Raw genomic sequence first — 57,290 nt, 5'->3', positions numbered from 1 at the left:
TTCATTTTCCAGCTCGTACTCCATTGGTCTGCGCCTTTTACGGACCGCTAACAAAAAGCCGTAAAAAGCCCGTTAATTCCCTGCGTTTCGGGGTTGGCCTTGGGGGCTTTTTCCGCCCAATATGCAGGCAAATGACTCACCTCCCAACAACATGCGCATAACCGGCGGACAGGCGCGCGGCATTCCGATCAAGGCGCCCGATCGCGGGGTGCGCCCGGCCACGGACTACCTGCGCGAAGCCGTGTTTTCCTCCCTTGGCCCTGCCCGGGTGAGTGACGCCCGCGTGCTCGATTGCTTTGCTGGTACCGGCGCTTATGGCTTGGAGGCCCTCAGCCGAGGCGCGGGCCATGCGACGTTCGTCGAGCAAGATCGCGGTGCCCTGAAGTGCTGGGAGCAAAACCGCGCCGCCGTCGCCAAGGCGCTCCAACAGGAGCCGTCTGCGATCACCGACCTCTGGCGCGGCGACGCATTTAAGGTCCTTAGCCGTGGCGCCGAAACCTTCGACCTGGTCTTTGCCGACCCGCCTTACGAGCTCTGGGATAGCCGTGACGCCGACTTGCTGACCGCGCTTTTAGCCCGCCTGGCTGAGCATGAAAACGCACGCCTTATCTGTGAAGCCCCGGGCGCGTGGGAGCCGACTTTGCCCGAAGGCTGGGTGCTGCATCGCCGCCTGGCCAAAGGCCCGCGCCAGCCGAGCGCGTTGATTATCGGGCGCGGATAGTTGGCGGGGAGCGTCTGCGTATCACGCCAAGCCAGTCCTTCAGCACGGGGTGCGGCGCGAGGACGCGCCTGCGCTACCTTAGAGTGGTCGATTTGAACTGGTGAGGCAACGTTGCGGCTTGTCAGGAGACTGCGCCCTACCTTGCCACTCCGTTGTTGCGGCTCGCATGTAAGCGTCGCCCTATCTCAGTCAGTTAGCCAGAAGCCGATCCACCAATCCATTTGCCCAATGGGCAAATCCGGATGCGAGGCATCCGCCGGTGCAGCGGGACGCTGCTTAGCGGTTGGAGTTGCGGATGTCGTCTTCGGTGATCTCGATGCCCTTGAGTTTGTCGTCATTGACGAGGCTATCGAGGCCGGTGGCGGGGTTGGCTTTTTCGGCGCCGACCAGGCGTTTTTCCAACTGTTCGCTGTTGAGCTTTTGATCCGTGTAGCCTTCTTCTTGCACGCTGGCAATGGCTTGGGTGGAGAGGAATTCGGACTCGGAGCGCTCCTTGAGCACTTGCTTGCGCAAATTGGAGAGCATGCGGCTGAAAGGGAATTTTTCGAGACCGGCATTGAGGATGCGTTCGGCCGGGTCGTAGGCCTTGACCTTGCGCATCGCTTCCGCGGCTTCCCAGTAAATTTCTGGCACCATGCGGTTAGCCACCATGAAGTTGACAAGATCATTGTATTCACCGGCGGAACGCTGGGTGGCGGCAACGAGGATTTTTTCGTAAGCTGATAGAATGGGTGCAGCGTCGGGCTGTTTGGGGGCGGAAGGCTTGATGGTGTCGAATTCCTTTTTGGCTTCTGCAAATTCGCCTTCGGTAACCAGTGCCTGAATGTAGTAGAACCAGAGTGAGCCCAGCAAGTCCGGGCTTTCCATGCCGACGATGCGCATGAGGCGCTTCACTTTCATGGAGTCGGGGAGGTCGGTAAATTGGGCGGCGATAGAGGTAATCGCGTTCATGTTGCCACGATGGATGGCCAGGTAGAGGTCGAGCAGGGCGTCGGCGGCAGCGGTATCGCCGTTGCCATACATGATGAGAATGGCGTCCATCTGGACATTCCAGGCGCTGGGGTAGTCGCGGAAGATGCTGTGGAAAATCTGGCGGGCGGCGGTTTCGTTGTCCTGCGCCTGCATGAGGCTGCCGCGCATAAGGATGAGCTGCGGGTTGGCGGCTTCTTCCGGGGGAAGGCTGTCGAGGTATTGTTCGGCGTCGCCAAAGGCACCCATTTTGATGTAGGCAAAGACAATGCTGTCGTCGTAATTCCTCCCAGGGTCGACTTCGTTGAGGTGGTAGGAGGTGTCGACGACGCCCGTGTAGTTTTGCTCCATGAGTTGAGCGCGCAGGAGGAGCTTGAGCAGAGCGAGTTTCAGGGGTTCATTGTCCTCAATTTCATTGAATTCGAGGATCTTGGGCACGGCGCGCATGATTGCGGGGTTGTTGTCCGTGTATTGGCACAGCTTCATCAACGTGACGAGGTACTCGGACTGGTCCGGATAGCCATATTCGAGACCTTCGATGAGCAGATTGACAGCGTCCACCGTCAGGCCGGAGGCGATGTAAAACTGCGCCAGCTCCAATCGGGCCTGAAAGTCGTCGGGTATGCGGCGCACACCTGAGCGGTATTTATAGAAGGACTGGATTACCTGGCCGTTTTTTAAATCTTCACGGGCTTGCAGGAGTTGGGTTTCGCCTTGCTTGCGGACGAGCTGCTCCATGTTGAAGGGCGCTTGCAGCACATCCAGGTAAGTAATCTGGTTAAATGGTTGGCGCGCGCGCAGTAGGTAGGCGCCGAAGCCACCCGCAAAGTAAAGGAAGACTGCGATGAAGAAGCCAAACCACACACAGCGCTTGAGCTCGACTTCGATGGAGATCGCGCGGTTGTGTTTGCGGTGCCCCGGCATGATGCGGATGCAGTTCCAGCATCGACGCAGGCTTTGCATCCAAGTGTCGGATCCGACGAGGACGATCTGTATGTTCATGCGGCGGGGCGCTTCTTTTGAAGTGGCGGCTTGGTGTTTGGCAAAAAAATAGTGGCCAGGCACCCTGCGGCACACGTGAATCCTGGTTGCCCTTGCTTCCTTCCGGACCTGGGGGAGTTCACCGGTTCGACGTTGCACAGGACCCGGCCAAGCAACAACGCAGTGAATATAAGCAGGCTTTTCAATGTTTTTCTTTCAACTGATTCTTTCTGGATTTCAGCACTAAGAATTTGCCTTGCGCTCTGATAGACATTTGTTTGTAGTTTTATCCACTATGCGGGCTACAATGAAAATCCTTCTTCCAATTTCCATCGCAGCGCTTCTGGGCGCTGGTTGTTCCATGACCGACAAAACGGCCATTGAACCTTCTGATTCTTTGCTCACCACCTACAACGACAACGTGAGCATGTCCACTAAGGCGCAACAAGCTGCTTATGCAGCTAACCAAAGTCTCGTCTCCTCCGGTATCGTGTTTCACGAGCACGTGCAGAAAGATTTGGGCCTGAGCCCCGCCGGTGTCTGGTATCCCACCTATGATATGGCGGATGGCAAGGTCCCGACCGAAGGCCCAGCGCCCGCATGCGCTAAGCCTGATCCTGCCAAGGCTCAGGAAGCGTGTGCTGTGACTGCTTGCCCGGTAACCGGCGAGACTAGCGAAAAAGCGGCAGAGCCCGCATGCGCTAAGCCCGAGCCTGCCAAGGCCCAGGAAGGTATTGACTACAACATGCTCCAGCGCAGCATCAAATCGGAATAAGCGCTTGAACTAGGCAGCTTTCTTCCACTCAATCGGCCAATGAAAACATTGGCCGTTTTTTTGTTGGTCTGCTGCGCTCTTCTGGCGGTGGGCTGTGAAACCCAGCGAACCGAGACCGTCAACGACGGTTTTGGCATGGAGTTCACTGAAGACTCCAACGCCAACCAGGCTGAGGTAATTGATTAGGCGCGAACATGGGTAATGTATTTGGGACTCTCTTTCGCATTGCGACCTGGGGCGAAAGCCACGGCGGTGGCATTGGCGTAGTCATCGACGGATGCCCTCCACGACTGCCACTGAGCGAGGCGGACATCCAGTTCGAGCTCGATCGCCGACGCCCAGGCCAAAGCGACATCACCACCCCGCGCAAGGAAACCGACACGGCGAGCATTGTATCCGGCGTCTTCGAAGGCCAAACGCTCGGCACGCCCATCGCGGTCACCGTGCCCAATTCGGACCACCGTCCCGAGGCCTATGCTGAGATGAAGGCGAAGTATCGCCCCTCGCACGCCGACTACACTTATCAGACCAAATACGGCATTCGCAACCACGAGGGCGGCGGCCGCTCCTCCGCCCGCGAAACCATCGGCCGCGTAGCCGCTGGTGCGGTGGCCAAGAAAATTCTCCGCCTTGGTCCGGAGAAACCCGTCGAGATCACGGCCTACATCGAGCGCGTGCACAACATTTCGATCCCCGGCCAGGATGGCCCCGACGGCCCGACTATTCCTTTTCCCAGCCTCGAAGCAGTCGAAGCCAACGCGGTGCGTTGCCCCGACCCCGAGACCGCCGAAAAGATGATTGCCCGCATCCGCGAAGCCCGCAGTGAGGGCGACAGCGTGGGCGGCGTCATTGTCTGCCGCGTGCGTGGGCTACCCGTGGGCCTTGGTTCACCGGTGTTCGACCGCCTGGAGGCAGATTTGGCCAAGGCCATGCTTTCCCTGCCCGCGACCAAGGGTTTCGAGGTGGGCAGCGGCTTTGGCGCTGTCGGCTTGACTGGCCGCGAGCACAACGACCGCTTCATCAATCGCGATGGCGAAGTCCATACCGAGACAAACCGCTCCGGCGGCGTTCAGGGTGGGATCAGCAATGGTGAAGAGCTTTATTTTCGCGTCGCCTTCAAACCCACGGCCACGATCATCCAGAAGCAGGCCACGGTGGACCTCTCCGGCGAGGAAACCGAGCTCATGGGCCGCGGTCGCCACGACCCCTGTGTGGTGCCCCGCGCGGTGCCGATTGTGGAGTCGATGGCCGCGCTGGTGATCGTCGACCACTGGATGCGCGACCAGGCTCAGTGCCAGACTTTCTCCTTCGCGTAAGCGGAAAGCGTCGCGAAAAGGGACGTCATTTTTTTTGGAATAACTCCGCCTCTCTGGCCTCTTATTATCGAATGCACAACGCATTCACCAAGAATAGCAGGTTCAGGTAGGCGGCGGCTCCTTTGGGGCCGTCGTCATTTTTTTGGCAGATCCGGCTTGCGTGAGGCTTGCTGTGAATCGGTTGGCAATGGCTTGGCTGGGGGCAACGCTCTGTCATCGCCGGTTTTATCCATCTCGTAAAGGTAGGGACGGTTGCCCTCAACCGTCCACCTCGCATGAGTCGCCCATCGGGTGGAACCGGACGGTTGAGGGCAACCGTCCCTACCCAATTTGATCAATTGGTAGCGGTGACGACGGAGCATCGCTCTCCAGCCAAACAAGCACGTTCCGCTCACCCCGGTGCCACGAGCTCGTCCAGCAGGTGGCGCACGTGGCCTTCGATTTCGGCCAAGGCCATCTCCGGCGTAGCTAGGTCGACATCGTGCACGGTCCAGTATTCTACGCGTTTTTCCCAACCAGGGAATTGGTGTACGAGCATGGGGTAATGCTCATCCCGCTTGAGCGCGACAATGCGATCGGCGCTGCGTAAGTCTATACCAGACAAGGGCATCCGCCGGCTTCCGGTGTGGCTGAAGTCAATGTTGCGTTCACGCAGGGCTTGGGCCGTGAAGGGTGATATTTGGCTATTGTCGATGATCCAGTTGATGTTCAAACCGCGCGAATAGGCCCACCAGGGCAGATTGCGCTCGCTGGCCAGGTGGTTGAACAGGCCTTCGGCAAAGCGGCTGCGGTAGTAGTTACCGGTGCAGATGAATAGGACGCGGCGTGATTCGTGTTCCAGAGGCTTCATGTACTGGTGGTTAATATTGGTTTCTTGCCACGTTTTTCCAGCGAAACCGCGCAATGTAACCACCCTTTTACGAGGGGAAGGGGAGAGGGAGATTAAAGTGATCAATATAACACTACCTCAAACAAGCCAAACCTACAAACAAAAAAGTGGACGCTTGAGCACTTTAATGGTGAGTAGCTCTCACTATTAACACGCGTTGGGGATCAACGACTTAGGCCAACCTCTGGCTGGGCCGATGTCTTTGCCCACTGGGCAAATGGTCGAGTTACCTGGCTAAAGGATAAAATCTAGCGCCGCTGAAACTACCGAAAGGCAATTGCAAGAGCAACGCAGCGACCGGCCTGGACAAGCGTAAGGCAGGCGGCATTTGCCCTGCTAGTCTTCGTTGGGCTTGGAAACTTCGCGACGGCGAGGGATGCGGATCATCGCTTCTTCAATCTCCAAAGCGTCAATCTTGAGCAGGCGAGCAATGCGGTAGCATTCGTCGATTTCTTCTTTAAGGATACGGCCATCGGCGGCCGAGATCGCGAGTAGCGTTTTGAGCATCAAGCTGCGGTCCACTTCATTCGTCGCCTCGTAAAAGCGGCGCACCACGATGGCAAGGTCGAGCTCACGGGCCGGGTCGCACTCCATAATCGCCAGCACGTAGTTGGCAATGTCCGCAGAAAATTTCCAGCGGCGCAGCATGTATTCCTTGGCCACCTGTTTCTCGGTGGGGTCCAAGTCACCATCGGCATTGCCCACAACCGCCAAAATACAACCAATCAGGCAAATGCGGTCACGGTCATCCGACGAAACGTCGATGCTGAGCCCGCGCTCGGCAAAAAACACGCTAACAGACTCCGGAAAATCAATGGCCTTTTCTTCGGCTGCCTGGCAGAAGGGTGACGCGCTGTAGTTGGACTTCAAGCGGGCCAAATGAGCCTTCATGACATTGCTCATTTCCTGATCTGCATCTTCTTCGGTGCCTTGAAGGATACGGGTGATCTGGCGAGCGGCCTTCACTTCCTCGGGCAAGACACGGCCATCGGCCATAAACACTTGGCGCACGGACTTGGTAACCAGGTGAAGCTGGGTGTCGCGAGTGAGTAAACGACGCAGCTCCTGGAGCAGGTAAATACGCTCTGCATCGTCAATCGGATTATCAAAATAAGTCTGCAAGCTTTCCCAAGTCGACTCATCCATGTGCGGGAGGCTGAAGACGAAATCCTTTAGGTAATCACGCTCTGCGGGTTGGATTTCTCCATCCACCCAGGCGGCCGAAATGAGCATTTTGGCCAGAGCCAACGAAAATTCAGGTGAATCAGGGGAGTCCATGGAATGATCTACAGAAATTAGCGGAAATATACAGGGTGATTATCAATAAGGGGCCTAGTTGTAAACCTTCATCCGACTAGCGGCGTATTTTATATCTTTTTTAGTGAAAGCGCTTGCAGGGCCGAAAGCGCGTAGGTGCAGGCGGTTTCGGCGCGCAATACGAAGGGCCCTAGCGTTGCGGCGGCAAAGCCCTTGGCGGCAATGCGTTCGTATTCGCCGGGCGAGAAATCACCCTCGGGTCCGATCAACATCATGACGGCTGACACCGGCTGGTCAATCCATTCCAGCAGCGGACGCGACTCAGGCTGCAAGCTTGCGACGAGCCTCAGCCCGTCGCCCTCCAGGCCCGAAAGCCAGGCATCGAGCGCTTGCGGCGCATGGACCGTGAAGCCCGCGAGATTGCCGCTTTGCTTGGCGGCTTCGATCGCAGTGGTGCGCCAGTGCTCGGTTTTAGACTCAGCGCGTTTGTCATCCAGCCTGACTTCGCTGTGGGCGGTGAACAGTGGGACGATGCCAGCAGCGCCGATCTCGACCGCACATTTGATGACGGCGTCCAGCGCCTTACCCTTGAGCAAGGCCACGGCAAGTGTCAGCTCCACCGGGCGCGGTGAAAGCGCGAGCTCGGTTTCCACGCGGACAGTGGTTTCGCGGCCGAGGGACTCCAAGGCACCAGCCCAAGCTGAGCCCCGGCCATCAAACAGCGTGACGGCATCCCCCACGCGAGCACGTAGCGCCTTGGTGAGGTGTCGACTTTCAGCGGCATCGAGCTCTGCCAACGCGCCAGGCGTCAATCCGCCCTGGGGATAATAACTGCGAAATCCTGCCACAGCGCCCACACTACCTTGCGGATGCTGCGTGTAAAGAACGGTTCGGTTGGGGGATTGCGAGTCAGGCTTTAGAAGCATCAAAACGCCTCCCGCCATTTCTCCGTTAACTCACGGAATTTGCACAAAAAAAAGGCCGCCCTGACGGGGCGGCCTTTCTCTAACCTAAATGCAAACTACAAACTAGACTGAAACTAACGCTGAACTAACTGGTGTTAGCTTACATAAAGTAAGACGGCGCCTAGCCTGATTTCGTTCAAAAAAAACGTAGAAAAAATAAGATAATATTAATTCTTTTCCTAAACCGCTGATGAATAGCGATTTAGTGGCCATCAAAAACCTGGATTAGCCGCTTAGAGGGCGTCTAAAAAGTCTGATCGAGTCGGCGAGATGTATTTGGGAGGCAAAATTTCGGCTTCTGAATCGAGGCGAAACCAGTTTCGTCGAGGTGAAGAAATGAAATTTTGACCCCGAAGACGCTCTCCGGCGAAGACCAATTGAGTTTTTAGACGCCCTCTTAGAAAAGCGCGCTGGCCAAAATTCCGACGGCGGTAATCGGTCCGCTGTCATCAAATCGGCTGACGGCGCCATTGACCTTGCTCAGCGTGTCCTGCGCCTGCACGTAGAGGTCGTCGTCGTTGAGGAAGCGGCCCAGCGAGCTTTGCGGCGAGTTCAGCTTACTGGAAAAGTCTTTGACGTTCGCCACGGTGACCTTGATGTCCTCACCGGTTTGCTGGTCATAAATGATGGTGCCCAGCGCGCCTTTGCCCGTCTTCACCTCATCGAGGATGGACTGGGCTTCGGTCATGAGCGCGGAAGCGTTGTTGGCGGCGATCTTGATGTCATCCGCCGTCGTCATGATTTTTTCGTAGGCGGCGGGGTCCTGGATGAGCTTACCGATGGTGCCCTTGCCGCTGGCGATGTCGCCGCTGATCTGGTCGAAGTTGGCGAGGGTGCTTTTAATCGTGTCGCGGTTTTCGATGACGATTTGGTTCAAATTGGAGAAAAGGTCGCCTTCGCCGTCATCGCTGGAGCCGCCCCCCGTCAAGCCGCTGAGGCCGTCGAGCGAGCCCTCCACCTTGGCGAATACCTGGTCGAGCCGCTCGCCGAGCTGGCCGACTTCGGCGACCACGTCGTTGAAGCCAGGCGTCTTAAAGGTATTAATCGGCGCGCCCGCTGCGAGTTTTTGCAAGTCTTCGCCTGGAACGATGGCCACGTAATTGGTGCCGAGCAGGCCGGCGGTGGTAATCGTCGCCTCGGAATCGGCGGGGATGGCAATGTTTTGGTCAATCAAGAGCACCGCGACGGCTTTGGTGCCGTCTAGCTTGGTCTCGGCGACATTACCGATGCGCACGCCGGCCATGCGAACTTCGTCACTGGCCTTGAGCTGTTGGAGGTTTTCAAATGACGCTTCGAGCCGGTAGCCGCTCGCGCGCTCCAAGCGCGATCCAGACAAAGTTTCATAGGCGATCCAGATGAGCGCGACGCCCAAAACGAAGAACAAGCCAACGCGAATAGACTGACTAGCGGTATTCATATCTGGAAAGCTTTAAACGAAATGTAATATTTAGCAAGCGAGAGATGACTTGCACAGTTGCATGATTGCCATATCTAATTTGTGCTACAATATTCTGGATTATGGATCGGGAATTCGAAGTCGGAGCCGGAGACACAATCATCGAACAAGGTGAGCAAGGCCAGGGTTTCTACATCCTGAAATCTGGCGCTGTGGAAATTTACAAGGACGGGCTACTGCTCAATGTCCTGATGTTTCCGGGGACCATCTTCGGTGAAATGGGCGATATCCTGGGCAAACCCCGCACCGCCACAGTTCGCGCCAAAACCGACTGCCGCCTCGTGCATTGCGGCGATTCCGATGTCGAACACCTGATCCAGGAACGTCCCCAAATCGCGGTGAAGATCATCAAGACCCTTGCCGCGCGCCTCGAGCGCACCACGCAAAAACTCACTGACCAGTTCAAAGAGCCGCCCGTTTGGTCAGTGGAGCCCGGCCCGAAAGGCTAGGGCGGCCAGTTTTCTACACCCAAATCCCCCACCAAGTTGCTTCAACATCTTTTCCGAATCAGTCGGACGATTCGTTGCGTCCGCACATTTATCTGGCTCTGGGTGCTGGTTGCCGCCAGCGCATCTGCCGAGCCCAATGCCTCACTGAGCCTGCTTCAGGCCGTGAAACAACAGGAGACGCCGGCCCTCGCACCGACTTCCGTGCTCGATATGCTCGGGCTGCTTTATTACGGGGCGGATGGCCGCACGAAAAACCAGCTCGGCGCGCTCTTTGGCGGTGCCAGCCAAGACGAAGTCGCCGCAGCAGCCGCCAAGGCCAAACGCCAGCTTCCCGGCTATCAGCGCATTGGCTCCGTGTGGTTCAGCAATCGTGTGGCGATTACCCCGGAGTTCCTGAGGGCCGTGGAAAACAACTGGCATTTCTACATTAGCGCCGCCCCCCTGCGCACCGACCCAGCCAAAGCCGCCAGCGACGTGAATTTCTGGTATGACCAGAAAACGAATGGCTACGTGAAAAGCGTCATCACACCAACCGAACTCGAAAGCAAGCCGGACATCCTCGCCGTGATCGTTACGGCATTTATCTCGCCGTGGAAGGAGACGTTTAAGACCTCCAAGACCAAGCCCATGATGTTCTTCCGCTCGGCCGAAGAGAAGTTCATGGTGCAAATGATGACCGCCAAGTCCAAGCTGTCTTACTACGAGGACGACGCCTTCCAAGCGCTCAAGCTCTCCTATCAAGCCAAGGACTTCGAGCTCCTGCTGTTCCTGCCGCGCAATGCCCGGGAATCCGACGCCGCCCTGGGTAAGCTCAACGCCGCCTACCTCGAAACCGTGCTCAAAGGCATGAAGACGTACGATGTGGACCTCCAACTGCCGCGCGTCGAGTTCACCGTCTCGCAGGACTGGCGGGAAATCTTTTTAAAGTCCAAGCTCGCAGCGCCGTTCACTGCCGGCGAGGCGAACTTTAAGCGCATCAATAACAACGACCCCGAGCCGCTCTACATTGCCAAGCTCAAGGAAGAAGTGCTCATTCGCTGGAACGAGGAAGGCACGGAGGCGCGATCGATCATTACGGGCCCCATGGAACCTTTCGGGTCCGCTCCAGAGTTGCCCAAAGACAAACCCGCCACTTTCCACGCCAACCACCCCTTCGCGTTCCTCATCTATAATAAGACCGAAAAAGACGTGGCCTTTGCTGGCATCATCCAGTCGCCGCAGCAAATGCAGGTCGCCCAGTAAGTGAAAAAATAGCCGCCGCGGCGCAACTTTTGCCAGAGGCGTGGGTTTGAGTAATTGTGAAAGCTGCTCACGCCCAATCGCTTCCCGCTTGGCAACAAGCCTCGGGCTCCCCTAGAATTTCAAATATGTCCGATGCCTCCGCCACGCCTGATCACGACGCCGAAGTCGACGTCGATGCAGAGCGCATGCTTCGGGTGGCTCAGGGCGACCAGCAGGCCCTGCGCGAAATCATCGAGCACTGGCAGGGGCCGCTCATTAACTTCTTCTACCGCTCCCTGCGCTCAGTCGAGGCCTCCGAGGACCTCGCACAAACGGTCTTTATCCGCATCTACCGCGCCGCCGACCGCTATCAGCCGACCGCAAAGTTTTCCACGTATCTCTTCCACATCGCACGCCGCATCCTCATCAACGAATACCGCCGCCAGAGCCGTAAACCGCTCGATGCCGTGGACCCCGCCGAGCTCCATGCCAGTACCCCGGGCACGGATAAAATCCGGATGATGGAACTCGAAGAAGCCTTTGCCCAGGCCGTCGAAAATCTGCCCGAAAACCAGCGTTCCGCAATCCTTCTGCTCAAGCAACAGCAGCTCAGCTATGAGGAAATTGCCAAAGCGCTCGACGCCTCGGAGTCCGCCGTCAAAAGTTGGATCCATCGGGCACGACAAAAGCTGAAGGAAGAGCTCGCCGACTTCTATCAGCCCGAATAGGCTCAATCAAATTTTCATTCACTCAAGCAACATCACGATTTCTGAAACTTTTTTAAACAGCACGCGTTTGAGTATTTAGAGACCAACCAACATGAACCACGACGATAACAGCACGGATCCCCTGGATACGCTCTTTGCGAACCAGCCCGTTAAGCCCACGAAGGACTTCGCGGAACGGACCCTTGCGCGTCTGGAACAAGAGCTCACCGAGCAGCCCGAAGCCTCGGCCTGCGACGCCGAGCTCGACGCCCTGTTGGAATCCCAGCCCCTCAAACCACGTGGTGACCTCGCCGACCGCGTGTTGGCCGAGCTGGGCGCCGAAGCCGCCAAACCAACCGCCGAACCTGAAGACAACAAGGTCGTTGGTTTCCCGTCGTGGGTGGTCGCCATTGGCTCCATTGCCGCGCTCATGGTCTTGGGCATGTTCAGCTTCATCACCTTGTTTGACCATGCCAAAAATCAGCCGACGCAGATCGGCGGCTCTGACACCTACGTGCAAACCACGCAACCCGACGTGGATACGTCGGGCCAGCCGGTCGTAGGCAGTGTAACTCCGGAAATTGCGACTCTGGACACCGTCACTGTAGAATACGTGGCCAGCGCCGAAAGCGCCCCCGACCTCGACGCCTTGATCGGCATCGAAGAGACTACGGGCGACTACAACACCGTGCTGACCCTCGATGAAACCCTGGAAGATGCGCTACTGCTAGCCGACTTGGAAACCTTAAACAGCCTACAGGCCTTCCTAAACTAGCCATGAAGCACCGCCTTCTTATCGCCAGCTTCCTTTTCGTCGGTCTAACCATCAGCCCACTGATGGCGCAATACCAGCGCTATCCGAACTTACACGCCCCCTTTGGCCCACCAGCCAAAGAACAAGCTGGCTCACGTGATGACCGCCTGCCGCCCCCACCCGCAATTCCCGACGAGGAAGAACGACAACAGGCCAAGGAAATCCTCAGCGAGATTAACAACTCCAGCAACGCTAACACTGCCGACGGCGATGCTCAGGGTGACCGCATCAACATGGAGCAACTCCATGCCTTGCAGCGCTTTCTGGAAATGCCCCCCGAGCAGCTTGCGAAGATACGGCAGACCATTGAGCGAGTTGAAGCGATGTCTGAAGAGGAAAAGGCCGAAATACGCGCCAAAATCGAAACCTTTCGCCAACTTCAGGAAGATAAGATCCAAAAGCTGAAGAAATCTCACCGCATGTGGTCCAATCTTCAGCCCGAGGACCGGCAGCTGATGCATCGCTATTTGATGAGCCTTCCCCGCGAAGAAGCCGACGCCATCCGACGCAAGGCCGCTAAATCCACCCCCGAAGAACAAGAGGCCCAATTTAGCGTCTTGCTCGAAGAAGCACGGGCTGCGGAAGCCGACGGCACACTGCCATCCATGTCCGAAACCATCCGCAAATGGAGACGCGAACGCCGCGATGGCGACAACCAACGCTGGCGCAAACGTGACGATGGCCAACGCCAAAGCGAAGAACCGCTCCCGGGCCCTCCACCGCCGCTGCCCGAAAATTGAAGCACCCTTTAGGCCACCTCGCCAAAAGTCCGTAAACACGCTGACGCCGCCAGTGGCATTAAATTTTCTTCACGTGCGATATTACTGTCTATGATGGGCTTGCGCATTCCACCAGCTGATCCCGACCGAATCTTTTGAACAGGCGACACACTTTGGCGTCTATATATTCGTTACATCCATAGTAATACACGCTCCCTTAGTGGAGAGTGACAATCAAAGTAGCGTAGCATAGCAACCGAAGTATCAGGCAGAACCTTTTTCAGGTTTCTGTCGTCTGTGTAGAGCCGTCCTCCCGCCCGGAGGGCGGCTCGATGCGTTTTGGGGAGATTAAAGGTAATTTAGAGATAACATGAAGTTGCCGGGTCCAGCACTTGCTCAACCCGGCAACTTCATGTTATCTCTAGATTTTATCCTTTAGCCAGGTGACTCGACCATTTGCCCAGTGGGCAAAGACATCGGCCCAGCCAGAGGTTGGCCTAAGTCGTTGATCCCCAACGCGTGTTAATAGTGAGAGCTACTCACTATTAAAGTGCTCAAGTGTCCACTTTTTGTTTGTAGGTTTGGCTTGTTTGAGGTAGTGTTATATTGATCACTTTATCAACTGCCTCTCCGAAGTAACCTAGGCGTCTCGCCTGTGCCTTAATCCATCTAGCTGCGCACACACGGGACGGTTATGCTACTTGGGCGTTCCCACCGCCGGAACAGCGAAGCTTCAGCGAGTGTTTATGCTGCCTCTCTGGACTACGCATCTCACACATGCACTCGCTGAAGCTTCGCGCTCCTACCACTCCAACTTACCACTCATAACTCCCCAAGCGATACACTTATCCACCTACCCACTGATGAACTTTCCCTACCACCATCCGCCTTAGTCTGCGCGCCGAAGGTATCCCAGTCGACGCCATGCGGGGGCATTCGCTCCGCAGGAGTTGCTGCGCCGTGCAAACGGGCCCATTCGCTGACTGCCTTGGTGACAGCAAGCAGTCAACCGACGCCCACTGTTTGCGCGAATCGCACTTCGCCCGACGGACCATGCCAGCCTGCCCAGCGCAGCGTCAGACGTGTGAGCGATCATAAATCGTCGCTCCAGCCGGTGGCCCCTGAGCCGCCTGCGCCCCACCTGCGCCTTGTTTCCGGCGAGCGGGCGGGAATTTTGTTCTTTGATAGCCGGGTAAAACGCGATTTTACCCCCCCCCCCGGCCCCCCTGCGGGGCACCGGGAGGAAAAAGATTAAAGGAAAAAGGAAAAAGCGACCGTGCGCGAAGCTGCGATATGGAGTGCGCCAGCCCTCTGGCGCTTTAGAATGGAAGGAGGCGAATGCGAACCTTCTCCGTTTGCGCAAAATGCTAAAAGCGCCAGAGGGCTGGCGCACTCCATAAGCTTGCTGACGAATTTTGCCGCAACAAAAAGGCCCGGCCAAATTGACCGAGCCTGTGCTTTTTCCTTTAATCTTTTTCCTTTTTCCTCCGCTGCACGCAGCGGCTCTTACTCCACCTTAAATACCGCCTTAGCCAGGCCGCGGTTGTTGTTCTCGTCCAGCGCTTCGAAGACGATGCTGTGCGAGCCGGGTTTGAGGTCGGGCAGGATGAGGCGGAATATTTCGTCGTTCGAGTCGAAGAGCAAATCGCTTGGCACGGCTTCGACCGGCTCCTGGCCGTCGAGGCGGTAATTTGCTGAAACGATGTTGCCCCATTCATCGTTGGCCGCGAACACGAGCACCGTCGCGCCGTTGGTGTCCGTAGTCTGATTGTGCAAGGTGACGGTCGGGCTGGAGTTGTCGATCAGGAAGGGCTGGCTGATCATTGAGCCACTGCGCACTTCGGCTGGCAGATTGCTTGGCGAGTCGCTGGCGGTGATCTTAAAGCTGTAGTAACCGTTGGCATAACCTCGGGTCGGCGTCGAATATGCCGGGTCACTGATGCCCTCGGCAAGCGTCACCCAATCCTCCTCGCCGTCCTGCTTGACTTCTACCGTGTAGCGCAGGTCGTCGCCGTTTGGGTCGAAGGCTTTCCAAGCGACGGAGATGTGGCCGGTCTCATCAGAAACAAGCACCTTCTTGTTGTCAGGCTTCTCTTTCTTGAGCGCGGCTGTGGTCTTGGCGGCGTAGGCCAGCTCCTTCGGATTGAGGGTGGTGGGCGACGAATTTTCCGCCGTGAAAATGCTTAGGCCGACCGGCATTACGTTGATCACGCCCACCAGTGGCGCGAGGTTGCGTGTGCCGTAGTAGGCGGTGAGGCCGCGCAATTGAGCGTCGTCCGCGAAGTTGATGCGATACTGTAGGTAACGCGCGGCTGGTGAGGAAACAGCTCCGTTGTCGAGCTCGGCCCACGGGCTCCAGGTGTCATCCGGCTCGGCGGCGTTGCCAGTGCGCGTTTCGATCTTCAAACCGCTGGAAAGCGTCGGCGCGCCCAGTGGGCGAATGCGACCCCAGCGCGCCACAGCACCTGCGTCGATTACCTTTGCGGTGAAGAGCGATTCCTCGGCCTCGGTTGTTAATTCATAGACGGCAGACGGGTTGCTGGTGAGCACGTAAGTCTTCTTGTCCGGGCCCACGTCAGTGAGGATCGTGGAGACTTCGCCGCCGCGCTCGGCTTGGTTGAGCAGGCTCCAATCGTCGGCTGTATTGACCGAGTAAATGCGGCCATCGATGTCCGAACCGACGAGGAACTGGCCATCTGCCGTGCGTGTGGTGAACTGCATGTTCGCGCCGCCCGGTGACCACACCGGCGAGACAAAGCCCTCGGCATCGAGCTTGAGCAGGAAGCTGGGCGCGCCAGCCGCCGCCGGTTTGTCTTCGCTGTTGTCGTCGTCTTTTTTGTCACTGCTGTCGGCCGCCTTCATTTGGAATTTAGCCAGGAGTGTGGCGAGGTTTTTAGGCGGCTTATCGCTGCCGCCCCCCTTGTGCCAAGTGGTGAAATAGATGTTTTTGCCGTCCACGATCACGTTGGCAATTTCGTCGGTGCCCGCGCTGTAAAGCACCTTGCCCTCGTCTTCGCCGGTGATGCGGTAGAGGTAAGACTTCGGGCCGGAGCCCGCGATGAGCGCGCCTTCGTCATCCCACGCCAAGCGCGTGAAATGCGTGCGGTCGCTCTTGAAATAGGGTTCGATGTCGGCGTTGAGCTGGTGGTCGGGCTCAAGTTTGTAGATGCGCGCCTCGCCGCCGGTTGCGACATAGAGGTTGCCGTCAGCGTCGAAAGCCATGTCCCAAATGTAGAGCTCGTCCGGGTCGAAGAACACCTCGGGCCGACCACCAGGCGCAATGCGGTAAACCGCGCCTTGCGGCGAGGTGCCAACGAACAGATTGCCCTCGGCGTCGAGCGCGAGCGCGCGCGTCATAATGGTGTCGGGCTTAAAGACGACTTCGGCCTTGGGTTCTTCGGCGGTTGGATCGAGCGAGTAAACGACGCCATCGGTGCCGGTGCCCAGGTAGAGTTTGCCGTCGGGGCTGGCGACCGCGGTCCAGATATTGGAGTCGTCGAGCACCGCGATTTCCTTGAGCTCGGGCCCAGCGCTGAGCGTGCCCATGTTGTCGAGTGAGACGTTATCCAGCTCGCCGGTAAAGAAGTCGCCGTAGGCATTTTGCGTCAGCAATTCCGTGCGAACGGCGTGGAGATTGAGGGCCGTGAGGGCCGCAAAAGTCGTCAGGGTGAGGCGCGAATAATTCATTGAAAAGCGTTTAGTTTTGCACGGGCAGGCTGAAGCGGTGGGAGCCGGAGAAGGAGCCCGGCGTCTCAATGGAGGTTTCCCAAAGGGTGATTTCGCGGGTGCTGGCGATCGGCTCCACGGTCTTGCTGGAGCTGAGCAGCGAGCGCGCGGAGGGCGGCAGGTCTTCGAGGTTTTGGCCGTGGGCGCGGTAGCCGTGGGCGGAGCGCATCAGCTTCACGTAGACGCGCTGGTTGTCGCGGCGCGCGCGGAAGTAGTCGAGGATTTCGCCGAAGGTGGAAACAGTCGGCGAGTAGCCATCGTCAATGCGATCCGCAGCCGCTGCGTCGCCCACAAAGAGGGAGAGCGTTTCGCCAGCCGCGCCCGTGGGGATGGGCGCCTTGACGAGTTCACGGGAAGTTTCGTCGCGATAGCTTTTGAGGCGGATGGCGAGCTCGACTGGTTCGCCGGCTTTGGCTTGGCCGCTGAGGATTTGCAGGCGATCCATGATGGTCGACTCGCGCGGCGTAGAGAGCTTTACGTCGAACTTGAGCGACTTGAGGTTGGTGGGCTCAAAAGGGTTTTCCGCCAGCATGCCCAGCATGTCCCACGCTTCGAAGAGCGACGACAGGATGCTACTGGAGCTGACACGCGACCACACGAGCGGCTCGTAGCCCTCGTAGTCGGCGGTCATCGTGAGCTGGTAAGTCAGGTCTTGCTGAGATTCGAGCGTTGAGTTGACTGCGCTGTAGAGCCCAAGTACTGCAATGTAGGGTGACATGGAGTCGTTTTGAAAGAGCGTGCCCGAGTAGTGATGCTCGCCGCCGAGCGGATCGGTGATGTTGATCGCGTAGTCGGTCATCGGCGAGGTTAGGCCGACTTCGCCGGCAATGGCGGTCAGGCGGTCCTGGTAAATCGTGCCGACAATGGGCCCGGCGTTGGACAGCTTAAACGAACGCGGCACTGAGCGCACGACGGTCAGAATCTCCGCTGGCGCAACCGGGATGTTCGTCGGGCCGCCCATGAGGAACGGGTGCCCAAATGCCAGAAAGTCGTTGCCCTCGCGCCAGGTGCAAGTGCCGGTTGCGACGATGGAGAAGTCGCCATTGAGCAAGACGCCCGCAACGGGCGAGCCGGGTTGGATGTCGCTTGCAGTCAGGTCGGGCGCCGAGCCCGCGGGTGCGCTCATCAAGTCGAGGTTCATCGCCTGCGCATAAGCGCGAAACGGCTCTAGCGCTTGCGCGGAAATGCCGCCAGCAATGAGCGGCGTGGGCGCGGGCTTGAGGTCGCTAAAGGTAGCGTTGTCGGCATTCGTTGTCGCGCCGAAGTTGGCGAGCTCGGCGTTTTGCTTGAGGCGCAGAGACGGGCGGGGAAGCTCGTCAATGTGCATCGCGCCGCTCGATGATGCTGGCACAGAGCCGCTGCTGGCCAAGTCTTCCGGGCGGCCTTTTTCAAACACCCTGAGCATGTTCTGGATGGGCGTGATGCCGATGAGGGCTTGTTCCTTGGGCCAGAGATAGCCGTAGGCATAGGCACCGATCAGCTTGCCATCGATGTAGCACGGGCTGCCGCTCATCCCGCCAACGGGGCCACTGAGGATCTGCGAATCGTCGAGCGCTTCCGCAATGATAACCGGCTCGTCCGGGCCCGCAAAGTTCTGCGACACGCCGAGGATCTTCATGTTGTATTCCTCGATCTCGTTGCCAGCAACGACGGTGCGCCAAGTGGCGGTCATGCCCGGCTTGATTTCGGACAACGGCATGATCGGCGTTTGCGGGGCGGAAGGTTTCGCCCATAGCCCGGTGGCGGAGGCGCAAAAGATGAGGAAGGTGATGATGCCGACTCGTTTCATTCGTGGTTGTTAGTAAACTGCATGCAGTGACAGCGCAATGGAAAGTCTGTTCCGAGGATTAGTTTCTCTTCATCTTCTAGAAAGCGTTAGCTCCGGTCGAACGCCGTGCGATTCGCACGCAGAAAATCCGCCGCCGCATGGACTGCCGCAACATGCCCGGCGATGCGTTGATCGAGCGTGAGCGCGGACGGCGTCTCCAAGGTGTAGCCGTGGTAGTCGCCATACTGATGCTCGAAGTAATAAACCTCGGGCCAGTCGTCGCGTTCGGGCAGGGGGGGCGGGCGCGTGATGACTCCTCCCTCGGCGTCAAAGCCGTCGATCGAGGTGGCTTGTTCGATGGGCAAGTGCTTCGCGAGGGCGCTGAGCAAGGCTGGTGTTGCGCTGGGCTCATGGGGCGGCTGCACTTCATAAAGATACGCGCCGGCCGCCTCCCAGTCTTCATGCAAGTGAAGGTAGAGGTGGCAGCGGGGCAGTTGATTGAGCGCGGCTTGGTGCTGGCTGACTTCCTCCGTGCTGCCCGCATGGTAATCGCGGTTGAGGTCGATGCCGTCCGCATTCTCCCGCGTGCCGAGCTCCATGCCAGCAGGGTTGAGCAGCGGGAATAAAAACACCTCGCAACCGGCAAACCAATCCACGTGCTTGAGCAGCTCCAGCGCCGCGTAGCTGCTAGCCGGTTCGTCGCCATGAATGCCTGCCGATATATATAACCGCATTGGCGCGAGCGTGGCTGCGGGCAAGTGAAACCACGGGCGCGCGTAGCCACGAACGGCCGACATCGAGGCTTGTTGCCAGCCGTTTTGTTGGGCTACAGCAGTTACGTTGCGGGCATAGGCGTGGCTGTCGAAAACAGTGCTCATGCCGAAAGGTTATGCGTTGTCCGCGAGTTGTCAGGCGTGGGGTGCATTTTTTGTCTTTAGGGAGTGTTTTCAAATTAAAGTTGTTGATGGCGGCATGGATTTTTTTCAGCCAGCGAGGCGTCTGAGGTCGAATAGGCTGGAAGCCTTTCGGCCGAAAGATAACGAAGCTGATGGGAAAAAGCCATCCGGGGCCTGAACGGTCAAAATGAAAGGTCGCAGCGTTGGCTTTTCACTCACGCACTTCCAGTGCGCTTCGCTCAAGCCGCCTTGCGCTGCATTCATTTTTACTCGTTCCAATCAACAGCTTTAATTTGAAAACACTCCCTAGTGGTGCTGTGGAGCGCTTGGCACGCTAACCGGCTTGGGCTGTGGGGTGGTAACGGCTGGCGTTTCGAGGAGCTTCATGCCTGCGGCGTTGAGTTCCTTGAAGCGTTCCTCCCACTTTTTAGCAATTTCTTGGATGCCGTCATCCTTGGTCTCCTGGGCAATAGCGTAGCAAAGGTCAGAGCAGTAGCCGAGAGCCTTGAGTTGCGCGACCACGAGTGAGAGGCGGAGGTTTACATCGGTGCTGAAAAGCAGTTCGCCCGTCGTGCGCTTGGTGGCGCGTTCACGAGCTTCTATTTCGGCGGGGGGCAGTCCGAGTGTGCTCAGGCTAGTGACTTGGCCGGAAGCTTTCCATGCTTCGAGCTGCTTGGTGACTTCCTGGTTAAACGCTGCGATTTGTTCAACCCACGCTCTGATGTCGGCGCCGGGATCCTTGACCCACAGCAGCTTGTCGACGTTTTGTTGTTGGCTGGTCACGCTGTAGAGCAGGCCATAGCCGTCGTCCACGACTCTCGTGGTCGTTTGCTGTTTGCAGGCGCTGAGCACCAGTATGATTAGTATCGAGAATAATATTTTCACTGAAACGCGTATGAGTTTTGGGGCATTTCGATTAGTCTCGCACGAGACGAGATCGCGCAACCATTGAAGTATCTTAATATGAATTGACGAATATGCCAAAAGAAAAACGGTGAATTGCCTAAACTGGACATTTTCCCTTAAATTCGATTTACTAATCAGTCTAATGCCAGGCGATGATTCAATTCAGTTTCAACGATTAGCACGTTTAGTCGCGGCTAATTCTGGTGCATTTTTTGCGGTCGTTGATTTTCATGGAAATCTTCTGCGTTTCGATAAAGCGAAAGCGACGCTGTTGGGAATGGATCCTGACAGCTTGACTGGAAAGGTGGGCGGTCGGCAGCTGTTCCCTGGTTTGCCTTTGGAAGATTGGCCTAGTGATTTGGAGAGTAGTGGGCGTTGCTTTCCTCGGACCGAGCGGTATACGGCGGTGGACCGATCTGTGATCTGGGAGGCTGATCTTGATATGGAACAGGGCACGATTTTGCTCATGGGCCGAGTGGTGGATGTCGCGGGGGAACAGCGCAGTGAGCTGCATGATTTGGTGGAGCGTGTGCGTCGGCATGATCGCTTGATGGGGAACTTGCCGGGGATGGTTTACCGCTGTCGACAGGATACGAATTGGACCATGGAGTTTGTCAGCCAGGGGGTGGAAAACTTGGCGGAGCTGACCCCAGAGCATTTGCTTTCAGGAGAGGTCGCCTGGGGGGAGGATGTCATCATTGAAGAAGACCAGCAGAGAACTTGGGAGGTTGTGACGAAGGCATTAGCAAAGCGTGAACCGTTCACATTGCAGTATAAAATTCACGCAGGATCAGGAGAGATTCGGACGGTGTGGGAGCGCGGTGTGGGCATCTTTGACTCTCATGGAAATATAATCGCGCTGGAGGGCTTCATCATCAATGTAACGCCCCTAGTACAGGCCCAAGAGGAATTACTGGACGCGAATGTTAAGCTGAATAATCTGCTCAATGCGGCGACCGAAACTTCGGTGATCATGACTGGGACTGATGGTGTGATTACCAGTTTTAACAGTGGCGCAGAAAATATGTTGGGGTATCGTGCCGCGGAAGTCATAGGCCGCTACACACCGCTCATCATTCACAGGGAGGAAGAAGTTGAAAAACGTGCGCGGGATTTGTCGTTCGAGTTCGGGCAGGAGATCGCTGGTATCGAGGTCTTTTTTGCACTCGCACGAAGGGGGCAGCGTGATCGGCAGAGATGGACCTACGTGCGTAAGGATGGAACGACGCTGACGGTGGAGTTGATTACGACCACAGTTCGTGATCATGACGACAACATCATTGGTTTTCTAGGGGTTGCCGAGGATGTAACGGAGCAGATCCAAGTTCAGCAGGCGCTTTGCGAAGCCAAGGAGCGTGCAGAGGCCTCTAATCGCGCAAAAGATGAATTTCTTGCCGTGATTAGTCATGAAATGCGCACGCCACTTAACCCGATCCTCGGCTTTTCAAATATGCTTCTCCAGGAATGCGAGGACGCTGAAACGCGCGAGTCACTGGAGATTATTGAGCGTTCTGCGCATAAATTACTGCGCCAGATTGAAGACATTCTGGATTTCATTGGCATCGATAAACAGAAGACCAAAGTCAATGAACGGCCAACGGTGCTGTGGGCTTATGCGCAAACTTTGGCGCGGGACTTGGAGTCGCTTCGCAATGGCAACGAGTTTGAAGTCGTCAATGGTTGTGCTGGTGAGGCAATGGAGGTTTCACTCGCGGTGATGCTCGACCAGGAGCTAACGAGCCAGATTATTTCCAATCTCGTGATCAATGCCTTTAAGTTTACTTTGCATGGCAAAGTTTCGCTGTGTATTGGTTGGCGCGACGAAGGGGGTGGGCGCTTGCGAATCGAAGTAGTCGATAATGGCATCGGTATTGCCGGTGATAAGCATGAGGAAGTTTTCCGCCCATTCACGCAAGTCGAGTCCACCTACACGCGGCGCTTTGATGGCGTTGGGCTGGGCCTGGCAATCTGCTCCAAGCTTGTGGATGTGCTGGGTGGTGAGATCGGTTTCGAAAGTGAGCTCGGGCATGGCTCGACTTTTTGGTTTGAGCTACCGGCGCTTTTTGTCTCATCAGCGAGCGTGGAAAACTCGATAGAGGAGATTGAGGCGAATCAATTTACGCAAATGCGTGTGCTCGTGGTGGAGGATAATTTGGATAACCGCCGATTGCTAGTCGGTCTGCTTCAAAAAATTGGTGCCGATGTGATGACTGCGCCAGATGGCGCGAGCGCAGTGGATCGCTGCCGAATCCATGATTTCCATGTGGTTTTGATGGATATTAGCATGCCGGAGATGGATGGCTTTGAAGCCACACGACGCATACAGGCGCTGTCAAACTGCGAACCAAGGGTTGTTGCTGTTACGGCGCATGCTTCGGAGGAAGTGAAGCTTAAATGTCAGGATTGTGGCATGGTGGACTTTGTCTCGAAGCCAGTTTCGCTGAACACTTTGCGTAATGTTTTAGAGTCGCATCAAGGAGTGCTCGATTGAGGCCCCATGCTCGTGTGCGTTACTTGGCTTTGAAGCTATGGGGCAGCTCTGCGATTTCCGGGCCGCGGCTTAGGCGGTTGGCGGGGATTTCTACTTCGATGATCACACGGGGTTGGCCGCTTTTAGACCCGCGGAAGATTTCAGCGCCGAGCCAGGGGCTGCGCGCTTTGGTGAAGGCGTAGCCCTTGCCTTCTAATTCGCTCCCCAGCTTGGATGGATCACCACCCAGCGGCAGGCGAATCATCAGGTGCCCATTGTCTCCTTTGTCGTCGGCAAATTGGCAAAGCACCTCCGGGTGATATTTTTGAACGACAACGAGAAGCTTAGCGGCTTTCTCCAGGCGGTGGCGTAAGTTGCGTGGTTTCATGCTGTAGTGATTCGCGGGCGGCTGGTTATGCTCAAACTCTCTGAATTCACGGGGGCTTTGTCCAGCCCGTATCGCTCTACTTTACTGGCCCAAGCCGTTCGGCTAGAAGGTATTGCAGCTCACGCGCGGAGATGTGCTCCCGGAGGATGACGCCGTTTTGATCAATAAGGACGTTGGTGGGCAGCGCGGTCACGCCCCATTCTTGAATCGTAACACGATCTTCGTCCATGCGCATGGGCCAATTGACGCCAATCGCTTCTTCGACATTGTTTACGCGCCTACGGCTGGAGTCCATCGCCACGCCCATTAGCTCAAAGCCGCGGTCCTGATACTTACGGTGTAAGTAAGCCAGGCCTTTAACCTCTTCAATGGACTGTGGCACACTGGTTGACCAAAATTGGACGACGAGCAGCTTGCCATGGAAATCCCTTTGCGAAACCCATTCCGACTTCCCCTGCGGCCGCGCCTTAAGCTCGGGACCCATTGAACCTTGGCGCAGTTTGGAGAGGCCGGGGTGGGTCGATGGGCGTTGATTTTGGGCTGCTGTTTTTTTTGTTGTCGGAGCGGCTGTCTCGACGCTGGGGCCCGGCTTCGGGGCAGGGGTTGCGGTCTTTGTCGTGCGAGCGGATTCACGTTTGTTGCCGGTGGGAAATTTTTCGCTTAGGTATGTTTGGTCGGCGGTGGAAAATGCATCGAGCGAGTAGAGTGCTTTGCCTCCGCTGTCTTTGGCAATGACGATCATCCCGTTTTTAAACGCAACGACTTCGCCTTCTACTTTATCTCCGTTCTGCATCGTAAATGTGCGTGCGTGAGTACAAACGGCCATTAGTAGCAACAGCAATCGTAGCCAAAGGGTTAGTTGGCGAAACGGCGTATTCATGTCGCGACGATAGCCAGGCGCACGAAAAAGACAATCTCGTATTCCCCCTAGTTACCTGCGATGAGTGTTGGTATTTCTATTAAAAACCGGAAGGCCCACGCCTGGACCTTCCGGCTGATTATGGCTTCAGGCGACGCGCCTGAATGGACTGACTCCTATTTCCATCCGGAAACTTTGTGATGCAAAGTCTTGATCGAGTTCATGCCCTGCCGACCGTAGCGCTCGAGGTAGGACGAGCTCAGGATGACGAGCACGCCCGTGCCAGCGAGCGACAGCCAGATCCAGTCACCTTGGTAGAGTTCGACGGCGTATCGCAGGTGGTAAAGTATGCTGAGCGCCAGCCCGCCAATGCCGATGCGGAACACCCAACGCTCGCGCATACGGTAGCTGGCCAGGATGACAATGATCGATGTGGCGATGGCGAGCAGCGAGGCGTAGATGGACTCCGTGCTGACCATCTGAAGCAGGGCGGCGCTGATGGCGACGACAACCGCGGTACGGCGAGTGGGCTTGGCCAGCGTCGACATCCGCGTGGACATCCCAATGGCGATCAAGGCGCTTGGCAGCACGATGAGCGGCATTTCCCAGGCGTGGCCGCCCAGCTCAAAGCACGACGCGAACATCGACCACGCGACGATGGCTGGAGCCAGGGCGGCCACGCGGGAAAGCTCGGCCATTGTTTTGTTTTTAATGACGCGTGGCACGCCAGTGAAAAGCACTGTGGCCAAGGTGGTGGCAAGCAGGCTGATCAGCAGCTCGCTTTCGCCGGCATGAAGCATTAAGTTGCGTCCAACCAGCAGACCAAAGGGGGCAAAGAGTAGCGAACGCATCGCAACGCCGTCCCAAGTTTGCAGTCTACTTTGCGATGCAAAGTATTTACGGTCGGCAAAGATCAAACCGCCCAGTTGTGCGAAGCCAATCAAGGCGACCAAGTCCGGCATGCGCGTGGTAATGAGTAGCGTGGCGTTCGATAAAAAATAGACGAGGGTGAGCTTCCGCGCGTCTTTGCGCGCCATCGAAGCAAAGCCCAGGTAGGTCATTGGAATGAGCAATAGAAGCGCCCCGCCAATCGTTGGCCAAAGCCAGACGCCGGGGTCTTGAAACGCGAAGGCTTCGTAGAAGCCGTTGAATGATTCCTGTCCGCGAAATTTGGCGAAGAGCATGGCGCCCAACTGACAGAAGTGCGCGGGGAGCAGCGCGGCGCTGAGCGCAAAGAAGGTGCGCGCGCCCTTATCGTCCTTCCAACGAGAAATACAGAACCAACCGCAGCCGGTCAGCAGCACGGTGAGCCCGAGGAACTGCGCGTAGCGTTGAAGCTCTTCGGTGCTTTCCCAGTTGCTGATGAGAAAGGTGAAGGCCGATGCGAGGAGCGTGGTGGCGCCGAGCCAGCGGAGCAGGGTGGGGAGAGCGGGCCAGCCTGATCGTTCGCGTGGGGCGCTGGCATCGGCTTCCTCATAGGTCTCGGCTTGCGCGGAGATTTCAATATCGCGCGCTTGCACGGTGGTGGTCCGCGCGCCCTGCTGGTTGGGCAAGGGCGGCGGCATGGCGGGAGGTTCGTTGGATGTGGAGTCAGTGTTCATGGTTCGGATGAGTTGGAGTTGCTTAGGCGTCAGCGTGCTTTTTCTCGGCAATGAGGGCATCGAGTTCGGCGTCGAGCTCGGCGTTACTTTCGGTTTCCACGAAGCCATCGCGGAACGTGTCGACATCGAGGTCGGCGCGGATTTCTGATTCGGCGAGCTTGCCTTCCCAGCGCTCGAAGACGTCTTCGATGTCATCGAGCAAGGCAACTTCACCTGGGGCTGTCAGCACGGCGGCTTCGGCGCGTTGTTCGCGGGCAGCCAAAGTATGCTGACGGCGCTGCAGCTCGCGGACACGTTCTTCGACGCGGCGCAAGTCGCTGGTCAGTTGTTTTTCGAGGCGACCATGTTCGGCGGCTTCGCGTTCGAGGCGTGCTTGTTCTTCCTTCGCAGCCGTGCGTCGTCGGAGGCATTCGCGGGCACGCTCTCGGTCGGTTTCCACGCAGGATGTCGCACGCTCTTCCCAGCGGACGGCCTCGGTGGCAAGTTGCTCAGCGCGCTGGCGAAGCGTCTCGCCGTCGCGGTGAACGCGGTTGAGTTTTACCTTGGCGCGGGCGGCGTGCTCCCGTGCTTCCTTGACGGCGGCGGCGACCACGGCTTCGTGGTTCTCCACTTGGTCGAGGACGTTTTCAATGCGGCTACTGAGGCAGATGCGATAGCGTTTAAACCATTTCTTCATTGGATGGACCTTTGTTTGAGAGTTCGTCCTCTACTTAACGAGGTCCGTGCCAACCTGGGCTTTTGTCATCCTCATCGAAGCTCTAAAGCCTTGATTCATAATTACATAAAGAACTTAGGCGTTTTTCTTCGATGATGGCGGCTGGATCGTCGATCGGGCATAGGATGCCCGTGGTGTGCGTAAAATGTCCACTCGGTCGACGGCGAACTCGGCCATTAAATGCATTTGCCACTTTTGACGAACCCGCGCGATGATGCGCGTTGTCCAATGCTTTTCCTCTATCTCGCAGTGTATGCTGTCTCTGGTTTCGCGTTCTAGAGCGCGGAGGTGGTCGGGCGTATGGCGAGTGCCAGTGCAGCTCCAGGCGCTCGGCGACATGCTTGATCGACATTACCCCTCATGGATCTGGTAGACAGCTCTGACCATAGCCGCTACAAAAACCACATGCTTAGGCTCTAGAGATAACATGAAGTTACCGGGTCCAGCACTTGCTCAACCCGGCAACTGATGATAGATCAAAAACAATACCTAGCCTCCAAGTGCTCTATGAGTCGTTTTAGATGAGATGCTTCGGCGGAAGCTTCGTTAATCTCAGGAGCATTTGCGAAGAATTCTAGATCATTTTCCGAGTCTTCTTGAGGAACTCGCTTTTTCAGCAAGGTCTTTGCAGTGCTGATACCGCTGGCAATGCTGGAGCAAATGCGCTGCAGCATCATGTTTTCCATAAAACCAGCGCCTCTCCTTTTGATAGCACTTGTAAAATCCATGGCAGCCTCATAAGCGCGGTCGAACTCTGGAGTGGTTGGTAAGCCATTACCATCGAAAATACCCAAGGGCTCCTTTGTACTGGGCCAAATGTCGACTGGTATTTTGTCGATAAGTCCTAGTTCTTCCAGCATTTGACGTTTACGGAGAACTGTGTGCCGAAGAATAGGATTGTTTAACTGAAGGAAGGCCAGTCCCTCATTTTGAGTTTCCAGCAAGTCGTGGAGCTCATCGCGTGTAAACTGGTCCAAATCTGTAACAGGTTTATCCGAAAAAAATTGGTCTTTGCGAATTCCCAGATCACTTCGAATATGATCGAACAATTGCCCCTCGTGGGCAGGAGGAAGAGGATTTCTTAAAAGCTCCCAAGTTTCCTGTTCATCAACTATCAGTTGCTTACCAGTGATTACTGCTAATGCTTTATCAGGGTTAGCCCAGGTTGAATAAGGTCTACCAAGCACAAAGTCAGCACCGCGATTCAAGATGTCGAGAAGATCCCAAAGCTCCTCAATGTGGGTCTGTACTGGAGTAGCGGTTCCCAATAGAACGTGCTTTGACCGCTCAGCCACTTTGCGCATAAATTCGAGAAGATTGGTAGGTGAGCCTGTTCCTGTTATTCCTCGCGTCATGCGCGCTTTGTGTGCTTCATCCAAAATCACTGTGCCATAGCGACGATTCAAGAGAAGGTCATACTCATCAGTGCGGCGGAAAAGCAGACCCGTGGAGACGATCCCGATTCGAAATGGGCAACGCACGATATCTTCAGCACCTCGTGTTCGGATCAGGTGTCCGTTGTGATCCCGCCACATCTTTCGGTTTGAAAGCCAGACAGCAGAGGGGATTCCCAGCTTATCCTTTAACTCTACTTGCCACTGATCACAAAGGGTCGCAGGTGTTAAAATTAATGCAGGCCCATCATCGAGTAAGCAACTTAGCATGGCTGATGCAGCCATGGACAGTGTTTTGCCCACACCCACCTCATCTGCCAGCAAAAGACGCACACAACCGTAAAGCTCGCGGTGCTTGAGAAATAGCGAGACAAACGCACGTTGCCATGGCTTAAGTTCCTCGCCCTTGCGATAGATCGGAGATTCGACCATTGCTGCGGCAGCGACATCCGAGGGAGCTAGATCTGACAACTCTACCTCACGTTTTCGAGCACAGCGTCCTATCTCCTCAATAATGGCCTCGGGTAGCCGTGTGTGGACGTTCCATGGGCAAGCTTCTTCCAGTCTATCTTCACATCCGTCCTAAAATTGTCAGGGAAGATGGAATTTGAGCGCTGGAGCTCATCAGGTGTTCGCTTGCCCGAAGCCAAAGCGGCAGCGTCCTCTCGGCGGGATTGCTCCCTGCGCGTCCGAAAGCGCTCATCCACGGTATAAACTGCACGGTTTGTCTTCATGGTTAACGAATTTATAGTATTGGAGCCTTGCGGTCAAGCTGCTACGCGATGCCTTCGTTGCGAATTGCCAAGAGCAGGCTTCTCGCGGCGGAAGCCTCATCGGGAGCCGTATTCTGGCGCTTGGCAGCGATGAACTGGCAGTAAGCTTTCAACAGGTCACGCTCAGACATGTAATCGGAAACCTGCTCCCGAAGATGTTCCATCACTTCGTCCAGATCTGTATCCTCCTGTAGCTCATAGAGCGCATAGAGCAGCGCCCGCAGGCTGGATTCACCGAATTTACCGTCAAAGCTTGTTTTCTTAAACTCGGCGGCAGTTTTCAGACGGGAGTCATTCGGTTTCTGCGAGGCCATCAGCTCACCGTAGTCTTCGACACGGAAGGCCTTGGCAAAATTTTGGAAGTTGTCGAGCTTGCTGTTCCCTGCGGATTCAATGTCGAGCATCTTCAGGTAAAAGCGACACTCGCCGTGAACCTTGGACCATACCCAAGGCTCCAAACCTTCAGGAACTAGAATCTCATTGGCGACCTGAACGGCGTAATCGATAATTTCACGGACAACGTTCTTGTCCCCCTTGCGGCGTGGACGAAGGGCCTCAGCAGCCATATCCTGCCCATCAATATAGCGGTAGCCCGTAAGCACACGAAGGGCAGCTGCAAACCCTGCCATCTGTAGGTCTGCGTCTTCGAAGATATTCTCAAAACGGCCTTTATCCTTAACGGATTGGTTCAGCCCCGTCATGGTTTCAATCTGCTGTGCGACTTCTGTGCGGACCTCATCGACCAACTCGTCACGATAGGCACTTTCATCCTCTATTGGGGGGAAGGTTAGCAGGTAGACGGGCCTCATAAACAAATGGTGTAAGGATAATTACATACTCCACCTTGGGAACGCCCAAATAGATTTCAGCCTCTTCCAACAGGGTGTCTATGTTATCATGCAAGTTGGGTGTAGCCTCCAGATGCTGAATAGCTTTACCCTCCGCAAGGCAGGACTGCAGATACTTATTGGGCTGCTTCCGTGCAGCAGCAAGCCGTTCTTTGAAAGTAGTAGCCGTATGAGTGGTAGGCAGTTCAAGTAAAGTCTGGCTCTGATTGAAAAAGGATACCGTTACAACGATTTGGCCTTCATAGTCCGTGCAAATCGAAATTGGTTCGCCATGCTGTATCCCGAGAGCATTCTTACGGTAATTTTCCAGCTCAGCCATTGCTTGATCACGAACGAACTCAAGCTTTCTATCCAACGCCTTCTCTTGACGGCGACGGTGGCTAAAACGGAAGCAAGCAGGTGCCCTAAGCTTGAAGCCATCGGAAGTGAGATGGTGGCGCTGCTTGTTGTCAGGAACGAGTGCCACAATGGCCTTTACCTCATCCTGCGTTGGTTCGGTAGGACAGGCAATGCCAGTCAGAGAAAGATTGATGTTTGGAAACTGAGTTACCTCGATCCAGCCGTTAGCCTCGGCTTCCTTCATATGGTCCTGGATGTCCGAATAAAGCTCTTTGAGCTGTGCCGCTTCAGTAGGAAATTGTGCTGCATCGATGTGCGGGGTCAAATTGACGCCGCAACCAACTTCAAAGGCGTCCTCGATGCGTAGGGAACCACGACGCCCAATCAGACTACCGAGCTCCTCCCAGATAACCTGCATTTCCTCTTTGTCACGGTATTCAAGACGGAGCCTTTGAATGGACAGCTTAAGGAATTGTGCAGTATTGGGGAGCGCCTGTTTGAGAGACTCCCAGTTCATCTTGATGGGCGGATTTGCGCTTTCCTTTGTCATGTCATTTTATGTTTTGGCAAGTAACCAATGTAACTGTGAGCGGGAACAAATTGTGCTATAAACCCCCTGCAACCTAAAATGGTGCCCAGAAAGGGATTCGAACCCTTACGGGCAAGAGATTTTAAGTCTCCAGTGTCTACCATTCCACCACCTGGGCAATAATAAGCGAGCCAGCCTGGTTAGCTGAAAGCCGTATAGAGCTTTCACTCAATGTGGCAGCATTTGCCTGATGTAATTGGCAAATCTTTGCTAAACCGCATAGAAATGGTGCTCAGGGCGGGAGTCGAACCCGCACGCCTTTCGGCACTGCCGCCTGAAGACAGCGTGTCTGCCAATTCCACCACCTGAGCATGTACAGAAGCGCAACAGGAAACAACGTGCATAAACAGGTGTCAAGCGATCTTTTTAGCAAAAAATCCGGCCGTGAAATGCGCAGATCAACGCCCCGGATCGTCCATCGATACGCGAACACCAACAAGCTTATAGGCAACACACAAGTCATGTAAAATACTTTGCTGGCGGGCTAGATTCTTCTCCGCCGAAGCCACGGGTATGCTAAAGCGTCTCGACTATCTTGAGTCCAAAATGAACATAGCTACATTGAGGTGTTGGCAAGCCTGTATCATTTGGTTATAATTCGTGCTGATGCGACAGTCGAACAGAATGCTGATTCTATTTTAAATCATCAGCTAACTAAGGGTCATATTCATATCAAACCACATCTCTCCACTCTGGGACAATGCATGAACGACTCCTACATATCAGGGTTGCAGCGAGCTCGCTACTCTGCAACAGACTTTTCAGGTTCATCGTCAAAGACGAGGGAATGTAGTGCAAGTCATCCAAATGTTCATCAATGGATGGTGCACCGCTCAAGAGCTACCCACATTGCTCAAGGCACACCTTTAACAACCCAAGGGAAGTTGCGCGCCAACAACTTGTTGGTCGCACCCGTACGCAAATCGACCAGAACCAAAAAGAACTCGTATACAATTACCACTGAGACCAGACAAAATCCAATCAACTATACAGACTACCTACCCAAGCTGAAATTAAGCCGAACACTACAGGCGCAAGCCTACAGTCGTATCGTTTTCTCAGCCAGAAGCATCTTCTGGTGAGATTAGAGCATTTGCACTTTAATTAGTCCGATACTTTGCATGCTTAAAATAAGCCCAGCAATCCTTACTGGTTAGTTTATCGAGAGCTTCCGCAACGACGTCTAGTAGTTGCTCAAAAGTTCTAGCCGCAGCGCGACAGATCATACTTTTGAGTTTGGAGAATGCGTTTTCGATGGGGTTGAGGTCCGGACTATATGATGGTAGGTAGATCAATGAAGCACCAAGGCCCTGAAGTTGATGGTGTCAGCAGGCAATCTTGATGCTGACGAGTTGCCTCTGTCCGGGACTATGATCATAGATGACGCCAGAGCCCGCCTAGAAAACGATACGGATCGTAGCAAGCGCCGTGACGAATTGATCCGCGAGCTTGAGAGCACACGCGATTTCATTGAACGGTTAGAAGCTCGCACCGAAGAAATTCAGGAGGAAATCGAACAGCTGGAGGCCCAGCGCGCCGAGGCTATGCGTTTGTGGCCGGTCATATTGTGCGTAAGGAAAAGCTGCCAAAGATGGCAAATGCGCCGGAGAAAATCTCTTTCAAGGGTGAAGTGTTCCAGGCGTCTGATGTTGGGCTGTGGTCCAGCTTCTTCCGCTTGAAGTCCGGTATTTTCAAAGCGCTACCTTTGCCAACTGGACGTAAGGATGTCAGCTCGCGTTGGGTGAGGCCTAGCTTTCCAAGCCGGCGATCTTTTCTTGGGCGGATTCCCAGTCGGCGTAGGCGCGCTCGATGTTACGCTTGAGGGACTCGTAGCGGTCCATCTTTTCCTTGGTCTCGGCGCCTTGCTTGAAGAACGCGGGGTCCATCATCGCCGTCTCCAGCTCGCTGTATTCTTCCTCCATCGTCGCAATGTCGGCTTCGAGCTTATCGCACTTTTTCTTGAGCGGCGCGAGCTGGCGGTTGCGCTCGGCCACGAGCTGGCGACGCTCTTTGGGAGAGAGGTTCGAAGGTTCGGAAGTGCGTAAGTTCGAAAGTTGACCAGGGTTGTTGGATGCGGCACCGGCGGCGTATTTGTTTTGGGCGGCGACGGCTTGCTCGGCCTCGCGCTCGGCGGCGACCTTTTCCAAATAGTAGCTGATGTTGCCCGCAAACATCCGGGCGCCGTCGCGGCTGATCTCCAGCGTTTTCTCGGCCAGCGGATCGAGGAACGAGCGGTCGTGCGAGACGATGATCAGCGTGCCGTTAAACTCCCGGAGCGCCTGCTGGAGCACCTCCTTCGAGCGCATGTCGAGGTGGTTCGTCGGCTCGTCGAGGATGAGGCAATTGAAGGGCTGGAGCAGCATTTTCGCCAGCGCGAGGCGGTTCTTTTCGCCGCCGCTGAGCACCTTGACCTTCTTGAAAACATCGTCGCCGGTGAAGAGAAATGCGCCGAGCAACGTCCGCGCGCGGCGGCCCTGCCCCTGCGGCGCGGCGGCCTCGGCAATGGACAACGCGTCCTGCATCGGGTCGAGTTCCTCGGCCTGATGCTGCGCGAAATACGCCACCTGCACCTGGTAGCCGACCTCGCGTTCGCCGGCCTGAATTGGCTCTACACCGGCCAGGATGCGCGCCAGCGTGGACTTACCGGCGCCGTTGCGGCCAACGATCGCAATGCGCTCGCCGCGCTCGATCTTGAGGTCGAGGTTGCGGTAAATTTCGAGGTCGCCGTAGCGCTTCTCGACGCCCGAGAGCTCCAGCACGACCTGCCCACAATGCGGCGCCGGCGGCAGGCTGAAGGCCACGCTCGCCTCCTCGTCTTCGATCTCGATGCGCTCGATTTTCTCCAAGGCCTTGATGCGGCTTTGCACCTGCGTGGCCTTGGTGTTCTTGGCGCGAAAACGCTCGATGAAGCGCTCAGTCTCGGCAATTTGCTTTTGCTGATTCTCGGCAGAGCGCTTCAGGGCCTCGCGGCGCTGCACGCTTTCTTTCTCAAAAAAGGAGTAGTTGCCGTTGTAGTTTTCCAGCCGGGCCTTGCTCAGCGCCCAGGTGCGCGTGGTCAGTCCGTCGAGGAACGCGCGGTCGTGGGAAACGATGATCAGCGCGCCTTCGTAGCCCTTCAGGTATTGCTCGAGCCAGGTCAGCGAATCGAGGTCCAGATGGTTCGTCGGCTCGTCGAGCAGCAGCAGCGACGGCTCGCGCAGCAGCAGCTTGGCCATCGCAATGCGCATTTGCCAGCCGCCGGAAAACTCGCCGCAGTCGCGCTCGAGGTCGCTCATTTCAAAGCCCAGGCCCAGCAACACGCGCTCCACGCGGGACGGCAGCTTGTGCGCCTCGGCGTCCTGCAAATGGTGCTCCAGCGCGCCGATCACTTCCAGGGTCTCGGCGTATTCTTCGGTATTCGGGTCCAGCTCTTGCAGGCGTGCGCTGGCTTCGTCGACCTTGCGCTGGATGTCCAGCACGTCTTCAAACGCGGTCATCGCTTCATCGCGCAAGGGGCGGCCTTTGACGGCAAGTCCATCCTGCGGCAGGTGGCCGAGAGTGACGTAGCTCGCCTTTTCAACGGCGCCGCCATCGAACTCCTGCTCGTTCATGAGCACCCGGATCAGCGTGGACTTGCCCATGCCGTTGCTCCCCACCAGGCCGATGCGGTCGCGGGCCGTGATGGTGCCCGTAACGCCGCCAAAGATGGGACGCGCGCCGAAGCGCAGCTGGATGTCTCTCAGGGTGATCATGATTTTGGAAGCAGGCAGTTCAACAGAGTGCCACGCCACATGACTAGCCTAAATGCACGCTAGCAGAGCAACTTGTTTCACGAAAAAAGCGCACAAAGGAACTTGCCAATTACATTTTAATGGCGGCATTTTAGTAGATACGGTGCAGCAACCGTTACGCGGATCGCAGTTTGATTCGCATTATTCATGAGCAAATTCGACCTATCTAACCCGTTTGACGCTCGCGATCTGCGTGAGCTGATGTGGAAAAGCCGAGGGATATTTAAACATTATCTCTTCTGGAGAATCATGAGCGTGATCGCCGTTGTACCGTTCCCGCTCATCACGCAGCAAGTGATCGACAAGGGACTCGGCGGCAAAGACCTCTCGCTCTGCCTACAGCTGGCCAGCGTCTCACTCTGCCTGCTCTGCCTGCATATTTTCTCGATGATCAAGGCGGTCAGCCAGCTGTCGAACAACTCCCAGGCGCTGACCAATGCCATGCGAGGCCGCATCTTTGCCAAGCTGCAATGGATGCATTTTGGCTTCCTCGATAGCACCCAGACGGGCCGCCTACTCTCCAAATACGCCTTCGATACACAGAACGTGGAAATGGCGCTCGTGCCGATGGTCTCCATGGTCATCCCCGAGCTGTTCCGCTCCGCCCTACTCATTACCGCGCTGGCAATCATCAACCCGTGGCTACTGCTCTTCATCTCGATTGCGCTACCGCCAGTAGTCGTCACGCGGATGGTTTTCATGAAGCGCCTGCGCTTGTCCAACGAGCGCGTCCGCCGTGCGCGGGAGAAGCTCACCGGGCACGCCAGTGAATTCATTTCGGCCATCCGCCTCGTCCGCGGCTTCGGCCAGGAAAAGCCGGTCGAGGAAAACATGGGCTCGATCAGCGGCACCTACGCCGACCGCCGCCGCACGCAAATGGAGCTCAACCAGACCTTTGGCTGGGTGGTGTTTTCCATGTTTGCCTGCATCGAAATCCTGGCTGTCGCGCTGGGTTCGATCCTCGTGCTGCACGACCAGCTGACGCTTGGCGCGCTCGTGGCGATGGTCGGCTCGCTACCCGTCATTTTGGCGCCTGCGCAAATCCTAGCGCAGTTTAACCTGCAGTACATGCAGGGGCAGGAAGCCTTCCGCTCGATAAAGGAACTCGTCGACTCCGGCTACGTGGAAAAATGGACCGGCCGCGCGAAGCCAAATCCGCTCAACGCCCGCATCGAGCTCAACAACGTTTCCTTCAAATACGACAGCGCCGAGAGGTATGCCATCACGGGCATGAACCTCGCTATCAAGCCCGGCGAGCACATTGCCTTTGTCGGCTCCAGCGGCTCCGGCAAGAGCACGATGATCAACCTGATCCTCGGCCTCTACCCGCCAACCGAAGGCGAGATTCGCATCGACGGCGTCCAACAGGAAGACCTCGCCATGCGCTGGTTCCGCCGCCACTGCGCGATCGTCATGCAGGACAACTTGCTCATCTCCGGCTCCGTAGCGGACAACCTTCGCTTCGCCAAACCGAGCGCGACGCACGAGGAAGTCATCCACGCGGCCAAGGTCGCCAACGCCTGGGACTTCATTCAGGAAATGCCGCACGGCCTCGAAACCAAGGTCGGCGAACGTGGCGTCGCGCTCTCCGGCGGCCAACGTCAGCGCATCGCGATTGCCCGTGCCGTGCTGCGCGATCCCGTGCTGCTGATTCTCGACGAGGCTACCAGCGCACTCGACAACGAGAGCGAGCACATCGTGCAGGAAGCCCTCGAGCGCGTGGCGAGAAACCGCACCACGATCACCATTGCCCACCGCCTGAGCACCGTTCGCAAGGCAGACAAAATCATCGTGCTCAACCACGGCCGCGTCATCGAAACGGGCACCTACGACGAGCTTGCTCGCAAGGAAGGCGGCGCTTTCGCCGACCTCTTATCTTTGCAAGGCTCTACCCACTGACGCCGAAGAAGTGGCCGACGACTCCGGTCACGATCATCGCCAAGGCGCCCCAAAACGTTACGCGGATTGCTGCGCGCACTACTGGCGCGCCGCCAGCTTTCGCCGCGATGCCTCCCAGCAGCGCGAGGCTGATCAGCGACACGATGGAGACGATCCAGATCAGCGCCTGGCCCTCGGCAAAAAACGCCGTGGCCAGCGGCGCCATTGCGCCAGCCGCGAACGCCGCCGCCGAAGACATTGCCGCCTGCAAGGGCCGCGCGGTCACAATATCCGTGATGCCCAGCTCGTCCCGCGCATGCGCGCCGAGGGCGTCTTTGGCCATCAGCTGACGGGCAACTTTCATCGCAAGGTCTTTATCGAGCCCGCGCTTTTCATAAATCTCCGCGAGCTCCTGCATTTCGTCGGCCGGGTGGATGGCCAGCTCGCGCTTTTCCAACTCGAGGTCGGCCTGCTCGGTGTCCGCCTGCGAAAAGACCGAAACATATTCGCCGGCCGCCATCGACATCGCGCCCGCCACCATCGCCGCCATGCCGGCAATGAGAATTGCCTCACTTGAGCTGCCCGCCGAAGCCACGCCCACCACGATACTCGCCGTCGACACAATGCCATCGTTCGCGCCGAGGACCGCAGCCCTCAGCCAGCCAATGCGTTCAGAGCGGTGATGTTCGGGCGCGGGCATGATACTGCCTATTCTTTGCTCGCGCCCAAATCTGGCAAGCACGATTGAGCGGTGCGTCAAGTATTTGCATTGAACTTCGCGCCGCTCAACACAAACTGATTACTTGTCATGCGATACATATTGTTAACCGTTTGCCTGATCATCGCAGGAGTATGCAACTTGCCCGCACAAACTGACACAGCGCCCGACAAGCAAAAGCTCACAATCGCCACCTCCGAAGCGCCGCCCTTCGCGTTCAAGGACGAAGAAGGCCAATGGGCCGGCATCACCATCGAACTGTGGGAGGCCATTGCAGATAAACTGGGCTACGACTACACCTATGTCGAAAATGAACTGGAAGCCTCCCTGAAAATCCTGGAAGCAGGCAAGGCTGACCTCGCCGCCTCTGCAATTTCCGTCACCGCTGACCGTGCCAAAGTCATCGACTTTACCCACACCTACTACGGCGCATCCCTGGGGATTGCGACCTCTTACAAACACAAAAATGCGTGGCTCCAGCTCTTCAGCCAAATGTTTACGGCTACGTTTTTGCAGGCGCTATTTACGCTGATCCTCGTGCTCCTCATCGCGGGTTTCCTCGTGTGGATATTTGAACATAAACGTAACCCGGAGCAGTTTGGCGGCAGTCATTTGCATGGGCTTGGCGCGGCGTTCTGGTGGTCCGCCGTCACGATGACCACCGTCGGCTACGGCGATAAATCGCCCAACACGCTGGGCGGCCGCGTGGTTGGGCTCGTGTGGATGTTCACGTCGATCATCATCATATCCGGCCTCACCGGCGCAATCGCCACCGCGCTCACCGTCGGCTCACTTTCACCGCGAGTCAAAGGTATGGACGATCTGCGCAAGGTGCAAGTCGGCGTAATACAAGACTCGGTGTCCGACGGTTATCTGAAGTCCATCGGCATCCACCCAACTTATTTCACCAGCGTTCACGACGGCCTGCAAGCAGTGTCCGACAACACCGTCGGCGCCTTCGTCAACGACCATGCAATCATCAATTACTGGGCAGCTAAAGACTTCGCTGGCCAGATTGACGTGCTGCACAACAAGTTTAACCCGAGCTACCTCGCCTTGGCTATGCCAATGGACAGCGAGCACCTCCGAGAATTCGACATCGCGATGCTCGAGTTCATCCAAACGCCCGCGTGGGACGCCATCCTCCGCAAATATCGTGCGGCCGATTAACTACCGGAGCAAGTCTACCAACGCATTACGAGGATCATAGGAAGCCAACGCTGCACGCAGTTGCTTTGTATCGCAAAGCTTCCAAGGTGCCCACGTAGGAATCACGGTCATTGGCAAGCTCATCGAAGAGCGCATCCACGTCGGCTTGCGCGAGCGTTACCTAGTCGCGGCGAACATGTAGCATAGCATCAAACTCAAGCAGAATCCTTACCGCCGTCAAGCTGTGATAAAATTACACACCAACCATTTGGGTGCGCCCACTGCGGAGCGCGTCGAGGATGCGGTCTTCCTTGTTGCCGATGTGGTTCCACATAAGCTGGCGCGCGCGGTCGGCATCGCGCGCGGCAATGGCGTCGACAATCGCGAGGTGCTCGGCGGTGACTTCGGCCGGGCTCGTGCACACGCCCAAATCAATGCCGTAGTAGAGCGGTTGCTGGTCCTTATCGAGGGCCGACAGGATCGCCTCTTCGAGCAAGAGGTTGTCAATGCTCGCTGCGACGGACGCATGAAACGCGCGGTTGGCCTCGCAGTAAATGCGGCCGCCATCGGGGTCGTCCAGCTCGACGGGGACCGTCGCCGCGCGACGCATGTCCTCGATGTCCTGGGCGGTGGCACGCTCAGCGGCCAGCGCGGCGGCCTGGCTTTCCAGCACGCGGCGCAGCTCGCAAATATTGCGGAACGACTCCTCGGTCAGCGGCGCAACGCTGAAGCCGCAGTTGGTCTTTAAAATCACCAAACGCTCACCGGACAGGCGGTTGAGCGCTTCGCGCAAAGACGTCCGTGACACCTCCAGCTCCTCGCAGAGCGTTTTCTCGATCAGGCGGGCGCCCGGCGGCAGCTCACAATGGAGAATGCGACGCTTGAGCTCGGCGTAGAGCTGATCGGACAATGCTGCGGGCTTGAAACTCATCTTTTATCCTTCTGGAGCGTAAGAAATTGTTAGGTCTAGCGGCTCCTTCTCACCAAAGCATTTCAGAAAGAGTCCGTTGATAAACTTAGGATAGTCGCTTGGTGAAATCTTCAATTCAACATCCATGATACGCCAACTTGAAGTGGAGCCATCATCGACGTAAACCCCTCCGCGCTTACTGACTTCCGGCTGCAACTTCCACCCCTTCAAGTAATCCTTCAATCGCTCGACGACATCATCTGTCAAAAAGATATCCTCACTACTCGCGATAGGAATCTCCATATTGATGAGACCTGACCTCAATGGGTAAAATTGTGCATAGCGCTCAGACCGGTTCGAATCAATAATAGCAATCGCACCTCCCCAACTACCAGACTCACCAATGGGCTGTTTACTTAAATCGACTAAAATTTCAGTGATTTTCTCCGGTGTGGCTGCTCCCTCGAAATCGGCCATCAACTGACTCGAAAGCAAAATAAGCAGGCTGAGGATGATTTTCTGCATCTGAATGACCAGATAGGCTTGAAAGAATGGCCAAGTCAATATTGTAAGATTGTCTGACGATCCGACAATCCACCGAACAAGCTGCAATCATGTCTTTTTTGAGCGAAAATCCGCGCGAATCCGCCCGCCACTACATCCCCGCAGGAGACGCCGACACCAGCGCCATGCTGGACAAGCTCGGCCTCAGCACGCTCCGCGACCTCTATAACCATATTCCCGAGGCCGCCTTCCACGTCGGTGAGCTCCAGCTGCCCGAAGAGCTCGGCTACACCGAGACGATGGACAAAATGCAGGCCTTTGCCGACAAGAACAACGTCCGCACGAACTTCATTGGCGACGGCTTGCCGGACTACTCGGTCGACCCGATTGCGCCCTACGTTTGCACGATTCGCAACCTCGCCACCGCCTACACCCCCTACCAGCCCGAGCGCTCGCAGGGCACGCTCATTACGCACTGGATCTACCAATGCGCCATGACGCAGCTGACCGGCTTTGAGGCGATTAACTCCTCCCTTTACGACCGCGCCACCGCGCTCTTCGAAGCCATTTGCTGCTCAATCCGCCTCGGCAAAAAGGCCGACACCGCCCTCGTCGCGGGCAACCTTTACCCCGGCGACCTCGAAGTCCTCGAAACCCTGATCGCCGAGACCGACATCAAGGTGGAATACATCCAGCCGGACGCCGCTACGGGCCGCCTCAACCCCGCCGCCGTCCAGGCCAAGGCAGAGTCGCTGGGCAAATCCCTGGCCGCCGTCGCCTTCCCGCAGGTCAACAACCTCGGCCTCCTGGAAGAAGTTGACGCACTGACCGACGCCGTGCACGCCGCGGGCACGCTCGCCATTGCCGTCGTGGATCCGATTTTGCTGGCCCAAGGCGGACTCAAGCCGCCGAGCCAATACGGCGAAACCGGCGCGGACATCCTCGTCGGCGAAGCGCAGCACCTGGCCATCGGGCCGAACTTTGGCGGGCCGGGCCTCGGCCTCTTCGGCGTGCGCCACAATGAAAAGGCGAAGAACAACGTCCGCGCAACCCCGGGCCGCTTCGTCGGCAAGGCCGTAGACAACGCTGGCCGCGAGTGCTGCGTGATGGTCATGTCCACCCGCGAGCAGCACATCCGCAAGGACAAGGCCACGTCGAACATTTGCTCGAACCAGGCGTTCATTTCGACCCTCGCCGGCGCGGCGATGATTGCGCGCGGTGACGCCGGTCTCGGCTCGATGATCGCCAAGGGCCGCACGTTGGCCGAAAAGTTTGTCGCCTCCTGCGGCGTGCAGCTCGCCTACCCGACCGCCGCATGCTTCAACGAAGTAACGATCGTCGTGGAAGACGCAGGCAAGTTCCTGGCTGCGGGCCGCGAACAAGGCCTCTGGGCCGGCGTGGACGTCAGCGAGCGCATCGAAGGCGGCCGTCAGTTGGTCAAGATCGCCTTTACCGACCGCCAGACCGAGGAGGACGTTGCCAAGCTCGCCGCCATCGTCGGCGGAACCGCAGGCGCCGCACTCCCCGCAGTTCCCGCCGAGTATTTGCGCGTCGAAGCGCCCGGCATCCCGGCGTTCTCGCAGGAAGAATTGCAGGCCTACTACAACAAGCTCGGCGAGCTGAACGTCTCCCCGGACGACGCCTGCTACCCGCTCGGCTCCTGCACCATGAAATACAACCCCGCGCTCAACGAATGGGCCGCGGGCCTGCCCGGCTTCACCGACACGCACCCGCAAGCGCCGTTTGCCGACGTGCAGGGCTGCCTCGAGGTGCTTTACGATGTGCAGGAGTGGTTCAAGGCCATCACCGGCCTGCCCGCCGTGACCACGCAGCCGCTGGCTGGCGCGCAAGGTGAGCTGGTGGGCCTCAAGCTTTTCCAAGCCTACCACCGCCACAACGGCGAGGCGCACCGCGACGTGATCTTCATCCCGCGCAGCGCCCACGGCACGAACTTCGCCACGGCGTCCATGGCGGGCCTCGCCTCGGGCAAGATCGACGGCAAGGTGCGCGGCATCGTCCTGCTCGAAGACGGCGAAGACGGCCGCATCGACATGGAAGTCTTTGAAAAGAAACTGGCCGAGTTCGGCGACCGCCTCTGCGGGGTGATGATCACCAACCCGAACACCTGCGGCCTCTTCGAAACCGACTTCAAGCTCATCGCCGACAAGGTGCACGCTGCAGGAGGCCTCGTTTATATGGACGGCGCGAACATGAACGCCATCGCTGGCTGGCTCGACCTCAATGCCCTCGGCGTGGACGCGGTTCATAACAACCTCCACAAAACCTGGACCATCCCGCACGGCGGCGGTGGCCCAGGCGACGCAATGGTGGCCGTGTCCGAGCGCCTGATCGACTTCCTACCCGGTTACCAGATCGAAAAGCAGGGCGAGGAATTCGTCCCCGTGAAGCCCAAGCACAGCATCGGCTCGTTCCACCGCCACTGGGGCAACTTCGCGCACAAGATCCGCGCCTACACTTACCTGCTCCGCCTCGGCAAGGACGGCGTGCGCCGCATGTCCGCCATGTCCGTGCTGGCAGCGCGTTACCTGCTCAGCCGCCTCGGCGAACGCTACCCGACGCTGCCCGCCGGCGCCCCGGACGCGCCCCGCATGCACGAGTTTATCCTCACGCTCAGCGAAGACGACTTCAAGGCCATCGAAGCCGCCGGCGTGCCGCGCGCGTTGGCGATCACCCGCGTGGGCAAGCTCTTCCTCGACTTCGGGTTCCACGCGCCGACCGTCGCCTGGCCGGAGCAGTTTGGCCTGATGATCGAGCCCACCGAAAGCTACACCAAGGACGAGCTCGACCGCTTTGCCGACGCCGTGATCCGCATCAAGGACGTCATCGAGCAATTCCCGGACGCGCTCAACGCCGCCCCGCGCTTTACGCCGGTGGACCGCGTGGACGAAGTGTCGGCCAACCGCCAGCTCACGCTCTCCGCGCCGCTGACCGGCCTGCCCGAAATCCACGAAAACCGCCTCTCCCCGCGCGTCATCGCCGAGATGCCCGTGGACGAGATTTTCGAGCGCGTCACCGGCTGCTGCACGACCGCGTAGCCTGCCTTAAGCGAAATGAGCCGGGCGTCAATTCAAGCGCCCACTCAGCGTCGTCCGCGCATTGATTCGCTGGCTTGGTCCAGTAGCTTGCGCTCTTTCGCGCTCAGGCTGTCCCAACCGTCTTGGCTGATCTTCTCCAAGATCGCATCAATCTTCGCTTGCTCGGCTTGCTTGGCCTTGCCCGAGCGCTGCCTCGCCGGCGCGGCCTTGCCCCGCAATGTGGGCTTGGGTTGCCGCTGCGGGAGCACGCGCTTCATCGTGATTTTGGTCAGCGGTAATTTCTCCCAAAGCGGCTCAAGCCGCCACTCCAACTTCCAATAAGCATAGCCAAAAGCCAGCCCACCGACATGGGCCGCATGCGCCACGCCAGAGAAGTTTTGATCCCCCGCAATCGCCAGCAGCACCGGGTGCAAATCAAAGATCACATAAGCCAGCACCACCCAGCGAATCGCGATCGGGAAAAGGAACCAGATGCGGATTTTTTCGTAGGGGAAATGCATCGCATAGAGCATCATCACCGCCATGACTCCGCCCGAGGCCCCCACTGAAGGCACTCGGCTGCCCGTCCATAAATCCAACAACACGAACGCCACCCCAGCCAGGATGATTGCCACCAGATAGAACAGGCAGAACTCGCGCCCGCCGTACATCCGCTCCAGCGTTTTGCCAAACCACCACAGAAAGAGCATGTTGAAGAGGATGTGGAAAACGCTCAACCGGTCGTGGCAGAACCCATAGGTCAGCAACCGCCACACCTGACCATGCAAAACGTCGTCCGTGCTCAATTGCAGCCAATCAGTCACCCGTGACATCTTGGGCGCAAAGCGCATGTAATCGGCCATGTCCTCACTGGTCAGCTCGCCATAAGGGCTGTTGGCAAAATCCGCTTCCACTGAATCGCGCACGACCACTACCTGTAGCACAAACACAATGACATTCAGGATTATCAGCCACTTAACAGCATGGCCAAACTCCCAGCCATCGCCGCCAGTTGGTCGCTCTCGTATATAATCTCGCCCGTCGATCCCCATAGTACAATCGAATAGGCACACTGTCTAAGCACTACAGTAGCGTCAAGTTAGAGATTCACGAAACCGCCCCTCCCCACACGACAGTTTCGCGTATTGCCCTAGGGCCAAATAGCCGCCAGCATGCGGACCTTATCAAGCGCGCACTCACCTGAGTTGCTCGCGAGAATCGCCTGCCATGCTGCTTTTTCGCCCAGAGAAGGATTTACCCATTTCAATCGCGCTGTTCGGCGCGTTTGCCACTGCCTTAGCAGCTGCGTGGGTGCTGCAACGCCTGCCAGTCTTTCGCTACCTGCGTGAACGCAGCAATCGCTATGAGACGATCGACGGCCTGCGGGGCTATCTGGCTACGATGGTCTTTGTCGGCCATTTCTACGCAACACACTCGTGGAAAAACACCGGCCAATGGGAGCTCGCAAAGTCGGTCATCGCAGCCAACCTCGGCACGGTCGGCGTCTCGCTGTTCTTCATGATTTCAGGCTTCCTCTTCGTGGACCGCATCGTGGCCCAGCCAAATTTAAGCTGGGCGCGGCTGTATAACTCGCGGCTGTTCCGCATTTACCCGCTTTACCTGGTCGCACTGTGCGTGGTGATCATCATCGTGCTGGCGCAAACGAACTTCACGCTCGCAGAGGGCCCCGCCTCATTCGCTCGAGAATGCCTCGGCTGGCTGTTTTTTGGATCGGGAGATATCAATGGCCTACAGGACACGCGTTTCATCACGGGGGGCGTTCAGTGGACGCTACGCTACGAATGGCTGTTCTACCTGTCGCTGCCACTCGTCGCCTGGTGCATCCGCCGAGGCGCCTTTGTAATTAGCTGCCTCCTCGCGCTGTTCATTGCCGGCTATTGCTTCCCCCAACTGGCGCTCAGCTTTAACAGCAAGCTCTTTATCCTCTTCGTCATTGGCGCCTTGGGGGCCAAACTGATTCGCCTGCCACTACAGGCAGAGCGCTGGGTCCGCCATCCACTCGTTTCTTTGGCCAGCCTCGCTGCGTTCGTGCTAACCCTACACAGCATGCCCATCCTGGGCTGGCAGCAGTTGGCGCTGATGTCGGCCTTCTTCTGGCTGACCTTGCTCGGCAATGACCTCTTTGGGCTCCTGCGGCTACGCAGCTCCATTCTCTTGGGCGAGCTGAGTTACAGCATTTATCTACTCCACGGCATTTTGCTCTATCTGATATTCACGATGCTGCTGCCCGCACGCGCCATCAAGATGCCCATCAATGAATTCCTCCCCCTGCTGGCACCGATGACGATCTTTGTAGTGATCACCGCCGCTATCGCTTTCCTGCTCATCGAGCACCCAGCAATTAAGCTAGGCAAACGCATTAATCTCTTTTGCCGAATAACACGCTCCCCGAAGAAATAATGAACCAGTGGGCCTTCCCCAACATGTGTCCTCCCTTAGTCCAGCTCACGGTAACTGATCTATTCATACATCGACGGTAGAAGCACGTTGATTCGAGAATCCAAACACAACAAAACCCGCTGATAATCAGCGGGTTTTGTGTTGGTAAATTGGAGCGAGCGAAGAGGTTCGAACTCTCGACATCCACCTTGGCAAGGTGGTGCTCTACCAACTGAGCTACGCTCGCATTTGAGAAAGTGCTAAAGAGTGCCCGATCATGCTCCTTTGTCAAGCTCTACAAGCATTCTTTTTCGAACATTTTCCGGAAGGGGCACAAACCCTTCATTATCAAGGCGATCCGCCAAATCAGCACCCAATAATGCTTTCAAAAGTGGCTTTAATTCGTTCTGTTTTTCACGCGGATAGACCAAATAGTAGCTCAAACGCAGCGGGTATTCACCGTAGTGCACATTTTCAGGTGTGGGACCAAAGGCAAATTCATCGCTGCCCGAAACCGCCAGCGCGCGGACCTTGTCATCGAGCAGCACTTGGTTGGAAATTCCGATAGAGCCACTGTCGCTAGCGATCATTTCCATCAATTGTAGATTACCCTTCACGCGGTTCACATTGGCCCGGAGGGAGCCACTTTGCAACACCTCGTATTTAAAAAGCTCCAGCACCACGGTAGAATCATTGTCCAGCGCCAAGGGCAGGATGGAACGCTGAGCAATCGGCCCCTGCAAGTTAAGCTCTCCCCAACGCTCGACTTTTTGAACGCCCGAAGAGCCGAAGATCGCGGCCAGCTGCTCCATGGAAACTTCAGTAAGTGGGTTCAGCTTCTCCACAACGACGTAGGCGACTTCGTAAGCAATGGGCAGCACCTTGTAATTACCCGAAGGTAAATCGGCATCCTTGGGAGCCGCCAGGATCGCTAAATCCGCCTCGCCAACTTTGAGGTCCTCTTTACCCGGCACGCTCCCGATAAACTCCATCGTTATTTCAGTGTCACTGTGTTCGGCAAACCCTTCAACCACCGGCTTTACCGCTGGCGCTAACAAGTCCGATCCCACCACTGTCCATTGAGCCATCAACCAAGCAGGAAGTAAGAGCACAAGCAAGGGTATCAAGTATCGCATAATCAAAGTAAAAAGTAGAAGTCAAAGGCGATGAGGCCTGCCATTCAATGTCTAATTGCAATTGCTGGACCGGACGGCGTGGGAAAAGTTCCCCATATGCCAGTATATCTGTCCATCGCTGCATATTTTCTCTCAGCGCTCCTTGCCGCCGTACGAAACGTAACTGATGCGTCACATTCCCCACACGAGGACAAACGAGTCGATGTATCTCATGATGAAGTAGAGTCAGTAAGAAGTCTCAACGTCTTTCGAGCCCAAAATAGGGGCCATTTGCTTTACTAATTAAGGGCACTTTGTCCCCAATGAAACTTGCACTAGAGCGTCGCACGGTGGAATATTTATTCGTCAGACAATGTTACCTGCCATGACCAGTTATAACTCCTTTGAAGAGGACTTGGATTCCCTGGCCGACCAATATGAGCGGCGGGGCCTACGCCTAGCAATTGCGATTTCACTCGCCTCGAGCCCACTACCCTTTGCAATGGCAGCCATCATGGGGATCAATTTCACCGGGCGCTCACTGTCGTTCTGGTTCATTGCCATCGCCGTCGAAGCCATCTTTATCTTCATCGCCTGGTTCATCACCACACTGATCATCGTGCCCCCGCGTGATCACCTCGACAAAATGAACAGCGCGCTACAATTCGCCCTGACCAATACCCGATCCGTGAGCATGGACCACTTGGGCCGTGAGGTGAGCATCAATATGCCCGACGAGCGCATCACCCTCACGGGCGCCGAAGCCGCTGTCTTTCGCAAACACTGGCAACGACGGTAACGCCTCTCGGACAAAAATAAAAGCGACCCCTGATCGAGGTCGCTTTCATGGAAAGAATTTGCGAATCGCTTAGAGCTTGCCCTTCTTGGCCAGCTTTTGAATGACGGCGAAGCGGACGACGTTTTCCAGCTCTTCGATACGGGCCGGGTCGACGTTCTCGTCGATCGCCTTTTGCAGGGCCTCCTCGGCGCGCTTCTGCGCCGCCTCAACCATCGCAACGTCGATATTCTCGATGTCGATCGCGGCTTCGGTCAGGATGGAGATCGTGTCGTTCTGCACGCGGGCAAAGCCCTTGTCGATGGCCAGGTGCTCTACCGAATCGCCCTTTGCAGTCACTTCGCCACCCTCGACAACAGTCAAGAGCGGTTGGTGGCCGGGCAGGATGTCGATTTCGCCCTGCTTCGTCGGCAGGACCACCTCGCTGACCGTCTTGGTGTAGACGATCTTTTCGGGGGTGACGATTTCAAGTGTGAGTGCCATGTGTATCTGATGTCGGTGGTCGGATGTCAGAGGGCAGGATGTCGGCGACCAGTTAGTCGGATTGCCGACTTTCCGATCTCAGACCTCCGATACGCCGTTAAGCCTTCGCCTTTTCGAGGACGGAGTCGATGCCGGCCTTCATGTAGAAGTCGTTTTCGTTCACGTGATCGAGCTCACCATCGAGGATCATCTTGAAGCCCTTGATGGTATCGGCGACCGGAACGTAAACACCCGGGAAGCCGGTGAAGATTTCCGCCACGTGGAACGGCTGGGACAGGAACTTCTGGATCTTACGAGCGCGGAAGACAACTTGCTTGTCCTCTTCGGAAAGTTCGTCGAGACCGAGAATCGCGATGATGTCCTGCAGGTCCTTGTAACGCTGAAGCACGGACTGAACGCCGCGAGCTACCTGGAAGTGCTCTTCACCAACGATGTCCGGAGCCAACGCGTTGGACACCGAAGCCAGCGGGTCAACCGCCGGGTAAATGCCGAGCTCAGCAATGCGGCGCTCAAGCACGATGGTAGAGTCGAGGTGAGCAAAGGTGTTCGCCGGGGCGGGGTCAGTCAAGTCGTCCGCCGGAACGTAAACGGCCTGGAAGGACGTAATCGAACCCTTCTTGGTGGAGGTAATACGCTCTTGCAGAATACCCATTTCCTGGGCCAGCGTCGGCTGGTAACCCACCGCAGACGGCGAGCGGCCGAGCAGAGCGGACACCTCGGAACCGGCCTGCGAGAAGCGGAAAATGTTGTCGACGAACAGGAGCACGTCCTGGTTCTTTTCGTCGCGGAAGTATTCGGCCATGGCCAGACCAGACAGCGCCACACGCATACGAGCGCCGGGCGGTTCGTTCATTTGACCGTAAACGAGGGCCACCTTGGACTTGGAAATATCGTCTTGGTTGATAACGCCGCCTTCGGACATTTCCCAGTAGAGGTCATTACCTTCACGGGAGCGCTCACCCACACCAGCGAACACGGAGTAACCACCGTGCGCCTTAGCGATGTTGTTGATGAGCTCCATGATGACCACGGTCTTACCCACACCTGCACCACCGAAGGCACCAACCTTACCACCCTTAATGAACGGGCAGATCAAGTCGATGACCTTAATACCGGTCTCGAGGATGTTGGCCTCCACGTCCTGATCGACGAGGGCCGGAGGCTGACGGTGAATCGGGTAACGCTTCTCCGTTTCGCAGGGTCCGCGTTCGTCCACGGTGTCGCCGGTAACATTGAAAATACGGCCGAGAACGGGCTCCCCAACCGGAACAGTGATCGGGTTGCCAGTGTCGATGACATCCATGCCGCGCACGAGGCCCTCGGTGGAGCTCATCGCAACCGCGCGGACAGCGCCTTCGCCCAAGTGCTGCTGCACTTCGATGGTCAGGCGGGTCTCTTTGCCCTGCAGCGTGTAGTCAATGTGCAGTGCGTTGAAGATTTCGGGGACGTTTTCCGACGAGAACTGAACGTCGACGACGGCGCCAAGGATTTGGACGATTTTACCGATGTTTGCCATGGGTCAAGAGAGGTGTGATTGTTTAAATTAGTTGAATTGCGTAGCGGCGGCAATTTCCAGAATTTCCTGGGTAATGGCGGCCTGGCGGGCTTTGTTGTATTCGAGGGTGAGGTCGCTGACGAGGTTCTTGGCGTTATCCGTCGCCGACTTCATCGCCACCATACGGGCGCTGTGTTCGGACGCCTTGGCGCCGAGCAAGCTCTGGAAGATGATCTGCTTCACGTAAAGGGCCGGCAGCTCATCGAGGATCTCCTTCGCACTGGGCTCAAAGATCATTTCGCGCTCGTCGCCTGCGGTGTCCGACAGGTCGATTTTGTAGCGCTTTTTGATGTCTTCCAAGAGGTCGTGGATGCCGGTCATCGGAACGATCCGCATCACGGTCGGCTCCTGCACCAGCGTGTTCACGAACGCGCTGTAAAGGATCTCAATGGAGTCGATCTTGCCGTCCTCATAGAGCTCGAGCATGTAGTTCACGATGGCGCGAACTTCGGCGTAGGAGACCTTATCGGAAAGCGGGAAGTCCGCCATGAGCGGACGCTTGGTGCGGGAGATGAACTGCGTCGCCTTTTTGCCGATCGTGACGTAAACAGCGTCATCCTTGATCGCCATGACTTCCTTGAACAGGTTGCCATTGAGCGGTCCGCAAAGACCCTTGTCCGTGCCAATCACGAGGATGCCGCGGCGCTTGACTTCGCGTGCTTGGAGAAGCGGGTGCGTTTGGGCAATTTCCTGACCGGCAACCGAATCAAGGATTTCGGCCAGCAGCAGAGCGTAGGCGCGACCGGACATGGCCGCATCCTGCGCCTTCTTCATCTTCGACGCCGCCACCAGCTGCATCGCGCGGGTAATCTGCGATGTGTTCTTGACCGACTTAATGCGGCCGCGAATTTCTTTGGTGCTAGGCATGAGGGAGAAAAATTATGAATTCAGAATTATGAATTATGAAAAAAATTACTTCGTCGAGGTCTTGGTACGTTTTGAAATCGTGGTGAAGATAGAAATAAGCTCGTTCGTTTCTTTGATAAGCGGATTGAGTTGAGACTGCTGAAAGATGTCTTCGGATTTGAGGAGGCGTAACCAGTAATGCGATTCGTTTAGCTCTCTTAAGCAAATGCCCATAATTGAAATGAACTCTGCTTTGGACCTAGCTCTGACCGCTTCGCAGTAATTTGCTCCAATAGACGTCCCTGATCGGAGCAATTGCTTGCCAAGGGTTTGAGCGACGGTGCTTTTAGGTAATTTGCAGAAGAGTCGAATGATTCGTTGAGCATATTTAAATGTGCGCTCGTCCAAATCGTTTCGCTTAACTACATCACCCTCACTCACGTCCTCCTTTCATAATTCAGCATTCAAAATTCATAATTCGAAAACGATTTACTTGAAGCTGCGCTTCCACTCTTCGACGGCGGACTTCAGCTTGGCTGCAGTGTCGTCGCCGATCTTGCCGCCGCCGCGCACGGCGTCGAGGACGTCCTGCTTGGCAGTGGAGAGGAAGTCGTGGAGAGACTGAACTGCGGTGGTCACCTTCTTGACGTCGATGTCGGAGAAGTAGCCTTCCTGCATGGCCCAGATCAGCGCGATCTGCTCTTCTGCCTTCTTAGGCGAGAGTGGCGGCTGCTTGAAGAGCTCAACGAGGCGGTCACCCTTATCGAGGATAGCCTTGGTCTGAGCGTCGAGGTCGGAGCCGAACTGCGCGAACGCGGCCAACTCACGATACTGGGCGAGCTCACCCTTCAGCTTACCGGCAACCTGCTTCATGGCCTTAACCTGAGCGGCCGAACCCACACGGGAAACCGACAGACCGACGGAAACCGCCGGGCGGATGCCCTGATTGAAGAGGTCTGTTTCGAGGAAAACCTGACCGTCGGTAATCGAAATCACGTTGGTCGGAATGTAAGCCGAAACGTCGCCAGCCTGAGTTTCAATGATCGGCAGCGCGGTCAGCGAGCCGTTGCCATTGTCTTCGTTCACACGAGCGGAACGCTCGAGGAGGCGGCTGTGCAGGTAGAAAACGTCACCCGGGTAAGCTTCACGACCAGCAGGGCGCTTCAGGATCAGGGATATCTGACGGTAGGAAGCAGCGTGCTTGGAAAGGTCATCATAAACGATCAGAGCGTCCATGCCGTTTTCCATGTAGTATTCACCCATGGCGGCACCGGCGAACGGAGCGATGTATTGGTTGGCCGGATTGTCAGCAGCAGGAGCGGCAACGATCGTGCAGTATTCCATGGCGCCGGAGTCTTCCAGGGCCTTGATCGTGCGGGCGATGTTCGACTGCTTCTGACCAACCGCAACGTAGATGGAATACATCGGGCGGAAGCCTTCCTCAAAGGTGCCGTCTTCCTTCTTGTGCTGGTTGTTGATGTTGGCCTGGTTGATGATCGTATCGATCGTAATGGTGGTCTTACCGGTTGCACGGTCCCCAATGATCAGCTCGCGCTGGCCACGGCCGATCGGAATCATCGCGTCAATCGCCATGATACCGGTTTGCACCGGCTGGTCAACGGACTTGCGGGGAATGATGCCGGGAGCGATCTTTTCAACCGGGAAAGTGGTGTCGGACTCAATGGCGCCTTTGCCATCAATGGCCTGACCGAGGGCGTCGACCACGCGGCCGAGCAGCGGCTTGCCAACGGGCACGGACAGCAGACGGCCGGTTGCCTTGGCTTCGTCGCCTTCCTTCAGGTGAGAGTAGTCGCCGAGAACAACGACGCCGACTTCGTCTTCTTCGAGGTTCAGCGCGATGCCGTAAACGCCACCGGGAAACTCGATCATTTCGTTATACATGCAGCCGGACAGGCCGTCGAGCTTGGCGACGCCGTCGAAAACGCTCGTGATCTTACCGACATTGGTCTTGACGGTCTTGGTTTCGAGCTTGGCGATTTCCTGTTGGATCTGTTCGAGAACGGAACTCATTGGTGCTTTCTAATTAAAAATTATAAATGCTAAATGCAAAAAACGGTGAGGCAGATTAGTAAGAGAGAGAAACTTCGGTCAGGTGCTTTTTGAATTTATCCTTTTGAATTTTGTATTCCCCTAGGTGACGTTGAGCTCAAGTTGAGCGAGGCGGGTGGCGACGGATGCATCGTAAACATCGTCTCCAACGGTAACGCGGACGCCGGCGATCAACTTCGGATTTTCCTCCGTGGTCGCGACGATCTTGCGGTTGTATTCCTTAGTAAACTTTTGCTCGATTTCGGCCAACTGGTTGGCACCGAGCGGGCCAGCAAACTCCACCTTGGCGGTGCCGCGGGCGATTTCGACTTCGAGGTAGTGCGCATACTGCTTGAGCAGTTGCTTGTAGTTGCTGGGGGGCTCCTGCGCGAGGGCCTCCAACACTGCGGATACGCGATCGCTGCTCGCCTGGCCGTCCTCATCGAGCGACAGGGTAACGAGCTTCTTCGCGAAGTCCTTAAGTTGTTTGTCCTTGGCCATCGATTAGTTGGCGTAAAGTTCCTTGGCGGCGGATTCGCTGAAACGGCCCTTTTCTTCCGCGGAAAGATCGCGGTCGAGGACCTTGGCGGACGTGGCGACCACCAGCTCGGCAACTTCCTTACGGACGTCGGCCAGCATCTGCTTACGCTCTTGCTCGCTAGCGGCTTGCGCCTTGGCGATGATCCCCTCAGCGGACTTCACAGCCTCTGCCTTCTGGGACTCTTCAAATTTGTGGGCGTTGTCGCGCGCTTCGGAGACGATCTTGGCGGCTTCCTCGGAAGCTTCGCGGATTTTTTCGGCGCTGTCCTTTTCGGCATTGGCGAGCGCGGCCTTCATTTCTTCGGCGTATTGCAGGCCGTCCTGGATCTTCTTCTGGCGCTCGTCCATAGAAGCCATCACCGGTTTGAAGGCGAACTTCCAGATGACCACGGCCACGATGATGAAATTCAGGCCTTGGGCAATGAGCAGCGCGGGCTCAACGTGGAAGTAGCTGGCCAATTGCTCTACGGTGCCTCCGTCGGTCGCTGCGCCGTGAGCATCTGCGGCGGCGATTGTTAACAAGCTGCTGAACATGGCGATTGGGTCTTAGAGTGTTCTGAGGAGTGAGAGGGAAAGGATCGTGGGGCGACATCCGCCGCCCCACGCAAGTATTTAGCTGCGACCGAGGAACAGTGCGTAGAACGCAACAGCTTCTGCGAGCGCCATACCGATGATGGACTGAACGAGGACCTTACCGGATGCGCCGGGGTTGCGGCCAACGGCTTCAACAGCCTTGGTGCCAACCATGCCCACGCCGAATGCGGCTGCGAGACAGCCGAGGCCGCCCTGCAAACCGAGGTGAATGCTGCCAGTCATTTCTGCAATTACGTCGATCATTTTACTAGGTGTTTTTGTGTTTCTTTAAACCCGGCTGCCCACGCTCGTTGGTCAATGGTCCCAGCCGGGAAATTGGTTTCTTACTATAGAAAGGAAAATTAGTGAGCGTGCTCGTCGTCTCCGTGGTTCACGATGAGGCCGATGTAAACAGCGGTCAGGAGGGTGAAGACCAGCGCCTGCACCAAGCCGATCAAAATTTCGAGGAAGAAGAACGGCACCGGCACCACCCACGCGATCATGCCATGCATGCTGGTGAGCAGGTTTTCGCCACCGAAGACGTTACCAAAGAGTCGGAACGGCAGTGAGACCAGACGCGAAAGAATGGATACGCATTCGATCAAGCCAACACCTGCGAAGACGATGAACAGACAGAAGTAAATCGCGCCAGGAACCTCGCTCTTCTCGGCCTTGTTGCCGAAGAGATCATAAATCAGCAACTTGATGCCCGCGTAACGCAGCACATACCAGATCCAAGCGATGAACGAAATGATCGCCAGCGCTAAGGTCGTATTCAGGTCAGCATTGGCCGGACGGAAGTAGTAATTGAAGTGACCTACAAAATAACTGCCATCAAACTGGCGAATCTGGTGCCCGACGTTTTGGCCAGCATCCGTCGCCGCAGCCATACCGGCTTCAGCAGCTTCCATCGTCGGGAAAGGGCCCAAGTCAGCCGAAAAATGGCCAAATGAGCCAACGCCCGGCAGCAATCCGCTCCAATTATTAATCAGGATAAAGACGAACAACGTTATCAGCAGCGGAAAAACTTTTTTAATTAGTTTCTTGCCGATGATCGGCTCCATGATGTCAAGGATGCCGCCAAGCATGCTCTCGACAACCGCCTGGCCACCAGAGGGAACCAGCTTCGGCTTCCCCACAAGGAGTTTGATACCAATAATGAGGAGAATTGAGATAACCCAACCGGTGATCATCGCATTGGTGACTGGGAGACCCAATACGCTGAATAGTTCGTAAGCGTATGGGCTCACGCCACCACCGTCTGCAGCCATCAAAGGCGCAGCGCTGAGTAAGAAACCAGTTGAGAGAAGAAGCTTGCGGAAATGAGCCATTCCGAATGTGCGGGTATAGTCAGAGAGTGAATGAAGGGGCCTATGAGTTGACTGAAAGCTGATAAGCGTCAACACTAGAAATTATAGGATTAGCCCCATTACCAGCTTTTCTGCTAGAGCCAATCAGCGACACTAATCAAACACGGGAGAGAATCTCCCTAACAGATGCACTCCCCTACCGACATCACCGAGCAATTATCCAGACGCGAATTGCCCCGCAATGCAACGACCGTAGAGCGCCAGCTTCGCACGGATTTTTTCGGTGGCTTTGTGCTGACCTGCCTCCTCGCTGGACTGCTTGGGCAGCTCGCCTTCCTTCTGGCAATGGGCTAGGCACCACTAAGCAGAAGCACCTGCGCGTTCGTAAGCGCGAAAGCGTAAGGTAGGCAAGCGCGCTGCTTCGTAGAGTTTGCCTGCTAGGCGAGATTTGATTGTCCCGCCCCCCATCCTTGCCATGAAGCGATCCCGACTCGACAAAGGCTGCCCCCCACTCGCCCAGCAAAAACGCCCGCTGGCAATACCAACGGGCGCTTTGAAAAAAAACTGACGAACATTCAGACCTTCGATCACTACGAAGGTCCGAACTGCATCATTACATGCTGTCGCCGTTGCCCGACGTGCCGTCATTGATCAAGTTCTTGGGCATATCCGAGAGGATATTTTCCGGCATGTCCGAAGTCGGGTTGCTGGACATGTCCTGGATGGGATTCGCGGGCATGTCGGAGGTCAAATCCTTGGGCATGTCGGCCGTGGGGTTGTTCGACATATCCTGAATCGGGGCGTAGTAGCCATCCTCACTGTATTGGTTGGCCACAGCATTTGGATCCTTCTGATCAGTAATCGTCAGGCGGACGCTATCCGCGCTGTTGCGGAAGTCGTAGAGATCGGGCGTCACGGTAGCGCCATCCTTGGAGTGTAGTTCGCGGCGCTCACCTTCCTGCTCAAAGCGGATGACCATGTAACGGTCGGTCAGCTCGCGACCAAAGAGCGGAGTGACATCAAAGGTCTTCACGCCAGGCTGGGCGTTCTTATCCAGGGCGCGGTTGATCCGGTGGATCGGCTGCCGCTGAAACTGCGCCTTCAAGCTACGGCTAGTCGTAATGTCGTTCGTAGTGCCGATGTAGAAAATCCGCAGCGGGCGGGGGGCGCCTTCGACTTGGTCCAACAGCACGCTCAACATCAGCTTGTTCTCACCAGCCGCCTTCAGTTGTTCACGCAAATTATCCTTCTCCAGATCGAAGATGGCAATGCCCTTAGCGGTCACGGTCTCTTGATAAGCCCAACCCGTCCCCATTAGCACCAGAGAGTCGCCTGCCTCGAAATGGGCGTGATCATAGGCACCGTAAACTCCATTGGTATTGGGCTTACCTGTAAGGGTGTAGGCGTGGGAAGCCGTAAAAACGGTGTCCGCGTTCAGAGAAAAAGCGCTGAGCGCTGCCAGCATCGAGGTAATAATAAGGCGTAAATTCATGACGGGCGGTTCGTTAAGACTAAATTACATTATCACCTAGGCCTCATTTTTCGCGGTGGCAATGGAAATCATTTAGCCAACCGTCTGCAAAAAAATACCAATGACCCCAGCCGCATGGGCAATTTGGCCACAAAGGTGTTAGCATTGAGTTACATTGACGAAATTAATCTGGGAATCGTGGTAATAAAAATGCTTTACTGAACGGCTCGATTTTCCAGAATCAATTTTTACACAATAGCACTTAGGCACACACTTAGACAGATGCAATCATCCGACCAAGCGTCACCGGGTTCCGAGATGGCTCGCGAATTTACGGTTCAAAATAAGATGGGTATCCACGCCCGTCCTGCCGCGATGATTGTACGCGTGGCCAATAAGTTCAACGACGTCGACGTCTGGGTGGATAAAGACGACGAGCAAGTCAACGGCCGCAGCATTATGGGCCTCATGATGCTCGCCGCTGGCCAGGGCTCCAAGCTGAAGTTTATCGCCTCCGGCCCCGGTGCCGCCGATCTCCTCAACGAGCTCGGTGAACTCTTCGAACGCAAATTCGAAGAAGCCTAGCCAACGCGTGAGAGGCGGTAATCTGGTGGACTGATCTTGGCCAATCCAGGCAGCGTATGCTTGTTTCATGCCGAAGTAAAAATTAAGGATCAGGCAAAAGCTCATCACCCCTCTCTGGCTCTTCGCGTATTGAGTGAATACAGCAAGCGGGCGTCAGATCAATCGCGTTACCTCTCAGCTAGATTGCTCACTCCACTTCTCCAGCCCAGATACCGCGGATGATTTCCATGGCGTGGGGGATGACGTTGTCCTGCCCGCCAGGAATGTTGGGCAGTGCGTTGTTGCTCTGGCCATAGAGCCAGCAGGTGACGCCCACTTGGTCGCAATGATTTTTCATCGCTATCGCGAAGTTCGGATTGTGGATCAGGTCATTAGCGCCGGACTTGGTGAAAAGCATGAGCGGCGTGTCACCTTGCTTGATGTGCGGGGTCACGATTTCGACGGCGTAGGGCTGCTGGATTGCGAGGCAAAAGGAGATCCCCAGGCGCTCTCTATAGGTAATGTATTCTGCGATCACGGCGCCGGCCGACGAGCCGACACACACATAACGCTGGGGGTCGAGGTTATATTTCGTGGCGTGCTCCTGGAGGAAGCGGATCGAATTTGCGGCTTCCCGCATGCAGGCGAAATAGGGTCTGGCTCGGGTGAAGGGGTTTGCGGTTTGGCCGTTGGGCACGTCCTTGAGGAGTGGGTAGCCAACACTGGCGACTGCGATGCCTTGATCTAAGAGCGACATAAGCTGTTGGCGGAAAGGCATGTTTCTATCTTTGCTGCCCCCCTTGAAGCCGCCGCCATGAAACACGACAATGAGCGGTGTCGGGGAGTCGCTCTTGGGCAGCCAGAGGTCCATCGTACAGCGCGGATAGGCGTCGCTGTAGCGCAGGTCATCATACGTCGGCTGGGCGGCGGCGAGAGCCGCACACTGGATCAATGCAACAGGCATAAGTTTACTCAAAGAACGCTTCATCGGTAAATAAAACCCTTGCGGCGGGAAAAAGTTCAATTCGATCGCCACGACGGGTGAGCTGTTCCGGATTTCTCACCCCGGTTGTGCTTGGAGTTTGCGGAGGGCGCGGTGATGGTTATCGTGTG

51 protein-coding genes, 3 tRNA genes and 1 other RNA gene are annotated in these 57,290 nt (G+C 56.5%); 17 read left to right on the top strand and 38 right to left on the bottom strand.

The window, feature by feature from the left end; translation table 11 throughout:
- Positions 1-121: 121 nt before the first annotated feature.
- A complete protein-coding gene (locus RBB62_RS03875) occupies positions 122-721 on the top strand; it encodes an RsmD family RNA methyltransferase (RefSeq protein WP_309397227.1) in 600 nt (199 codons plus the stop codon).
- A 276-nt stretch (positions 722-997) separates the two neighbouring features.
- Here the strand turns inward: RBB62_RS03875 and RBB62_RS03870 are convergent, their stop codons facing one another.
- The gene (locus tag RBB62_RS03870; protein ID WP_309397225.1) at positions 998-2,692 is read right to left on the bottom strand and encodes a tetratricopeptide repeat protein; all 1,695 of its coding nucleotides are present in this window, start codon (positions 2,690-2,692) and stop codon (positions 998-1,000) included.
- Between the two features lie 50 nt (positions 2,693-2,742).
- An RNA gene (ffs, locus tag RBB62_RS03865) (signal recognition particle sRNA small type) lies at positions 2,743-2,841 on the bottom strand.
- 137 nt (positions 2,842-2,978) lie between these two features.
- Between ffs and RBB62_RS03860 the strand changes: the two genes are divergently transcribed.
- The 3 genes from RBB62_RS03860 to aroC are packed head-to-tail and all read left to right on the top strand — an operon-like array spanning position 2,979 to position 4,762.
- The gene (locus tag RBB62_RS03860) at positions 2,979-3,446 is read left to right on the top strand and encodes a hypothetical protein (protein WP_309397223.1); all 468 of its coding nucleotides are present in this window, start codon (positions 2,979-2,981) and stop codon (positions 3,444-3,446) included.
- Positions 3,447-3,485: 39 nt separating this feature from the next.
- Complete coding sequence (locus RBB62_RS03855) at positions 3,486-3,632, top strand: hypothetical protein (RefSeq protein ID WP_309397221.1); 147 nt, start codon at positions 3,486-3,488, stop codon at positions 3,630-3,632.
- 8 nt (positions 3,633-3,640) lie between these two features.
- Positions 3,641-4,762 carry a chorismate synthase gene (gene aroC, locus RBB62_RS03850; protein WP_309397219.1) on the top strand — a complete coding sequence of 374 codons (1,122 nt, stop codon included), beginning with the start codon at positions 3,641-3,643 and terminating at the stop codon, positions 4,760-4,762.
- Positions 4,763-5,153: 391 nt separating this feature from the next.
- Here the strand turns inward: aroC and RBB62_RS03845 are convergent, their stop codons facing one another.
- The 4 genes from RBB62_RS03845 to RBB62_RS03830 all read right to left on the bottom strand — a co-directional run bounded on the left by RBB62_RS03845 (position 5,154) and on the right by RBB62_RS03830 (position 9,290).
- The gene (locus tag RBB62_RS03845; protein WP_309397217.1) at positions 5,154-5,612 is read right to left on the bottom strand and encodes an arsenate-mycothiol transferase ArsC; all 459 of its coding nucleotides are present in this window, start codon (positions 5,610-5,612) and stop codon (positions 5,154-5,156) included.
- A gap of 375 nt (positions 5,613-5,987) precedes the next feature.
- On the bottom strand, positions 5,988-6,929 hold the full coding sequence (locus RBB62_RS03840; RefSeq protein WP_309397215.1) for a TerB family tellurite resistance protein: 942 nt from the start codon (positions 6,927-6,929) through the stop codon (positions 5,988-5,990).
- Between the two features lie 89 nt (positions 6,930-7,018).
- Complete coding sequence (locus tag RBB62_RS03835; protein WP_309397213.1) at positions 7,019-7,834, bottom strand: RsmE family RNA methyltransferase; 816 nt, start codon at positions 7,832-7,834, stop codon at positions 7,019-7,021.
- A gap of 436 nt (positions 7,835-8,270) precedes the next feature.
- Positions 8,271-9,290 (bottom strand): MlaD family protein, encoded by a 1,020-nt coding sequence (locus tag RBB62_RS03830; RefSeq protein WP_309397211.1) that lies wholly within the window; start codon positions 9,288-9,290, stop codon positions 8,271-8,273.
- Between the two features lie 101 nt (positions 9,291-9,391).
- On the opposite strand from RBB62_RS03830, the gene RBB62_RS03825 reads away from it, so the two are divergent.
- From RBB62_RS03825 to RBB62_RS03805, 5 genes are all read left to right on the top strand, one after another.
- The gene (locus tag RBB62_RS03825) at positions 9,392-9,778 is read left to right on the top strand and encodes a Crp/Fnr family transcriptional regulator (protein WP_309397209.1); all 387 of its coding nucleotides are present in this window, start codon (positions 9,392-9,394) and stop codon (positions 9,776-9,778) included.
- A gap of 36 nt (positions 9,779-9,814) precedes the next feature.
- Positions 9,815-11,020, top strand: a complete 1,206-nt coding sequence (locus RBB62_RS03820; protein ID WP_309397207.1) for a serpin family protein — start codon at positions 9,815-9,817, stop codon at positions 11,018-11,020.
- A gap of 125 nt (positions 11,021-11,145) precedes the next feature.
- A complete protein-coding gene (locus RBB62_RS03815) occupies positions 11,146-11,727 on the top strand; it encodes an RNA polymerase sigma factor (protein WP_309397205.1) in 582 nt (193 codons plus the stop codon).
- Positions 11,728-11,818: 91 nt separating this feature from the next.
- A complete protein-coding gene (locus tag RBB62_RS03810; protein WP_309397203.1) occupies positions 11,819-12,481 on the top strand; it encodes a hypothetical protein in 663 nt (220 codons plus the stop codon).
- 2 nt (positions 12,482-12,483) lie between these two features.
- Complete coding sequence (locus RBB62_RS03805) at positions 12,484-13,260, top strand: DUF3106 domain-containing protein (RefSeq protein WP_309397201.1); 777 nt, start codon at positions 12,484-12,486, stop codon at positions 13,258-13,260.
- A gap of 1,485 nt (positions 13,261-14,745) precedes the next feature.
- Here the strand turns inward: RBB62_RS03805 and RBB62_RS03800 are convergent.
- The 4 genes from RBB62_RS03800 to RBB62_RS03785 form a co-directional block, all read right to left on the bottom strand.
- The gene (locus RBB62_RS03800; protein WP_309397199.1) at positions 14,746-16,926 is read right to left on the bottom strand and encodes an NHL repeat-containing protein; all 2,181 of its coding nucleotides are present in this window, start codon (positions 16,924-16,926) and stop codon (positions 14,746-14,748) included.
- A gap of 10 nt (positions 16,927-16,936) precedes the next feature.
- The gene (locus RBB62_RS03795; RefSeq protein ID WP_309397197.1) at positions 16,937-18,754 is read right to left on the bottom strand and encodes a SpoIVB peptidase S55 domain-containing protein; all 1,818 of its coding nucleotides are present in this window, start codon (positions 18,752-18,754) and stop codon (positions 16,937-16,939) included.
- An 86-nt stretch (positions 18,755-18,840) separates the two neighbouring features.
- Complete coding sequence (locus RBB62_RS03790) at positions 18,841-19,611, bottom strand: M14 family metallopeptidase (protein ID WP_309397195.1); 771 nt, start codon at positions 19,609-19,611, stop codon at positions 18,841-18,843.
- 324 nt (positions 19,612-19,935) lie between these two features.
- Entirely contained in the window at positions 19,936-20,514 is a 579-nt protein-coding gene (locus tag RBB62_RS03785) for a hypothetical protein (RefSeq protein ID WP_309397193.1), read from the bottom strand.
- 109 nt (positions 20,515-20,623) lie between these two features.
- On the opposite strand from RBB62_RS03785, the gene RBB62_RS03780 reads away from it, so the two are divergent.
- The gene (locus tag RBB62_RS03780) at positions 20,624-23,026 is read left to right on the top strand and encodes a response regulator (RefSeq protein ID WP_309397191.1); all 2,403 of its coding nucleotides are present in this window, start codon (positions 20,624-20,626) and stop codon (positions 23,024-23,026) included.
- Between the two features lie 19 nt (positions 23,027-23,045).
- Here RBB62_RS03780 and RBB62_RS03775 read toward each other — a convergent pair whose 3' ends face one another.
- The 11 genes from RBB62_RS03775 to RBB62_RS03725 form a co-directional block, all read right to left on the bottom strand.
- Complete coding sequence (locus RBB62_RS03775; RefSeq protein ID WP_309397189.1) at positions 23,046-23,393, bottom strand: hypothetical protein; 348 nt, start codon at positions 23,391-23,393, stop codon at positions 23,046-23,048.
- A 76-nt stretch (positions 23,394-23,469) separates the two neighbouring features.
- Entirely contained in the window at positions 23,470-24,186 is a 717-nt protein-coding gene (locus RBB62_RS03770; RefSeq protein ID WP_309397187.1) for a TlpA disulfide reductase family protein, read from the bottom strand.
- Positions 24,187-24,428: 242 nt separating this feature from the next.
- Positions 24,429-25,853 (bottom strand): hypothetical protein, encoded by a 1,425-nt coding sequence (locus tag RBB62_RS03765; RefSeq protein WP_309397186.1) that lies wholly within the window; start codon positions 25,851-25,853, stop codon positions 24,429-24,431.
- Positions 25,854-25,875: 22 nt separating this feature from the next.
- Positions 25,876-26,529, bottom strand: coding sequence for a PspA/IM30 family protein (locus RBB62_RS03760; RefSeq protein WP_309397184.1), 654 nt, complete (start codon positions 26,527-26,529; stop codon positions 25,876-25,878).
- 515 nt (positions 26,530-27,044) lie between these two features.
- On the bottom strand, positions 27,045-28,433 hold the full coding sequence (locus RBB62_RS03755) for a DEAD/DEAH box helicase (RefSeq protein WP_309397182.1): 1,389 nt from the start codon (positions 28,431-28,433) through the stop codon (positions 27,045-27,047).
- Between the two features lie 304 nt (positions 28,434-28,737).
- A complete protein-coding gene (locus RBB62_RS03750) occupies positions 28,738-29,544 on the bottom strand; it encodes a hypothetical protein (RefSeq protein ID WP_309397179.1) in 807 nt (268 codons plus the stop codon).
- Positions 29,501-30,472, bottom strand: coding sequence for a hypothetical protein (locus RBB62_RS03745; RefSeq protein WP_309397177.1), 972 nt, complete (start codon positions 30,470-30,472; stop codon positions 29,501-29,503). Before RBB62_RS03745 ends, RBB62_RS03750 begins: the two co-directional genes overlap by 44 nt.
- Positions 30,473-30,551: 79 nt before the next feature.
- Positions 30,552-30,629: transfer RNA gene (locus tag RBB62_RS03740), tRNA-Leu, on the bottom strand.
- 108 nt (positions 30,630-30,737) lie between these two features.
- Positions 30,738-30,822 (bottom strand) — tRNA-Leu (locus RBB62_RS03735).
- A gap of 789 nt (positions 30,823-31,611) precedes the next feature.
- Positions 31,612-31,806: a transposase gene (locus RBB62_RS20245; protein ID WP_425499880.1), complete on the bottom strand. Its 195-nt coding sequence runs from the start codon at positions 31,804-31,806 to the stop codon at positions 31,612-31,614.
- Between the two features lie 453 nt (positions 31,807-32,259).
- Entirely contained in the window at positions 32,260-34,242 is a 1,983-nt protein-coding gene (locus RBB62_RS03725; RefSeq protein ID WP_309397175.1) for an ABC-F family ATP-binding cassette domain-containing protein, read from the bottom strand.
- Positions 34,243-34,428: 186 nt separating this feature from the next.
- Between RBB62_RS03725 and RBB62_RS03720 the strand changes: the two genes are divergently transcribed.
- The gene (locus RBB62_RS03720; protein WP_309397173.1) at positions 34,429-36,180 is read left to right on the top strand and encodes an ABC transporter ATP-binding protein; all 1,752 of its coding nucleotides are present in this window, start codon (positions 34,429-34,431) and stop codon (positions 36,178-36,180) included.
- Here RBB62_RS03720 and RBB62_RS03715 read toward each other — a convergent pair.
- Positions 36,170-36,859: a VIT1/CCC1 transporter family protein gene (locus RBB62_RS03715; RefSeq protein ID WP_309397172.1), complete on the bottom strand. Its 690-nt coding sequence runs from the start codon at positions 36,857-36,859 to the stop codon at positions 36,170-36,172. The two genes, RBB62_RS03720 and RBB62_RS03715, sit on opposite strands and share 11 nt — an antisense overlap.
- A 108-nt stretch (positions 36,860-36,967) precedes the next feature.
- On the opposite strand from RBB62_RS03715, the gene RBB62_RS03710 reads away from it, so the two are divergent.
- The gene (locus RBB62_RS03710) at positions 36,968-38,047 is read left to right on the top strand and encodes a transporter substrate-binding domain-containing protein (RefSeq protein WP_309397171.1); all 1,080 of its coding nucleotides are present in this window, start codon (positions 36,968-36,970) and stop codon (positions 38,045-38,047) included.
- Between the two features lie 232 nt (positions 38,048-38,279).
- On the opposite strand, the gene RBB62_RS03705 is transcribed toward RBB62_RS03710, so the two are convergent.
- Entirely contained in the window at positions 38,280-38,957 is a 678-nt protein-coding gene (locus RBB62_RS03705; RefSeq protein WP_309397170.1) for a GntR family transcriptional regulator, read from the bottom strand.
- Positions 38,958-38,960: 3 nt separating this feature from the next.
- On the bottom strand, positions 38,961-39,461 hold the full coding sequence (locus RBB62_RS03700) for a hypothetical protein (protein ID WP_309397168.1): 501 nt from the start codon (positions 39,459-39,461) through the stop codon (positions 38,961-38,963).
- 89 nt (positions 39,462-39,550) lie between these two features.
- Here RBB62_RS03700 and gcvPB point away from each other — a divergent pair, with 89 nt between their 5' ends.
- A complete protein-coding gene (gcvPB, locus tag RBB62_RS03695) occupies positions 39,551-42,496 on the top strand; it encodes an aminomethyl-transferring glycine dehydrogenase subunit GcvPB (RefSeq protein ID WP_309397166.1) in 2,946 nt (981 codons plus the stop codon).
- Between the two features lie 44 nt (positions 42,497-42,540).
- Here the strand turns inward: gcvPB and RBB62_RS03690 are convergent, their stop codons facing one another.
- Positions 42,541-43,527, bottom strand: a complete 987-nt coding sequence (locus tag RBB62_RS03690; protein ID WP_309397164.1) for a rhomboid family intramembrane serine protease — start codon at positions 43,525-43,527, stop codon at positions 42,541-42,543.
- 175 nt (positions 43,528-43,702) lie between these two features.
- On the opposite strand from RBB62_RS03690, the gene RBB62_RS03685 reads away from it, so the two are divergent.
- Positions 43,703-44,896, top strand: a complete 1,194-nt coding sequence (locus RBB62_RS03685) for an acyltransferase family protein (protein WP_309397163.1) — start codon at positions 43,703-43,705, stop codon at positions 44,894-44,896.
- A gap of 150 nt (positions 44,897-45,046) precedes the next feature.
- Here the strand turns inward: RBB62_RS03685 and RBB62_RS03680 are convergent.
- Both RBB62_RS03680 and RBB62_RS03675 read right to left on the bottom strand, forming a co-directional pair.
- A tRNA-Gly gene (locus RBB62_RS03680) sits at positions 45,047-45,122 on the bottom strand.
- Positions 45,123-45,150: 28 nt separating this feature from the next.
- A complete protein-coding gene (locus tag RBB62_RS03675) occupies positions 45,151-46,011 on the bottom strand; it encodes a PstS family phosphate ABC transporter substrate-binding protein (protein ID WP_309397162.1) in 861 nt (286 codons plus the stop codon).
- A gap of 364 nt (positions 46,012-46,375) precedes the next feature.
- Here RBB62_RS03675 and RBB62_RS03670 point away from each other — a divergent pair, with 364 nt between their 5' ends.
- Complete coding sequence (locus RBB62_RS03670; protein WP_309397160.1) at positions 46,376-46,789, top strand: hypothetical protein; 414 nt, start codon at positions 46,376-46,378, stop codon at positions 46,787-46,789.
- A gap of 69 nt (positions 46,790-46,858) precedes the next feature.
- Here RBB62_RS03670 and atpC read toward each other — a convergent pair whose 3' ends face one another.
- From atpC to atpB, 9 genes are all read right to left on the bottom strand, one after another.
- A complete protein-coding gene (gene atpC, locus RBB62_RS03665; protein WP_309397158.1) occupies positions 46,859-47,269 on the bottom strand; it encodes an ATP synthase F1 subunit epsilon in 411 nt (136 codons plus the stop codon).
- Between the two features lie 97 nt (positions 47,270-47,366).
- The gene (gene atpD, locus RBB62_RS03660; RefSeq protein WP_309397156.1) at positions 47,367-48,785 is read right to left on the bottom strand and encodes a F0F1 ATP synthase subunit beta; all 1,419 of its coding nucleotides are present in this window, start codon (positions 48,783-48,785) and stop codon (positions 47,367-47,369) included.
- Between the two features lie 27 nt (positions 48,786-48,812).
- Positions 48,813-49,691, bottom strand: a complete 879-nt coding sequence (gene atpG / locus RBB62_RS03655) for an ATP synthase F1 subunit gamma (RefSeq protein ID WP_309397154.1) — start codon at positions 49,689-49,691, stop codon at positions 48,813-48,815.
- A gap of 45 nt (positions 49,692-49,736) precedes the next feature.
- Positions 49,737-50,111, bottom strand: a complete 375-nt coding sequence (locus tag RBB62_RS20195; protein ID WP_343219064.1) for a four helix bundle protein — start codon at positions 50,109-50,111, stop codon at positions 49,737-49,739.
- 48 nt (positions 50,112-50,159) lie between these two features.
- On the bottom strand, positions 50,160-51,701 hold the full coding sequence (gene atpA, locus RBB62_RS03650) for a F0F1 ATP synthase subunit alpha (RefSeq protein WP_309397152.1): 1,542 nt from the start codon (positions 51,699-51,701) through the stop codon (positions 50,160-50,162).
- Positions 51,702-51,821: 120 nt separating this feature from the next.
- Entirely contained in the window at positions 51,822-52,220 is a 399-nt protein-coding gene (locus RBB62_RS03645) for a F0F1 ATP synthase subunit delta (protein WP_309397151.1), read from the bottom strand.
- A 3-nt stretch (positions 52,221-52,223) separates the two neighbouring features.
- A complete protein-coding gene (gene atpF / locus RBB62_RS03640; RefSeq protein WP_309397148.1) occupies positions 52,224-52,793 on the bottom strand; it encodes a F0F1 ATP synthase subunit B in 570 nt (189 codons plus the stop codon).
- A 78-nt stretch (positions 52,794-52,871) separates the two neighbouring features.
- On the bottom strand, positions 52,872-53,096 hold the full coding sequence (locus RBB62_RS03635; protein WP_309397147.1) for an ATP synthase F0 subunit C: 225 nt from the start codon (positions 53,094-53,096) through the stop codon (positions 52,872-52,874).
- Positions 53,097-53,194: 98 nt separating this feature from the next.
- Positions 53,195-54,103 (bottom strand): F0F1 ATP synthase subunit A, encoded by a 909-nt coding sequence (gene atpB, locus RBB62_RS03630; RefSeq protein ID WP_309397145.1) that lies wholly within the window; start codon positions 54,101-54,103, stop codon positions 53,195-53,197.
- A gap of 225 nt (positions 54,104-54,328) precedes the next feature.
- Here atpB and RBB62_RS03625 point away from each other — a divergent pair, with 225 nt between their 5' ends.
- Positions 54,329-54,496 carry a hypothetical protein gene (locus RBB62_RS03625; RefSeq protein WP_309397143.1) on the top strand — a complete coding sequence of 56 codons (168 nt, stop codon included), beginning with the start codon at positions 54,329-54,331 and terminating at the stop codon, positions 54,494-54,496.
- A gap of 259 nt (positions 54,497-54,755) precedes the next feature.
- Here the strand turns inward: RBB62_RS03625 and RBB62_RS03620 are convergent, their stop codons facing one another.
- Positions 54,756-55,634 (bottom strand): hypothetical protein, encoded by an 879-nt coding sequence (locus RBB62_RS03620; RefSeq protein ID WP_309397141.1) that lies wholly within the window; start codon positions 55,632-55,634, stop codon positions 54,756-54,758.
- 261 nt (positions 55,635-55,895) lie between these two features.
- Here RBB62_RS03620 and RBB62_RS03615 point away from each other — a divergent pair, with 261 nt between their 5' ends.
- The gene (locus RBB62_RS03615) at positions 55,896-56,198 is read left to right on the top strand and encodes an HPr family phosphocarrier protein (RefSeq protein WP_309397140.1); all 303 of its coding nucleotides are present in this window, start codon (positions 55,896-55,898) and stop codon (positions 56,196-56,198) included.
- Positions 56,199-56,385: 187 nt separating this feature from the next.
- On the opposite strand, the gene RBB62_RS03610 is transcribed toward RBB62_RS03615, so the two are convergent.
- A complete protein-coding gene (locus RBB62_RS03610) occupies positions 56,386-57,141 on the bottom strand; it encodes an alpha/beta hydrolase fold domain-containing protein (RefSeq protein ID WP_309397138.1) in 756 nt (251 codons plus the stop codon).
- Positions 57,142-57,290 lie beyond the last annotated feature (149 nt).

Origin of the sequence: Cerasicoccus maritimus (assembly GCA_031296935.1) — a bacterium.
Lineage (GTDB): Bacteria > Verrucomicrobiota > Verrucomicrobiia > Opitutales > Cerasicoccaceae > Cerasicoccus > Cerasicoccus maritimus.
This window is presented reverse-complemented; position numbering and strand designations above follow the sequence as displayed.

Coding starts and splice junctions, on each gene's coding strand:
- RBB62_RS03875 (WP_309397227.1), top strand. CDS start 122: ATGCAGGCAAATGACTCACCTCCCAACAACATGCGCATAACCGGCGGA.
- RBB62_RS03870 (WP_309397225.1), bottom strand. CDS start 2,692: ATGAACATACAGATCGTCCTCGTCGGATCCGACACTTGGATGCAAAGC.
- RBB62_RS03860 (WP_309397223.1), top strand. CDS start 2,979: ATGAAAATCCTTCTTCCAATTTCCATCGCAGCGCTTCTGGGCGCTGGT.
- RBB62_RS03855 (WP_309397221.1), top strand. CDS start 3,486: ATGAAAACATTGGCCGTTTTTTTGTTGGTCTGCTGCGCTCTTCTGGCG.
- aroC (WP_309397219.1), top strand. CDS start 3,641: ATGGGTAATGTATTTGGGACTCTCTTTCGCATTGCGACCTGGGGCGAA.
- RBB62_RS03845 (WP_309397217.1), bottom strand. CDS start 5,612: ATGAAGCCTCTGGAACACGAATCACGCCGCGTCCTATTCATCTGCACC.
- RBB62_RS03840 (WP_309397215.1), bottom strand. CDS start 6,929: ATGGACTCCCCTGATTCACCTGAATTTTCGTTGGCTCTGGCCAAAATG.
- RBB62_RS03835 (WP_309397213.1), bottom strand. CDS start 7,834: ATGCTTCTAAAGCCTGACTCGCAATCCCCCAACCGAACCGTTCTTTAC.
- RBB62_RS03830 (WP_309397211.1), bottom strand. CDS start 9,290: ATGAATACCGCTAGTCAGTCTATTCGCGTTGGCTTGTTCTTCGTTTTG.
- RBB62_RS03825 (WP_309397209.1), top strand. CDS start 9,392: ATGGATCGGGAATTCGAAGTCGGAGCCGGAGACACAATCATCGAACAA.
- RBB62_RS03815 (WP_309397205.1), top strand. CDS start 11,146: ATGTCCGATGCCTCCGCCACGCCTGATCACGACGCCGAAGTCGACGTC.
- RBB62_RS03810 (WP_309397203.1), top strand. CDS start 11,819: ATGAACCACGACGATAACAGCACGGATCCCCTGGATACGCTCTTTGCG.
- RBB62_RS03805 (WP_309397201.1), top strand. CDS start 12,484: ATGAAGCACCGCCTTCTTATCGCCAGCTTCCTTTTCGTCGGTCTAACC.
- RBB62_RS03800 (WP_309397199.1), bottom strand. CDS start 16,926: ATGAATTATTCGCGCCTCACCCTGACGACTTTTGCGGCCCTCACGGCC.
- RBB62_RS03795 (WP_309397197.1), bottom strand. CDS start 18,754: ATGAAACGAGTCGGCATCATCACCTTCCTCATCTTTTGCGCCTCCGCC.
- RBB62_RS03790 (WP_309397195.1), bottom strand. CDS start 19,611: ATGAGCACTGTTTTCGACAGCCACGCCTATGCCCGCAACGTAACTGCT.
- RBB62_RS03775 (WP_309397189.1), bottom strand. CDS start 23,393: ATGAAACCACGCAACTTACGCCACCGCCTGGAGAAAGCCGCTAAGCTT.
- RBB62_RS03770 (WP_309397187.1), bottom strand. CDS start 24,186: ATGCAGAACGGAGATAAAGTAGAAGGCGAAGTCGTTGCGTTTAAAAAC.
- RBB62_RS03765 (WP_309397186.1), bottom strand. CDS start 25,853: ATGAACACTGACTCCACATCCAACGAACCTCCCGCCATGCCGCCGCCC.
- RBB62_RS03760 (WP_309397184.1), bottom strand. CDS start 26,529: ATGAAGAAATGGTTTAAACGCTATCGCATCTGCCTCAGTAGCCGCATT.
- RBB62_RS03750 (WP_309397179.1), bottom strand. CDS start 29,544: ATGAGGCCCGTCTACCTGCTAACCTTCCCCCCAATAGAGGATGAAAGT.
- RBB62_RS03745 (WP_309397177.1), bottom strand. CDS start 30,472: ATGACAAAGGAAAGCGCAAATCCGCCCATCAAGATGAACTGGGAGTCT.
- RBB62_RS03725 (WP_309397175.1), bottom strand. CDS start 34,242: ATGATCACCCTGAGAGACATCCAGCTGCGCTTCGGCGCGCGTCCCATC.
- RBB62_RS03720 (WP_309397173.1), top strand. CDS start 34,429: ATGAGCAAATTCGACCTATCTAACCCGTTTGACGCTCGCGATCTGCGT.
- RBB62_RS03715 (WP_309397172.1), bottom strand. CDS start 36,859: ATGCCCGCGCCCGAACATCACCGCTCTGAACGCATTGGCTGGCTGAGG.
- RBB62_RS03710 (WP_309397171.1), top strand. CDS start 36,968: ATGCGATACATATTGTTAACCGTTTGCCTGATCATCGCAGGAGTATGC.
- RBB62_RS03705 (WP_309397170.1), bottom strand. CDS start 38,957: ATGAGTTTCAAGCCCGCAGCATTGTCCGATCAGCTCTACGCCGAGCTC.
- RBB62_RS03700 (WP_309397168.1), bottom strand. CDS start 39,461: ATGCAGAAAATCATCCTCAGCCTGCTTATTTTGCTTTCGAGTCAGTTG.
- gcvPB (WP_309397166.1), top strand. CDS start 39,551: ATGTCTTTTTTGAGCGAAAATCCGCGCGAATCCGCCCGCCACTACATC.
- RBB62_RS03690 (WP_309397164.1), bottom strand. CDS start 43,527: ATGGGGATCGACGGGCGAGATTATATACGAGAGCGACCAACTGGCGGC.
- RBB62_RS03685 (WP_309397163.1), top strand. CDS start 43,703: ATGCTGCTTTTTCGCCCAGAGAAGGATTTACCCATTTCAATCGCGCTG.
- RBB62_RS03675 (WP_309397162.1), bottom strand. CDS start 46,011: ATGCGATACTTGATACCCTTGCTTGTGCTCTTACTTCCTGCTTGGTTG.
- RBB62_RS03670 (WP_309397160.1), top strand. CDS start 46,376: ATGACCAGTTATAACTCCTTTGAAGAGGACTTGGATTCCCTGGCCGAC.
- atpC (WP_309397158.1), bottom strand. CDS start 47,269: ATGGCACTCACACTTGAAATCGTCACCCCCGAAAAGATCGTCTACACC.
- atpD (WP_309397156.1), bottom strand. CDS start 48,785: ATGGCAAACATCGGTAAAATCGTCCAAATCCTTGGCGCCGTCGTCGAC.
- atpG (WP_309397154.1), bottom strand. CDS start 49,691: ATGCCTAGCACCAAAGAAATTCGCGGCCGCATTAAGTCGGTCAAGAAC.
- atpA (WP_309397152.1), bottom strand. CDS start 51,701: ATGAGTTCCGTTCTCGAACAGATCCAACAGGAAATCGCCAAGCTCGAA.
- RBB62_RS03645 (WP_309397151.1), bottom strand. CDS start 52,220: ATGGCCAAGGACAAACAACTTAAGGACTTCGCGAAGAAGCTCGTTACC.
- atpF (WP_309397148.1), bottom strand. CDS start 52,793: ATGTTCAGCAGCTTGTTAACAATCGCCGCCGCAGATGCTCACGGCGCA.
- RBB62_RS03635 (WP_309397147.1), bottom strand. CDS start 53,096: ATGATCGACGTAATTGCAGAAATGACTGGCAGCATTCACCTCGGTTTG.
- atpB (WP_309397145.1), bottom strand. CDS start 54,103: ATGGCTGCAGACGGTGGTGGCGTGAGCCCATACGCTTACGAACTATTC.
- RBB62_RS03625 (WP_309397143.1), top strand. CDS start 54,329: ATGCACTCCCCTACCGACATCACCGAGCAATTATCCAGACGCGAATTG.
- RBB62_RS03620 (WP_309397141.1), bottom strand. CDS start 55,634: ATGAATTTACGCCTTATTATTACCTCGATGCTGGCAGCGCTCAGCGCT.
- RBB62_RS03615 (WP_309397140.1), top strand. CDS start 55,896: ATGCAATCATCCGACCAAGCGTCACCGGGTTCCGAGATGGCTCGCGAA.
- RBB62_RS03610 (WP_309397138.1), bottom strand. CDS start 57,141: ATGCCTGTTGCATTGATCCAGTGTGCGGCTCTCGCCGCCGCCCAGCCG.